This is a genomic window from Paraburkholderia steynii (assembly GCF_900100565.1).
GTDB classification, from domain to species: domain Bacteria; phylum Pseudomonadota; class Gammaproteobacteria; order Burkholderiales; family Burkholderiaceae; genus Paraburkholderia; species Paraburkholderia terrae.
Genome location: NZ_FNDI01000045.1, coordinates 1 through 49800, shown reverse-complemented (window position 1 = coordinate 49800; position 49800 = coordinate 1). Strand labels below are relative to the sequence as shown.

Genomic DNA, 49800 nt, shown 5'->3' with positions numbered 1-49800 from the left:
TGCGTATTTCGGCGAACGTGACCGCCGATTTCGGGAACGTGACCGATTCGGCGGGGTTGGGCGTTGCGCGGTGTTGATTGTAGATTTTCTTGTCAGTTCTGGTCGAGTTCGGGCTCCAGGACGTTGGGTTTTGGGGATGCCTTTCTGAGGGATTCACCGGTGAGCGTGATCCGGTGATGACGCTGCATGAGACGGTCGAGCATTGCGTCGGCGATGGTCTCGTCGCCGATCCATCCATGCCAGTGCTCAATCGGTAACTGGCTGGTGATGATGGTCGCCTTTCCCGCCGAGCGGTCATCGATCATCTCGAGCAGATCGTTTCGGACCATCGCGTCGAGGGGAGCCATTCCCCAATCGTCCAGCAGGAGCACGTCAACGCGGGCGACCTGCAGCAGCCATTTTGTGAAGCCGCCATTGCCGTGCAGAACGCGAAGCTCCTCGCCAAGTCGCGGCACGCGCAGATACAAGGCTGAATGCCCGCGCCGGCAAGCGTATTGGGCCAGGGCGCAAGCGAGCCACGATTTCCCAGCGCCGGTTGGACCGCTGATGAGCAGGCTGTAGCCGGCTTCGACCCAGTCACCGAGCGCGAGACTCGTGAGTGAGCGCGGATCGACGCCACGGCCAGCGCGCGTGTCGAGATCTTCAATGGCGGCTTGCGGATACTTGAGGCGCGCCTGCTTGAGCAGTCGGGTACGACGGCGATCATCACGCCAGCTGGCTTCCCGGTCGACCAGCAGTGACAGGCGTTCCTCGAAGCTCAGGCTGGCCGCACCGGGCTGCGTCAGTTGTTCTTCCAGGCCGTCAGCGAAACCGTCCAGCTTCAGGGTGCGCAGTTGCGTCAGTGTCTGTTGCATCATCATGGTGGATCTTCCTTATTGGTAGTAGCCGGGGCCGCGTACATGCGCGTGGCTCGGGCTGATCCAGTCGGCAGGCGTTGCCACTGCAGCGCGGTCGCGGTTGTTGATCAGGATGTCGCGCACGTGGCGGTAACGGTGCACGCCCAGCTCCAGTGCTAGCGCACAGGCGGCTTCGAGACGTTCGCGGCCATAGCGACGTGAGAGCGAGAGCAATCCGAGGCACGCCCGATAGCCGTGTTCCGGATGGCGTTGCTCCTGCAGCAGCCGGGTAACAAGCGCGCCGGTTGCCGCGCCGATCTGCTGTCCCCAATGAATCAGCCGCTGCGGCGTCCATTCCAGATGAGCGCGGTGCGCCGCCGGCATGTGCTCGACGACGGTGGTGTAGCCGCCTGCGCGGTCGTTGCGTGCGTGGCTGGCGACACGGCGACCGCGATGCAGCAGTTCGACAGCGCCCGCCGTGATGCGCGCATCGAGCTTGAGACCGACAAGCGCGTGCGGCACGCTGTAGCGGTGTTTGTTGATCTCGACGTGATAGTCGATGTGAACCGTCACTGTCTTGAAGCGCGCGAGCTCATAGGGCTGTGCCGGCAGCGGCTGCAGTGCCGGCGCGTCCAGCTGGGCGAATGCGCTGGCGCGACATCCCGGCAGCTTCTGGAACGGCCTCTCATTCAGGTTCCTGAGCAGCGGGCGGATCGCCTCATTGACCGAGTGGACCGACTCAAACCGATGATGACGCAGGCGCGCCATGATCCAGCGTTCGACGACCTGGACCGCAACCTCTACCTTCGGTTTGTCCTGCGGACGATATACGCGTGCAGGAAGGAATGACGTGCCGTAGTGACGCGCAAAGTCCAGCACGGTGTCGCCGGCGCGAGGTTCATAGCGATCGGGATCGGCAATCATCGCGCGCGGGTTATCCGGCACGATCAGCTGCGGCACGCCGCCATAGAAGGTCAGCGCACGTGCGATGCCGCCCAGCCAGTCCTCCATCGTTTCGGCCGGCGTCGCACAGGCGAATGTGTAGCTCGATGCGCCCATGGCCGCCACGAAGATGTGCGCGCGGCGTCCAGTCGTCAGCGGCAACGTGGGGCCGGCGAAGTCGACAAACAGCTTCTCGCCGGCGCGGTGAATCTGACGCATCGAGCGCTTCAGGCGTTTCGTGAACGCCTTGTAGTGCTCGCAGAACTGCGTATAGCGGTAGGTCTGCCGGTCCGCGAACTCGGCCTGGTACTCCTCCCACAGCAACGTCAGCGTCATGCCCTTGCGACGCAGCTCCTGATGGATGCGTCCGTAGTCGGGCTGGGCGTAGCCTGCCGGCCCGGTGGGTTTGCCGAGAAGCCGCCGCTCGAGTTCGCCTTCATCCATATCGCAGGCGCTTGCCCAGTCCAGCCCGGCGGCACCGGCCAGTCCGATGTACTTCGTGACCACGCCCTTGGATATGCCCAGTGACGCGGCGATCCGATCGTGCGAGAAACCGCCGTCGAATTTAAGTCGTATAACGTCCTTGATCATGCGCATGTTCATCCGGTGCGCGGGCATGCTCTCTCCGGCAAAAGCCGGCGAGCATAGCCCGCGTAGTTGATGTCATGCGCAACGCCAATCCTGCCTTCCGGTCCGCTCGGTCACGTTCCCGAAATGCCCGGTCACGTTGCCGAAATCGCCGGTCACCATCCCGAAACGGCCGGTCACGTTCGTCCGAAATACGCAATCCGGTCTTCTGGGGCTCTGTCGGGCGTGACACGCTGCTCGTTGCAAAAAGGAGGTATTCACCGCCTGGCTCGCCGAGCGGATCTTGGTGCCTGGTTTGGTGTGCGTTGAGCGAGCGACGAACTGGTAAGGGGTATGAATTCTCCGCCGCTGATGCGCATCAGAGTGCAGCGGTGTTACTAATTCCCGGCGCTGCACCAATTGAGCTGGTTGGTACTCGGGAAAACCGTATCGTGAACCGCCCCGGAAGCTGGGGAGCCACGCAGCGGCCGCTCTCCAGGCCGATCAATAATGAACCGAACCGCCGCGAAAGCACTGCGATTGCGGCGGTATTCCATCACAAGAAACCTCCTCGTTCCGGCGAGAATGCCGTCTAGTGCGATGGATGGCTCTGGCCCGATGCAAGTCGCGCTCCGGTGTTGGACGCCACGGCATCGCATCGGCTGTAGTCGCATGCGTATGTGGTGCAGGAATCTCTACACTGCTGCGATATTCCGGCCAGCGCCTTTCCTCCGTCACCATTATCATCGCTGGTCACCACTGCTGACGCGCCCCTCAGAATGAAACGGTATCGACATTTGTTCGACATCTCCGCCACAAACGTCGCAAAAAACCCTGTTTTAAGGGGTCTGTCGCTTGCCTAGCCCCTCAACCGTTGCTACGCTAGCCTCCAGCTTAAGTCGACGCATGTGCCGAGCGCTCCTGAGCCTCGGGGTGCCTCGTCTTAAGCGGCTCTCTAACCCTAAATGAGGATGTCGATGGCGACGAAGACCGCAAAAGCTGCAGCACTGAAGGCAGCGGCAAAATCAGCAGCGAAGAAGACCGCAACAGCAAAAGCAGCAACCGCGAGCGCAACGGCGAAGCCCCTGAAAGAAACATTCACCAAGGCCTCCCTCGCCACTCACGTGGCAACGCAGGCTGGCGTCGAACCGAAGGAGGCAAAGGCAATTCTCGCCGCGCTTGAAGACACGATCCTAGGTTCGGTTCACAAGAAGGGAGCCGGCGAGTTTACGCTGTCGGGCCTGCTCAAGATCGGCGTTCAGCAAGTGCCGGCGAAGAAGAAGCGTTTCGGCAAAGACCCGTTTACGGGCGAGGAGCGCTGGTTTGACGCCAAGCCTGCAACGGTCCGCCTGAAAGTACGTGCGCTCAAGAAGCTTAAGGATGCAGCCGCCTGAACACCGCACGTTCATGTTCGTAGAAGCCCGCCTTTACGGCGGGCTTTTTTCTCTGACACCGCTTCTCTATCGCTAACGAGCTTGGCTACCCTGTACGTCTTGTGATGTCGGTGCCGAACCAGACTCAAATTCCTGTCGCTGCCTCGCCGCAATCCCACACCGCCGCAGCATCAAAATGGTATCGAGTCGTCGTCGCCATCCTGAAATGTCTTCAGCTTCGCAGGCCAGATTCTGTCAATCCGAATGGTGTCCTCGCGCAAACGGCCGGTGAGATGCGGCGGAAGATCGGCCACGCCACTCACCACTCTCGTCTCTCTCGCCAGTCGCAAATACTCTCGTCCGAATGCAATTGGATTCCATTCGTACTCGACCAGGAGGTGTTCGCCTTCCAGCATGTAGACAACTGGCACGCGATTACGGAATCTCAAAAGCACCGCCCCGTGCTCCGTCGCTGACAGCGATAACGTTCCGAGTCCGAATGACAAATCCAGCGATGCCTGCTGACCGTCTCCAGATACAGCCAGTGCCACGCCGTCCCAACCCGCGAGAGATTCCACAGTCGCTCCGGCAGGAGCATGTACCGCCAGAGCGCAACGCTCTCGGGTACACCATCTCATCGACGCAGGAAAAGTTGGGCCCTCCAGTAGATACGCCGTGACACCATGCTGGCCATCATCCATCGCATCAATGCAAAGCCAATCCGACCTACGCGAATACGGGACACGGCGTCCACTGTCGTGCGCCCGCAAGGATTCTCTTTCGGGCCAGTTTCGGCGTAGCTCTGCAATTGGCCCAGGCAGTGTCGCTGACCATTTCCATCGAGGTTCGGTCATGATAATCGACAACCAACCAGGGAAAAATTCTTCGCACGCTGCGATGAGTGAGTCAACGGGTCTAACAGCTCCGATAGGTACGTCGACGAACATGCTCGCAAGCATAGCTGCTGCCTGATGCATCCTGCAGCGTTGAACCAGACCGATACGGAAAGCGTTCATTGCGCCGTCAATGCTAAGCGTCTCCCGGAGGTCAGGATAGTCCTCAAATAACCACTGTTCAATAATGGCGGAGTCGAGGCTCCGGTAGAAATCGGGACCGCACTCGAACCTTCGAATCAGGTCATCGGCGTAGGACAGCGCCCACTCCACTGGATTCTCAGCCCATTGCTCGCGATAGTCGTACGGGAGCGGAGGGTCGTAGTCGTCCTCCTCCGCGTTAACTCCGATGTCATCGGGACATTCGGCATCGTTGAGTTCAAGCGCTTCGACAGAGGATAGATTCAGGTCATCCGGCATTTTGGAAAAGGTCCACATGCGAGAAAACATGTATTGCTCCCGGTTTTATCCGGTCGCACCGCATCCGCAGCATCCTAGCCCGAGAAGACGGCTTTACTCTGATAGCGTCGTATCGGCGATGCAGGAAATCTATCTCTGCACGATGAACCCGGACTCAAATGCACTTAGTTCATCCTGTTCAGTCGTGTCTGCAACTGACACGCAGTCACGCCGCGAAGCGCTCGCCGAACATTGATTGACGCTCATAGGCGGCTGGAAAGCTAGCCCGCGTTTAATCACGGTCCGCAATTTTCCGCGACTACGCGGGATTTCTTGAATTCTAATTCATCGCATAAGAATTTATACGGCGTATAAATAATTGGATATCTTTCGCCAACAGTTGATTTATACAAGAATTCCACTTAATCTCACTCAAACACAAGCTTCGGTGTTGATTCTCACAAGATAAGACGCCACGCAATTAACTAATCAATTTCGCTTTATTTTTCTATGAACACCTACTTCGATTCACTTTGCGAAACCTTGGAATGCGACGAGTACGCCTTCAACATGCTCATCCTCGAGCGCATCCGCATCAGTTCACTCGAACGTCCCACCCGGACGAGCTACATCATCAGGGGGAGTCAACTGACCGATGTGGACACGGAGTTCTCCGGCAGCAAAATTGTCGTCGTCCCGTTGTTCGGGATCAATTCCAACGCAATCGGAGACGTGGACTCGCATTTTCCTTCTGACGTCAAACCTCGCGCGGATGGCGCACGACTGTCGTGCTTCATGCTGGCCGACGAAACCGTCGCTTTGGCCACGATGGTCGCACATTGGGCCGATATGGACGTGGACGATGAATTTCATATCCTGTGGCTATTCGACGATGAAGCGCACCTTTCAACGCACTACATTGACGACGACATTCGTCATGAACTGCAAATAGCGAACGCTATCGCAGAAGACCACAATCCGCTGACCCACGAGGAGATTCGGGCCTGGCAAAACACCGCAGCAACTGCGAACTACATTGGAATTTTCGACTTCGTCGACCTTTGTGATGAGGATTGAGCCGGCCGCTCACAACTCATTCACATCAATCACACCGCATCTACCCCATAACACCCGGTAGCTTACGGGTCAGCATGGACAACAGCGCCGACGTGCCTTCCCCCCATTCTGACAATTCGCAGCTGCAGGGCCAGTTATTTAAAACTTAGCCATTTAAAAAGCCACAACATGTTCTCTCTTCTCGCGCCACCTACATCCCAATATATCAAAGCCGAAGATATTAACCAGCCAGTTCTAGGCGAGATTAAAAAAATGACAACAGAGCAGGTAAAGTCCACAGCATTCGTGGTAAAGACCGCCAAGCTATTCAAACAGCCCATTATCAGAACCATTAATGTATTGGTCGTCGTGCTTCGCGGGGTATATTCAAGCGCGATTGACCACGCCAGCCCTTATATTGAGGTTGGAACCAAACCTGGCGAGGATGGCAGACAAGTCGCATGCATGATGCTCGCCGACGGGAAAATCGCCCTGACGCTTTCAGCAATTTACTCTGCTAAGACCCCTAACGAATCCGCATTCTACGTACTGTGGGCATTCGACGATGCCACGTGTCTCACAAGATATCCCGTCAATGACTATCTGGATGAGCGCATGTACGTCGCCCATGCCGTCGCGTGCCACATTCAAATCCTGACGCAGGAGGAAATCAGGGCGTGGCGGGAAATTGCTCATGCAGCGGAGTACATGCGGATATTTGATGAGCGATACATCCACGACGGTGAAATTTAATTCTCCGTAGTCATTCCCTAGAGCGCCTCGCTAAACGCGGTGCGAGTCATCGTCGATGACGCACGTCCAATGTAGGCGCACTCGGGCTTTTAGACAAAGCAAAGCTGCATTGATTGACACCTCTCCAATACTTGGGTACACCTTATGCCAGTTATCATCTCTTGCCCTCACCCTGAGTCGACCGAACTCATTCGGCATGGACTCTCACACGCATGCAAACTTCTCGAAGACCTGAGAAGGAAAAACAACGAATATCTTGATGGTCCAATAGACGTCGCAACGTTTATCTGCTGGTTGCGAGAAGACAATCCAGAATTCGCTGTCGAGATAGACGCATCCAGTCTCACTGACCATTTTGCGCGCCGCCTCGGCAGACTCTTGTGTCTTGCCGAAAGGCTCGAAAAGATAGCAACACACCTATACGAGAGCGGAACACACGAATCGTCAACCGCAGCCTATACAAAGCTCGATAACAGTGCCGTGCGAGAAACTCTACGACATGCTTTCCCTTGCTGGAGCAAAGAAGTTATCGCGGACGCCGTTGACGACGCAGCCATCATCTTGTTTCGCGATGAAACCCGCGCGCTTGCAGGATGTAATCGTGTCACGAGCGCGCCGCTGGTCCACCGGCACCGCGTTCAGGAACTCACTTCAATGCTGGAGCATATACGAGAGCGTGCGAAGTCGAAGCTAGACACATGCTACCTGATATCACGCGACGATGTTCCGCAGTCGCTCCGGGAGTTTGTTCTCGAGAAGTCGGCTGTAGTCGTCCCTCTTTCAGCAAACCTCGACGCATCATTTATTTTTCATTCCAAAAACAACGGTGTATTGTTTCGCGAGCTGGTCATCGAGGAGGACGGTACTCCGCCACTCATACCTGTGATGGGACTGGACGATGGGCGTGCGCTGTTTGATTTCGAAGCGCTTCGTGAGAGCGTGTTCCGGCGATTCCGCGCCCAACTGCCAATCCTGTACGTGTCGAAAATTGAGACTGTACTGGTCACCTACCCTTTCCAGCAGTTCATATTCGAGAACACGTATTACTCAGCTGTCACTGGCCTTCAAATCGAATGGGAGAACGAGACCGTACCCTTCGAGGTCCGTGTCGATCAACTGCGTCGCACAAACCTTCCGAGGCACGTTTACGTAAGCAGGTTCGTTGAAGACCTTTCGCGCAGTCGTCCAATCACCGGAGTAGTCCGGCCGCTCAGACACTGGGCACGAAGTGGCGATTACGCAGTCGAACAACTCGCCCGCTAACCGTTGCGCGGAGTATTCCCCGTGGCGCTAGGTGTTTCAAAGATGACATTCATTAGCTGAGCGCGGTCCGTGAAAATCGAAACCGCGTCAGCTCGCCGCAAACGCGCACGTGGCTCTGGCGAAGATGTGCGCAGATATCTGCTCAGCATCTGCTCAAATTTGAGCAGATAGTCGACGTCGTGAACGGGATTGGGACGTCGTTGACATAGTCGCCAATGCGCGCTTGAGGATCGGAGGGAAACCCGCGCCCGCTACATTTGGCCGAGTTGTCGCGCGCCTCTGCACCCGTGACCATCAGCCCCACATTCGTCGCAACGGTTTGAGTCGATTTCTCCTAATTTGATTGTCGTCAGTGAATTACCATTCGTATAGAAGCGGAAACGGCAATTTATGATACGCAGGGTCATTTTCAATGGAAAAAAATTCAATTGATAACACTAACACCATGATTAACTTAGGTTTTTACCATTGCACCCTTCAATCGCGTCCGATATGATTCGGCCCGTCTCATTGATCGCCTTTAGAGGGAGTGATGCCTACATCGATGCCGCGCGCCAAATTGACTTCAGAAGTGACGGACTATGTACCGATCTACGGTGCCACGCTCGGTCGCGCGAGCACGTTCGCCGAACTCTTCGAAGACGCCGCACAAATGAACGCTGCGTCGCCCGTCTTTACCACCGCAGTAGACCCAAAAAAGTTCAATGCTACTGCGGTCGGCAACCAGGGATCGAACCTTCGCATTGCAACGGTCGAGGGCTTCGCCTGCTACGTGCTGGCGTTTTGCCTGCAGATTGGGCACGCCCAGTTCATCTGGTTGGCCGATCCCACCGACCCCGAGTTTAGGCTGGCAATCGATAAGGCGAAGAGTTCGGGCCAGCTTGGCTTTGCGTTCCTTTCACCCCGAGAGCCATGGTTTCTTGCGACGGGCGTACCACCTGACGGGCTAGCATTTGAGAGACTTCGGACCGAGGAAGGGCAAGGTAGTGAGGCATTCGCCTATTCCGCAATGCTCATGATGCATGCCGGCGAAATAGAGGAGCGTTTCGCAGACATGCTTCCAGGTGTTGAACTTAACTACCGGCGTACCTGCGTCCTTTTGACCAGCGAAGTCACGAAGGCAATGATGTCGATACCCGGTGCTGTCATCGAGCGTGCTGCGCCGGTATCAGCAGCGACTTGACCTGTCGCGATGCCGCCGCCCAGATCGACAAATGACGTATCTCTGGCCGCGACAGGAGTGGGACGGGGCGAGAAGCAACGCAAGAAGCGCAACCTGGTAAGCTTCGGTGAATTCCTGAAGCGAGCGGCAAAGCTTGCCCAAGATTAAGATGCTGATGCGTAGAAGTGCTATGCCCGCTTTGACTTGGGGAATTGACACAAAAGCTTAATTGATATCCGGTTTGGACTGAGCGGGGATCGCGACAACCGTCTGGCACTTGTCGCACACGGACACCAGCATATTCCGAGCGATCCCACTGCCGTCGCTGAACGGCATATCGCGATACCTGAACGTGGTTGGGACTATCTCGCGGCAGTTCGAGCAAATGGCTTGGCTCTTGTCACCTTCGTGATATCGCTGGCTTGTGGGCATGTTCACTGGCACCTCGTTATCGCGTACTGTCCGATTCGGATGACATTGCCGTCGACTCCGTGCGCATTCGACTGCACGACGAAAGAACAGCCCGCCTGTGGTGAAGGCCGTCTATGCTTTGTCGCCGTCAGGCTTTCGGCGCTCTGAATGAACCTCAGCTTTGGCATCGTAAAGGCCGACTCTCTGAGATTCACCCATCAGAACTACGAGAGCTTCCTTTTGCTTGGTACGCATCTCGTGATGGAGCGCTTGAACCGCCGATAGGGATATCCGTGGGAATCCCATTCTCGCCTGTGCACGCGGGAAGTCGCCCATCGTCGATGAGCCGCCGCACATAAGCACGCGAAACGAATAGCATCGACGCAGCTACCTCGAGCGAAAGCTCATTGGGGTTGTCCGGCCCTGCAACGTGGCAATCAGAAATGAACTCAGCAGTCACGTCGCGCCATGCACCGCCTTCACCGATAACCTCCGCAACACGGTTGAACTCGTGCTCGGTATAGCTACTCCCGCCGCTTGGGCCCACGAGGTAGTAGACGCCACCGCTGACAGTGCGTCCTATGCGGGCGGCGACATCAAGATGCACAATTTCTCTGCTCACACGATTGTCCCGAGTTTCTCGACTGAACCCGACAAAGTACCTTTTGCCGTTTTCGAACTCGCGTATAGACCAACGAAGCAGGCAAACTATCTCCGGGTCTTCGCCAGGAGGGCATTCGTGTTCGGACATAACGATCCTCCGATATGCGCTAACCTCAACCATCGGAAAAGCAGTCCGGCAAAAAATCTCACAAGCCGATGGCATCGCGAAGGACTGAGACGATGCAAACCGTCGTTCGAGCACCGTGCGGTAGAAGGAGCGAGGCTTGAATCGGCCCCTCGCCCCACAAGATTTCGAGTCGCGGGGCATTAATTCCGGGCAATCGTACCATCGGCATGCAGACATTGAGTAGCGGGCAGAGCGTACATTGAACGACTCAGCTGCCCTGCCGTTCGCTGAGGCCTCGTCGGCGGTAGTTCGTCGGGCCATTTGTAATCAACGCGACACGCTGAGCGACATGGGTAACATCCGTGTATTCCTCGTCGCATGGCTCGAATGCGTCAGGGTAACGCACGCTGTATTCAGCGCCGCCGTGCTTTCCCTGCTCGTGAGTCCACTCCTCCACCGGAACAATCACGTCAAACACCTCGTCGACCTCCGACAGATCTGCGTAACCGTCGAGAAAGAGCACCGTGCTGTCGAGGTCAGCTCGTTCTAATAGGGCTATCAGTTCGCGCTCAAGCATCATCCTGATCCCCCAGTACCAATCCGAGCGTCCACCCGGCAGCCGTCTCTCATACAAGCGAATCGGGACCAATACCGCAGGTACTTACCGTCCACCGGACTCGATTGCTCCCTCGATTACCTCCCGATGCAATGGCCCCAAACATCGAAGGCCGAGCACGAAGAGGTCCACGTGGCTCCGAGCACCGCTCAAAGCGAACGCCGCCTATTGATACACCGCCTCACTTCTCGTGGCCCTCTGGTCCCGAATCGTCGTCCCCGGCGCGCTCGCTCGAGCCCGTCTCCCGTGGCGACATAATCCCCGCCTCGCTGCTCCATTTCTCAACGAGCCGCCTCGGCGCAAATCGCCCGCGAGCCTGCGCTTCCCGATGGCTACGCCGCGCCGTCTCGATCAGCTTCTGCTGACGTTCGTCTGGTTTGAACTTTGCCATCGTGCCTCCCGGAGTTGCGCGCCGCCCGGGCGCGTGGGCTCATTCAACCAATACTACTCCTTCGCGGTGCAACCGCACATCGAGCAAACCATGCGGATTCATCCCCGAGAACGTCGACCGCATCATCAGTTCCCCCGCCTCGGCATCTGCTGAAAGGTCTTTTGAAGCAAAGCCCTCACAACTTCCCAAACGTCTTTCCTCAATGTCTGGCCCATGGGACCGACGCTGATCGTCGATCGCTCCGCTATGGCCAATAGCCCACTGATCGATCCGCGATAACGATGTATGTCCAAACGCGCGACCAGAGCACCCTCTTCCTTACAAGACTCCTCGAATCGTTCGATCCTCACCATTGCATGGTTCGCCACGCCTACGGTCTCCACCGGTAGCCGATCGACATTGTTGGTGAATAACTCCTGAGGCACGACAAATAGCTGACGGGTCTGCTCATGCAAAAGACTCTCCGGCGCATTCAAGACGTTTCCGAAGCCCGTCACCCGAGAGATTTCCTGAAACTGTGCTCGACTAGCTTCCGTCACGACCGCAAAGGCTCGCGCTCGCCAGACAAAAGCTCCGTTTGAATCGACGCCCGAACACGAGTTCAAGTGGCCTCCAGACGCGTCATGTCACGATCCGACGGCACCTTCAGACGCGCGCGCCGGCTTCAACTCCTGAATTCTCCGGTTCAGTCGGCAAAACTAGCACCTAAATGTCAGGACCGGTGAAATCTCCTTAACCCCCTATTTCCCCATCACGATGCACCAACGGCGCACCTTGCACGCATGCGCACGCATGCGCGCGCATGCACCGGCTCGCTGATCCGCCTGTAGCTCCATTTTTATCGAGTTCATTCTCACGTGCGCCGGTCGAAATCCAACTCAACAGATTAAGGTCGCTCGCGCTAAAAGCTTATGTACTTCGCGTGGATGCATTTAGTTCTGGTTGTTGCACAGCACCTTTAGAGTACTTAAATAAAAACGGTTGCTTCACCTGTTTCCAACGTAACGAGGAAACAGGATGTCGGTGCAAAAGCAACAACACGAAAAACTTAACGTCGTCGAACTCTTCGCGGGAGTCGGTGGTTTCCGGCTCGGCCTTGAAGCGGTTTATGGCTTCCCATATGACGTCACGCTCTCGAACCAGTTCGAGCCATCAAGAAAGAAACAGCATGCCAGCGAAATCTACTGTTCCCATTGGCCGGAGGGGACGCATATCAACGAAGACATCTTCAAGGTTCTCGAATCTGAAAACGGCCAAAACGCTATTCGCGCAGCGCGTCCCGACGTCCTTGTTGCTGGATTTCCGTGTCAAGACTATAGCGTCGCCAAACCACTATCCGCCTCTGATGGCCTCGCCGGCAAGAAAGGCGTCTTATGGTGGTCCATCGCCAAGCTGCTCGGGCAGCGCCTGGAGGATGATGAGCCAGTTAAATACCTCATACTCGAGAACGTCGACCGACTTATCTCCTCGCCCGCGTCATGCCGAGGGCGCGATTTCGCCGTCATCCTCGCAACGCTGAACTCATTCGGCTATGCGGCGGAATGGCGAATTATCAATGCTGCCGACTACGGCCATCCACAGCGGCGTCGACGTATTTTCATCGTTGCTTATCACCATAGCACTGAGGTCTATAAGCGTCAGCAGGCAGCGCTGGGTCGTGCCAGCGCGCAATGGGTGTCAAACACGGTCCTCGCATCGGCCTTCCCGTGCGACGCAACGAATCCACTGGACGCCGTTGAACCCGCTTTGACGTTGCGCGACGACCCGTTCGACGAACAACTCTCGTACCGCCCGTTGTCGAACGGCAAGACGCGATTCGCCAACGTCGGTCTGATGCTCGCCGGCCATGTCCATACTTGCAGTGTCCGCGCCGCCCTTATTCCCGACTACACCGAATATTGCGGCCACCCTACCCCGTTGACTCTTGGTGACATCGTTCGCGACACCGGACCAGTGCCCACCTCATTCCATGTACGACCTGAGCAGGAAGATGCGTGGAAAGCAGCTAAAGGACCGAAAGCAATCCCGCGAAGCAAAAACGGCTTCGATTACACGTACTCCGAGGGCGCGATGGCTTTCCCGGACCCGCTCGACAAGCCCTCAAGAACCATCATCACGTCAGAAGGCGGGAACTCAGCGTCCCGGACTAAACACGCCGTACGCGAGTCGAGCGGCCTCATTCGGAGACTGACGCCCGAAGAGCTTGAGGCACTCAATGGCTTCCCGCGCGGGTTCACGGCCAACGCCGGTGTTTCGGATGTTACTCGCGCAATGTTGATGGGAAATGCCCTTATCGTCGGACTGGTACGACGCATCGGCGAAGCATTGTATCGCCAGCATCAAGCATCGTAACTGACTGAATGCGGGGCGGGCATTAAAGCGGTACGGGTGCTCTCGTATCTTCACACGAAAGTCTTTAATGTCCCCGCTTACTCGCATCAGTGAACGCTCACACAGCTTTACTTCGCTCCAGCCGGTCGGCGGCTCCTGCGGCAATGTCTTCAAACAGAGAATCGAACTCGGCAAACAGGTCCCAGCGGGTACAACCCGCCCGCTCCGCGACGCTATCAATAACCAGAAGCTCGAGCGCGTCCTCCCGTTTTCCCTTCCACAGTTTGTCAGCGAGGGCAATCAGCCGCTCCTCAAACGTAACGTCGTTGCCAGCCCATGCTGCATGAGACACGCAACAATGCGCTATGCGTGGATCGACGCCTTTCTCGAGTAGCAGGCGCTCACCTGCGCTTTCATGTGAGCTTCCCGGTCCATCAAGCTCTGCGGGAAAGAGGATTTTGCCAACATCGTGAATGGCGATTCCACATTCAACGAGTTGCGCATCGAAATGAATCCCGCGCGCCAGTAGATTGCCGATGAGCGCATCGCCAGCCTCGCCGACGAGTTCCACATGTCGAATAAGCCGCGCTGGCGCTGCAAGGCTACGGAGCAATCGATAAGCGTCGAAGCGGTTGGCTAGCATCCCACCAGTTTAACCATTCTTGCGGATCTGTGTGCGCGCCTTGACCGAGGTAGGCAATTGGCGCAGTGCTCCATGTGAGGAGAGGAACTCAACCGCGAAGGACGTTCGACGGACCCGCAGGCCGATGCAGCACTGCAGTTCGCATACAAGATCGCGACCTCACGCGGCCAGATCGAAGACGCTAATGTCGAAGCGGTGCGTGCGGCCGACTATACCGACGCGCAGATCATCGACATCGTCGCCGAGACGGCATTCAGCTTCATCACGAACCTGTTCAACAACACGTTCAAGACCGACCTCGATGGGCTATTCCCGCCGCTGCAGACCCGCACCAAGCCCGCAGCATGATGTGTGGAACTCTGAACGCAGCTGCATCGCTTTCAGTCAATGACCTGGCCGGACAAGCGTCAATCCCAAGGTAGCGTTGCGCGGCCGTCCGGAGCAGGTTCTATTGCTGGGGTACTGCACTAGTGCTCCCATCGCACGAAGCACATCGCCAAGACCAGGATCAACCTGGGTTGTCTCATCCCCGCCTCGGACCGTCCTCCTCTCGCAGACGACGTCCTGTCCGTCAAATCGATTGCCCCCTCCGCCTTATCCGATTCGAACGTATCGACAGTCGCTCCCAGCAGCAAGACGGACTCGACCCGCCTGGTCACTACTTCGCAACATCGAAGATCGTTCTGTTTTCGAAATGAAGCTCGCGATCGACCGCTGTTGTCAGCGCCGTTCACTTCGATAGAAGTCAAAACACGCAGCGGCAGGTCTCTCTGCGTTCGTGTCGGCCCCGAAAGAATCACATGGACTGTCGTATCATGCAGGACCAGTTCGATGCCCCTTCGCAATCATACAAGTGTGCGGACGCTTGAACCTGGGCTCCCTAGATCGCTCAGCAGCCCCGCGTAATTCCCGCCTTCACGACATGACAAAATTGTCGAACGCGTTCAGTGCGAATATGCCTTGGCAAAGAGCCGGCGACGCGGGAGCCGGTGAGTCTTCGAGGTATCGCGCACCGATGCGGACTGAGGCAGGCCTTAGCTGTTAGTCACGAGATATTCAGAAAACGGAAAAGATAAGTCATGAAGTCCAAAAACATTACATACGAATTTCGCGAAAACTATATCTCGATCCAACCCATGGTCTGGCGTGATGTCCCACCGTTCGCCGTGATCACCGGGGAAAACGGAGCGGGAAAAACACATCTTATGGAACTCCTGGCGGCGTCATATGGGGTGCAGGTATTCGACTCTCATGCTGGAGGCTTGCAAACCGCAAAGAAAATTATGGTGAGCATGTTGATAGATGGAGAACCCACCGGCAAAGGTGTCAACGCTATCTACGTCGATGCTCGCCGGCCCCATGAAGAGTGGGCTCCCGTCTCAATCGACGCGGTTGTCCAGCAGGTCCACCATTTGTACAACGCGCCGAGCCAAAACGCGGCCAACTGGCGGAGCAACCCCTTATATGCAGACTGGATCGAAAACCGGACTCCACTCGCCGACGGCGCCGTACAGATTCACAGATCCGCCCCTAGCTGGGCTGAGTTCGAAGCAAAGCTGACCCCACGGATCATCGTGGCGGGTATAGGTACGACGTCAAATCCCGCCGCGTATTTCGTCGCTTATCAGCTCCTGGTTATGGCGGCAAAAGAGCGATGCAAGACTGCCGAAGATCTCTCATCTGCCATGAAGTTGCTCGGCGATGCACCGTGGGATCTGATGAATCGGTACTGCGAGGAGGCGGGAATCAAGTTTCGATGCGTCCCACCGGAGATTTCCTTCTCGACGGTCTTTGGACGAGGCCTTCAGCAGTATGATCCTGTCTTTCTCGACATCGATCGAAATATTCACATAAGGGCAAGCTCGCTGTCGGCGGGCGAACGCGCGATGCTTGCTGTCGTGTCATGGCGCTTTCTGACACAGACAGCCGAACGCCATTTCGACGTCATCCTGATGGACGAGCCGGACGCACACCTGCATCCGTCCCTGACGAAGCAGTACATCGATGTACTCAAGACAGTCATGGTGGATCAGTACGGCGCCCGAGTCATTATGACGACCCACTCCCCGAGCACGGTCGCCCTCGCACCTCGAGATTCAGTGTTTGAGATCAAACGTACAGGTGAATCGCGCATTGAGCCCGTTAAGAACGTATCCGAGGTGATCGCCCGGCTGACGGGAGGATTTGTAGCAGTAGATTCAGCCACAAAATTTGTCGTTATCGAAGGGCAAACCGATGAGCCCTTTTATAAAGACTTGTGGACTCTTATGACCGAAGCGGGAATGCCACAGTTTCCGGGTGTCGCGTTCCTGACGCGCGATGGCTGCGCGAAGGTACGCGATACAGTGGACTACCTTCGAAAGTGGAACTTCGAGCGATTCTATGGCGTCCTCGACAGGGACTCGCTACCAAATCGAAACGAGCCAGCCGACGGCCTGTTTGTCACCGAAAGAAACGGTATAGAAAATTACCTTTTCGACCCCTTGAACATCTGGCTATGTCTCTGGCTTGAGAATCCCAAAGTTCACGAGCGTCTGTATCAGGTCGACGGTCTTCGACGAGGCAACGGCGGTCTGTTCAAGGATTTACCAGCTCATGAGCTTCAGAACGTGGTGGATTCTGTCTGGGATGAGATGAAAAAAGAGCTTCCGGAAATTGACCCTCACTTTCTCGAACGCGTTCCGGTGAGGTTCAGGGGCGGTTTATGCCTCAGCTATCCGCGCTGGTTTATCGAGTACGACGACCATGAACTTGCTGCCACAGCTCGGAACGCATTCAAACCGTATCCGCTACCGCCAGGCAAGTTGAGCAATAGCTTCATGACACTTAATCTCATACCTGATGATTTGTGGAAAATCTTCGAACAAATCGTTGGGCGTGCTGCCGTTTGAACCAGATTCCGACGTCCACTGGGCGGCTCCTTGATTACACGTACTGGCGGTCCTGCAACTGCCTGATCCGAGAGGCTCGCCCGCCAAACCACAGCCGCCAGACTCGGTGTAACGCGCACTGTTGAAACAAACCGATGCCGGCTGCGGCTATATGCATCCGTGAAAACCAAGAACAACCAGCATCGACGGAAATGCAGCTATGACAATCGATTGGAAGCGTCGTTTTTGACTTTCCATCCAACAATTCTGGCGGCCGACCAAGTCGACGTCGCACTCCGAGTCGGGAATCTCCCCGACAGCAGCCTGATCGCGGTGTGGTTAGGCGCAATTCGGCGCATCGTATGCGCCAGTCCTGGCTACCTGTCCACGCGGGGCGTGCCTGCAAAACCCGAAGATCTTGCGGAGCACAATGCCATCTTGTTCGATAACGTTTCAGCGATGAGCATGTGGAGTTTCTGGTCTGGCGGAGATGAGATAAGGATCCCCATCCGCTCGCGTCTGAGCGTCAATACCATCGACGCTGCTATCGACGCCGGGCTTGCGGGCTCCGGCCTGATACGCACTATGTCCTAGCAGGTGGCCGACTACGTTCGCCGTGAACAGCTCACTGTTGTACCGGACGACTTCGAACCGCCTATACGTCCAGTTCATCTTGTCTACGACAAGCAGAATCGATTGCCATTGAAACTGCGGGCCTTCATCGATTTCGTTGTCCCACGATCGCGCGAGCGGGTCAGCGCAGCAGCGTTCTGAGCCCTACCTCAAAGCGGTCGGTAGTTCTGACTGCTCTTCGTTAACCCAGCGTCGTTGGAGTGCCTGGCTCCAGCTGTGACCGTCAGCGTAGACGCTTCAGGTCCGGTTGATGAGATTCGATAGTGTGATGTCGTCAACGTTCCTGTCGTAGGCAATCTCAATGAGCCGCACCTCGTTTTGCTTGCAGAGCTCCCGCTTGCGACGGTCACGCTCCTGTCCTTTCGCGAACGCGGCGTCTCCTCCGAAGTAGTCAATCGCACGAAAATGCTGCACGCCGTGATACTCGAGAGCAACATTCAAAGAAGGAATCCAGATGTCGAGGTGTTGTCTGCCAAGCCATCTCGGTTGGCCGTGGGCGATAACTTCCTGTCCCGGGAGCAGTCTGCGCACGCGGTACAGCAACTCGGTTTCTGACACCCACGCCTCGCCGATTAGAGGGATACCCATCGACCGGCGAACCTCATTCTCTGCCTGCCGGACAATCGCAAAAATCGTTTTGCTCAAGTCAGGTGTGGCGTCCAGCCTGCTAAGCCAATCTCGCGCTGCAGCCTTCTCTTCGTCGAATTTTCGCAACCGCGCGGGAAATTCATCCTTGACGTATTTCTCGTAAGCGGCGGCGGTTTGCAACCGTTTGGCCGTCGGCTCTTTCGATGCAGCCTCCCTATATTTTTGCTGCATCCCCGCGACCTTCGCTCGGAGCGCATCCTTCGTTTCAAGCAAGCTTTCCCGGATTCGGTCGCGGCCATCGAACCACCTGACGCCAGGAACGTCGACCGACATCCATACGCGAGATGTTTCGTCGTGGTACTGCACGTTTCCGGAATAAGAATACCGCTTCCGGTCGGCCTCCGTCATGCGCGCATCGAGTTCTAGCTTCGGCAAGGCGTGCGTACGCAACAATTCCCACGCTGCATGCGGCCGGATAGCTTCCTGAATTTCGTCAGGATGCTTGACATAGAACTCGGTAGCGGGCATGTTGTGCAGGCCCGGTACGCGATAGATTTCCCAGCTTTGCGGATCTGCCGCACAGGCGTAGGCGATGGACCAATGCGCGTTTAGCTGATGACTTCCTAACGTATCAGCACCTTTGCGAAGCACCTGTTGGCGAAGGGATTGCAGTAAATTGCGAAGCGAATCGTCGGCCATGACGCTTATTGTCCAGTTATCGTTGGAGCAGATTTTCATCTAACACCCAGCTACTCTGCATGGGTACCTTCAAGTCGTAAGCTGCGGTGCCGAATCGCTCTGTCCGTCGCGATTAGAGCGTGTTAGGAACCTTGAAGTACTGGAACTGCATGGACCAGCATGAGCATGGCGAAGACAACGAAATGAAGACCAGCAAGCGTTTCGGGCAATCGTTCGTAGTCGCGCGTGAGGCGTCGAAAGCGGTTAAGCCATCCAAAGCTGCGTTCAACCACCCATCGCCGTGGCAGCAGAACGAAGCCCTTTTTTGCTTCCTGCAGTTTGATCACCTGCAGCTCAATGCCTTCATCACGTGCAGCCTTCGCGGGCTCCTCACCCGTATAGCCCTGATCCGCAAACGCCACTTTCACGGTTTCTCCCGTAGCTTGCTGTACCTGACGTGCCAGCTCCGCCACCTGCGCGCGCTCCTGCTCGTTGGCCGGTGTCACGTGTACGGCCAGCAACTGGCCCAGCGTGTCGACCGCCATATGCACCTTGCTGCCACGCTTGCGCTTGTAGCCGTCATAACCCGCACGCGGACCGCTTTCGCAGGTGGACTGCAATGTGCGCCCGTCAAGGATCACCGCACTGGGCTGTCCCTGACGTCCCTGTGCGACCCGGATGACCGAGCGCAGATCACTGACCATGCTCTCGAAACAGCCCGCCGCCAGCCACCGCTGCGTCTGCTGATACACCAACTCCCACGGCGGGAAGTTGTTGGGCAGCATGCGCCACGGTGCGCCCGCTCGCGCCATCCAGCGCAATGCGTTAAACATTTCGCGCAACTCATACTTGCGCTGTGGCGCGTCAACGTCCATCAGCGTCAGATACGGGGCTGTGAAGCTCCACTCCTCGTCGGACACATCGCTCGGATAGGGTTTGCGCTTTTCCTTCGTCATTCGACCAGGATACCAGGTTCTACACGAAGTGCCTAACACACTCTAGGTACAAATCTCACCCAACCCAGCCAGACTTCATCGAATCCCGACGTGACGGATCTCTCATCGGGTTCAACCTGACCGTGGTCGAAAATGAGATGGTTCGGGTCAAGAACCACCGACGATTCAGTGCTCGAATTCTGGCTCGTCAGCATGATCCCGCCTTCGTCCGCGATAGCCGAGGTACGCAACGCCTGGCCGATGATATGACCTGTATCCCTGCTGAAAAAGGTGAATCGCATCCATACCCTTATGTAGACGTTAAGACGGATGTAGAACATGAGCGCAGGCACATCATTGCGCAGCATGCCTGGTCCTGGGCTACGCCTGCATTTGACTTTTTCATACTCATGGTTTCTGTGAGGCCGTAATTGCCGTCGTCGAATTCATTTTTTGGACGTCTCGGCCCGAGCCGAAACGTTGCCGCCACGCCATAGGCCGAGCGTTTCGAGTACGGATTGACCGTGCTTTTCAGGTAGCAAATGTTAGCGCATACGCTGAAGATTCGAGGCTGGGGCCCTTTCCGGACACAGTATCCATGGCAAACGAATATGCTTGACTACGCGAAGGTCGCCAATGACCAGACCGGCGTTATTGCATTGATTGAGCATCCGGACGCAATACGCGCTCTCGACGCGATTCTCTCGGTAGATGGGCTCTCAGGCGCAATTGCTGCGCCGTTCGACCTGTCCGTCAACATGGGGTTTAATGATGGACCTGGGCATAAAGAAGTGCAGCAAGCCATTCAAACCATCTCACAGAAAATCAAATCACGCGGTTTTGAGCTGACTTCCTTCGCAGTGACTCCCGCGCAGGCCGTCGAAGCGATGCGCCTCGGTGCAACGAATTTGTTCCTCGGCTTTGACCCTATGTACATCCATGCCTCCCTTCAACTGTTCATGACGAATGTAGCGGCAATCGCGAATACTGACAGCCGAAGCGATTGAACTTCGCGGACCGCTCTTTCTGGTACGTACAGGTTTGCTCGCGCATCCGTCTCCAATGGGGCGTCCAGCGTTGTTTGCCATGTTCGGGGCGCGGCAATATTACCGGCAGCGCGTTTGGCACTCTAGCGCGGATAGCCAGGCAGTGTGCCGAGGGGGCTGCCTGCGCACTACACATCCGTACGCCGCACTAACGCTGCGTGAGGCAGCAGCCACACACCAACCTTGTCTTTTCCTCCCATAGTTCCCCGAGCTAACACTTCCTCGAGCCGAAACACGGTTAACCGCGCCGACGCGTAGCGGAAGGTTCCGACGAGCGTCCGCACCCCGCATGCACTTATAATATGTATCTAGTCCGCCCATTTCTACCTGGATTTCAATCGGCGCCGGCTCGACGGTATCGACGCGTACAACAGGCCGTCGATAGCATCTATACCTTCAGCAAACATGACGACAAACGAACCGATCTGGGAATCCGTACCGCTGATTTCCGACAAGGCGAATGAAGCTACTGTTGAGGTTCAGTTCATTGCATCGCTCCTGGACGCGATAGGCTATAAACACAAAGACATTGCGGCGAAACATCCCGTCGAGTTTCAGGAGGGGCGCGAATCCAGGAAAAAATTTGCAGATTTCGTGGTGTTTGACGGGGTGTCTCGAGAGTCTGGCCATTCTCTTTTTGTGGTGGAGGCGAAACGTCCCGGCGAGTCATTCGACGAGGCACGGCGCCAAGCCGAGTCATACGCTGTGCAGGTTCGCGCTCTCGTATACGTCGTTACGGACGGTCAAATTCTCGAGATCTGGCAATACCGCCGCACGAGCGTGTCCGAAAAGGTGTTCGCGTGCCCGGTACCTCACCTCGCCGGACATCAGGCAGTAATCGAAGCATTGCTGAACCGACACACGTTGAAGCAATATCGAAAAGAGGTCCGCGAGCCACGACTGGAAGATATCGCCTGGAGACTGGATGCGTATCGCGAGTCGGAGCTGAAACGTCTGTCTTCGACGGCAACAAAGATTGACCGGACTCTATCCGAGATGGAGGTTGTCGACCGGGGAAGCAAACTCTACCGCTCGAATCAGTCGTTACAGTGGCTGCCCGCTGTCAGTATCATCTATGCCCCTTCGGGAATGGGGAAAACATCCGTCCTCGAAGCGCTGTACAGTCAAGCCCTTATGCATCAACTGGTAGTGGCCGACCTGCCCATTCCTGTGCAAGTCTCGTTGCCTGATCTCGAGGACCAAACAGTCAGTGATTTTGCGTATGCCCGGATTCGCGCCCATCTTCCAGGTTTCACCCCGGCGATGTACGAACAGGCTCGTCGCACCACGGGCGTGCATCTCTTTTGCGACGCCTTCGACCGCCTTTCGAGCACGAAACGCGAAACGGTGGACCGCGAGTTAAGACTGCTCCTTCGTGACTTCCCGGAGACGCGCTTGACGCTAACATCAAGACGCGGAACCGCTCCGGCGCTGGACCTCAATTCGTACTATCTTCAACCGCTCGACGACCACCAAAAATTTGCGCTAGAAGAGACCGTCTGGAACAGGAAAGCTCCGGCGGACGCAGATATGGCGGGGCGCGTCCTGGAAGGGTTACCTGTCTTCATCGACAGCTTGGCGAGCAGTCCCCTGATTTTCAGCAGGCTTGTTGAATTCGTCATCGACAAGCGAGTCAAGCCAACCAATCTCGTCGACATCTTCGAGTTCTGGCTCGAGTCTACCCTCCGCACGCGGCAACAAGCGACCACCTTCAATGAGGAACTACGTAATGCCCTTACAGTAGTGTCCACTGCGTCCTGGGACCGGGCCGCGACCGTCTCTGAAGTGACAGCTTTGCTTGCTCGAGCAGGCCTTCAGGTAACGCTCCTGGATGATTTGGTAGATCACGGCGCCGTAATCAAAACCGGCAGGAATCTGAACGTCGAGCATGAAGCCCTGGCCGATTATCTCCGAGCAGAAGCGTGCATCGCTGCCGACAATCATCCAGATAACACTACAATTCCAACTGAGCGGCTAGATCGTCAGTCGTTTTTCCCGATCCTGATGGTTGCATTGGCGACCACCCCAGAAATGCAACGAAATTTCCTTTCGCAGGTATCGTTGCTTGGGCTTGAGCGCTATCTCAACGCAGTGCGCTATCGAAGCCCAGTCTTGCCAAGAGCGACGATTGCGTCGCACGAAAGTCTTGAGGCCCATATCCTAAACGAGATCGCCGACGGTTTTACGCAACCCGCGACGATCTTCTTCCCCAGTCTCCTGCCGAACCTTGTTTTTCAAGAGACAGGTGTACATGCGTCGAGTGTCAGTGCGCACGGTTCCCTGGCTAGAGATCAGAAGTCCGTCAGTTTCGCGCTAGCTCCTGCAGGGACCAGTGGGCCTGAAAACCCGAAACACAGGCGCTGCTACTCATTGGATCAGGCCCAACTCGACGCTAGACTCATCGGCATTGAGATACTATACGGTGCCCTCCATCGTCTGCTGGAGGCAGCGACTCTCAACGGTGGCCCCATCTGGCACGAAGAACGTCTGTTGAGCCGGTTGAGGCTGCTCCTGAAATCGGGGCATAACGTCGAAAACTCGCTTGAGATAGCGAAACAGCTCGCCTTTTGGGAGCGGCAGCAGGGAGCAATTTTTCTGATTGACCGCTCGCGTGCTCCCCGAGAGCAAACTGTCTACGCAGACGAGATTCTGGTAGACCTGCGTTGCCTGAACGACGCGGGACTCGAACATGCAACTGTCTGGTGGAACAGGAACGAAAACGAGCCCTGGTGGCTGCGTGACTGGGACGGTACCAATGAAACCTTATGTGAACATTTCCTGCGGCTAGACGAGGCGTACTCAGAGGTCGTCAACCGGAATTTCGGTTCGCTCAAGGAAGAGCTCGCGAATTTCGTCGTCATGCCCAGGTCTTGGAACCTCTTCGTTCGATCAGATGGCGCCGGGAAACTCCATTCAGTCACGTCCTTCTGGCATCCGATCGAAATTGGCATGCCGTCGATGGCAGAGGCGAAAAAAATAGAATCTGAGAATGACGATGATCCTGGCATGCAATGGCACGACTCGAACGCCGATGCTCTGGCACGGCTTGGTCGTAGCTATATCTCGATGGAATACTCAATCGGAATTCCACCTTCGTTTTCTGGCCGACAACTTACGGGCATCTTCGACGGCAATACTAGCGTCATCAACGGCGTGAACACATGGCTGAGAGACGAAATTGCAGAATACTTCAAGATCGTGACCACATTCCAGGCAGTAGGTGTCAATTAGTCGCTTTCGCACGTTACCCAATGAACCTCTTTGTTCGGCACGTCGGTTCCAGTGAATCGCCTTCGAGTGTGCCGATTGATTGAACCGGTCGACGGCGCAGCGCGGCAATGACTTGTCGATGAGCACCTCTCACGCTCAACCGCATCGGGCTCGGCCGTTTGACGCATCCGGACCCGAAGACGCCGCCACGTGTCACTCAGGGTGACACTGTGGAGACTTCAAGACCGAGCAAGGACCAGATTGCCATCCGGGCCGATCAGACGGTTCGAAGTCTACAGTTTCCTATAGAGGAGCCACTTCGACAATCAAAGGTGTCGCGCTCAGTCCGAGCACGCAATATAGCGTCTCGCTCGGAAATCTGTCTCCTGGCACAAACGTCTCGCTTGTCCATCGGTGCCCCTGTCTCGCTCCGGGTAGAAGATGCGAAAAAGCGGCTCGCGAATAGGCGATGAACGAACTGCGTACGCTGCTGTGAACTCGGCTTCGCGTGCGGGAGTTGCCCAAAGAGAAGCCGGCGCAATGAGGGCAATCGCAGTTACGCGTTCCCGTTCATTGTTGGTAGATGTAACTGCGGCGAATCAGAGGCGTCATCGAGCCCTTTTGAGCTCCCGGCATCGCATCCCGTCGTTACCGAGGTTTCAATGCCGAGCATCCGCAGCGTATCGCTGATGACGTCGACTTCCGCGAGCATGCGAGCGATGGAGCCCATCGGAAAGTCTTCCGGGCAACGCTTCCCCTTTGCTTTTCGGATGACGTCGACGGTAGCGCAGAACGCCATTGCCTCGAGATGCTGAGATTCTAGAGTCATTTTCGACTTCATAACGTTAGATACCTATTCGGATATCGGCACCGCCACAGCTTTCTTGACTTGGGTCCCCCCTACGTGACTTATCAAGTCGCTCCGTTGTCGAACGGTCATTCCTGAAGCTCGGGATATCAAAGCACGTCAAACTTTGTCGTCCAGCGCACAACACGGCAAGATAGGGGCTTGGCTCTCACACTTCTTTGTAAGCCTCCTGAAAAAGCTCACCTGTCCGTCTGGGCGGAGGCGTCTCTGGATCAGCTAGTCATATGGTATTCTCAAGAAATCTTGCGATAAGCGATGGGAATCACCCGATGGTGTGCATTGCTGAATCAGATTTGCGGGAAATATCGGCATCGGAACTGAGAGCACCGGTGACTGATATTAGATACAACCAACCAAGACCAAAACAAAAAATGTCCGTGCCTGATTTCAATGCGGATGGACTGCTTCCAGATGGCATTCATTCCTGCACTGAGGTAGAGCTTCTTGAGATGTTCGGGTTCACAGTCTGGAGAAAGCAACTTATTCGCGCAGCACTTCGTGCGACACAGGAGATCCGAAAACGCTGGACGCAACCGATTTACGTTGATGGTAGTTTCGTGACACGCCTGCCAAAGCCGAAGGACATCGACTTCACGCTTGACATGCGTGCGGCGACATCAGTCGAGACGTCTACAGCGTTTCAGTTCTGGCTTACGAATCGGAGCAAGTGGAATTCGAGGTCGCTCCATTTCCAGCTTGATCTGCCGTCCAACAACGAATGTTTTCTCGATTCTTTCAGGCGCGTAGGCCCGAAAACCGCGCTCAAGCTGGGACTGGCGCCAGAGCGGGCAAAAGGTATTATTCTTCTTATATGAGCAGCTGGACCAAATCCTTCCGAAAGAACGAGGCGACGATTCGCGGCCAGATGGCAGCGGCGGTAAAGCTCGCGCTCGCGGCGGGGATTCCCGTCGAAGAGGCGATGGCTCCCTACCTCGATATGCTGCGCGATTCATATGAGGAAGATTTTCCCCTCGTTCGCGTCATCGACGAATCTGACCTTGTCACACGATTCGATGGGCCAGAGATGGGCCACGACAATCCTCCGGCAGGAACCGTTGCGCATGTGCTCGGCTCGTTGCAGGACCATGTGGTCAAGCTGGCGTTGTCAATTGCAGGCCTTTCAGGGGTAGACGCATGGCGCGGAAAGACACCTGACGAACTTGATCCCCGGCTGGCGGGAATTACGAAAGGAAGCATCATCGTTGGCATCAAATTCGGCGAACCCGCCACCAGGAAAGGACAGCTCAATCTGCCCATCTCGATGGAGGAGATTGTCAAATCCGTTCGGAGCGCTGTACGCAAGCTGCCCATTGTTCCTGGCTACATAGACGCCGACCGGATTAGCGAAGGCCTCAATGAGCGACTAACGGATCCTGCTGAACGAGACGCGATTCTGGTCGCGGCATCTCGTATAGCACCGACCGGACACCATGGAATCAACGAAGTAAACTTCCTGTCGCAAAAAAAGCGATCCGAGAGGCTCACACCACACTCGCGCCAGATCATTAAACAGGCAATTGCTCAGCCAGCTGCGCGCGTGAGCAGGAACGGCACGTTCACTGGCACTGTTCGCTCCGCCGACCTCGATGCTCGACGTTTCGATATTCGCAACGTCAGTAGCGTTGGGAGTTTGCGATGTGTGTATGACGAAAAGTTCGATGAGCTTGTCCGGGATTCCCTGGACCACGCGGTGCGTGTCACCGGCTTCTACGAGTGCGACGGACAGGGAAAACCTCGTCTGCTTGTCGCCAACGAGATTGTGCCTATCTCGGCCGGCCATAAAGACCAGCCTCTTCCTTTCTAGATACAGGCACTTCGTCAGTTGACAATCAGCGGCGCTCGACGACGCGTCATCGTTCTTTGCGTCGACGCAAATCGCCAGCGTCGAACTGGCGATCTGCTTCCCTGGCTTCATCCCTGGCTGTACGTGCTGGGGACCAGGACCAAACATCGCTTACGCTGCTGCTTCCGTCGCCCCGGTCGCAGCTTCGCTTGCCGGTGCAAACAAATCAGTCTGCTCGGGCGCTTTTTTCACGGCAACCCTCTTCGTAGCAACCTTCTTCGTAGCGACCTTCTTCGTACCGATCGCCCGCTTTCCGGCAACCTTTTTGGCAGCAGCTTTCTTCGTGGCGGTCTTGACAGCGACCGCCCCTTCCTTTTTCGCAGAGGTCTTCGCAACTGACGACTTTTTCGCTGCGGACTTCTTGGCCGTAGCCGGCTTTCCAACCTTTTTGGCAGATACCTTCTTCGCAGGCGTGCTCGCGGCAGCAGTCGAATCAGATAACGTCGAAATCAGAAATGCATCCAGGTTCTTGACGCCAGCCAACCACGCCGGCGCACGTCCGCGACCACTCCAGGTCGCGCCGCTTTTCGGATCACGGTATTTCGCCGGCTGCGGGCCACGTGGATAGTTACCAGCCCGTTTAGCCGGCGCCGCAGCAACTGCTTTCGAAGCTTGTACTCCACCATCTACCAGGAAGCGGTCCCTGTTCTTTGCAGAAGCAATCCAAACAGGAGCCCGTCCGCGACCGCTCCATGTCGCGCCGGTCTTCGGGTCACGATATTTAGCCGACACAACGCCCGACGAAGAAGGCTTCACCTGGGTCACCCGTCCACGCTTTTTCGACCCTACGTACGCATCAATATCTGCAATGGTCAAACCATGCACTTCCATCATGTCGCGAATCTTCGCAATGACCGTCGACGACTGATTCGTAACCAATTCATCCGCGCGCGCCTGCAGCTTCGCAATTTGGGCCTGTACTTTCTCAAGCGTTGTCATAGTTTCTCCCCGTTTGTAGACAATGGTCGAACTATGCCATACAAGGGAATGCGAGCGCCAGCACTAGACCTTTTTGGATCCTCTCCTGTGTTGCTTTCCTTCACCAAAAAAGATCGTGAAATGTTTTTATGGAAAGGTGCTTCTCTCGTACCTCATGCTTTCGAAATGCAATGCTCCACCTTCGCGCAATAGGCACAGAGACCGACTATCAACAGATAGCCACGGTGCCGCATCGTCAAATATCGGGCCCATTTCGCATGGATATCGTCTCAGCGGGGTTAAGTTTGAATCAGCTACCGCGTCGCTTCGCCAATGAACCCAAGTTGATGACCGTTTCATCCAAACTGCTCGGCAAGTCGAATGCGAAGTAGACGTTGAGTTGCTTCATCGCCCAGGCCCAACATCACGTCGCACCGCACTACATGATTCAAGAATTCTTCAAAACCATCAATTTCATCGTCGATCGCGACCCAACGAGTCAGATGATGTGTTTGGACATACCGTAGAACTTGTATGCCCCTACCAATCACAGGCCATGCCCAGGCGTCGTAGAATTTTGAGTGGTACGTGGCACCCACAACCCGCTCTCGAAGTTCCACCGGCAACGCGTTTTTCGCTCGTTGATAACCCAACGCCCGCACCCATGATGTCGAAAGTACTATTTCCAGTTGCGGATACGGTTTAATACAATCGACCAAAACGGGAGCGAACTCAAAGAGCTTGATGTTAGGCGCGCTACTGACAATGCCACGCCTTGTCCGCAGCGCGCTCTGCCTGTGAGTTGTCCCGTCAAAATCCAAAAACAAAACGTGTCGTTCTGATGTCGATTCACTCTCAATACGGTCTCTCTGGTTCATGTCATTCCAATAGCAACACCTGACGGGTTGCGCAGAACACCAACGTCGAAGAACGGTACTTTCTCCCGGGACAAGCTGCTTTGGATATCGCTCTCTGTCGGGCATAACGCCCCGCCGAGACGCTCTATTTGACTGGCTACAATGCACCGACCGCACCGCACTATTCAAAAATCGCCTTCGTTCGCCGTATCAACCATTCGTACTCGGGGTCTGAGATGCTCCAGATCCCTTGCGCAATCCTTTGCCTTACTCCTCGGCACATGGTTTCGAAATCATGCTGGAAGGACCATGAAGGATCTTCGATAGCTCTTCGAGAGCAACACAACGCAAGCTGCTGAGCCAAGTCTTCAATTACTAGATACCTCTCCCGCACTATTTCCTCTGGTATTACGCCACATAGATAGAATCTGTCGTGCAACTGCACGAGCATTTCCGTCCGTGACCCTGCTGCCGCACCGAACAGTTCACCTCGCGGAAAATCATCTGGAATCTCATGTTTCTCGATCATCGGGTATCACTCCTGCTTCTCGAAGCTCCCTGAGTCACGAGCTGCACCCCGACTTATGTTCCTCGGGTGTGTCGACTGGGCGCACATCCGTTGGTGGCAAACGGATGCTCGTAATCTCAAAGCGTGCTGCATCTTTCGAAATCGTGGACACTACGTAGTCGAAAGTGCAGCCACACAAACAGGCTGCGGTCCAACCACTCGAGGTTCGCTTTACTGCGTTAACTCTGACGTCATTCTTGGGATGTGCTTGAACATTGACGCATTTCGGCCACATAAAATCCAACGATGCTTCAATCAATGAGTGTGACAACAGTACTTCGAGACGTCCCATTGGATAGGACGTCATTAGCACGTTCGCTGTAGAAGTATCCCTACATAAATCGATGAACGACTTACCGTAGTGGTCAAGAATGCTGGACATGACATGGTCGGTTTTGGTAATCGACCGGATTACCTCTTCTGTCGGCGTAACGAATTCAAATCGAAATCGCGAGCGCGTAACTGCATGCCGAATGGTCCCCGGTCCCGAAGCGGAGATCAAGATCCAATGGACCATCTTCGCCAATGACACGCAATTGCTCTTCTGAGTTTCGGTCAAATCCAGTTTGATGCGTACTCCCATCGAAAGAGCTGTGTCGATATCATATTGCTCGCGATGCCGAAGTCCCCGACCGGTTTCGTACAAGGTTTCCCCATGGATATGGCAGAAAAACGAGCCGGGCAGCTGATGAGAACGCCTCCAATATGGAGACCGTCCCATCCGGTGGTCCTGAACGAAGCACGTTCGACAAAATCTGAGCGTACGAGGGCCACGAGGCGATTTAAGTAGCTGCTGCCCTTGCGGGGGATGGCTAGCGTCGTTGCACAGGATCGACCACCAGCGCGTTGCTGAAAGGAACGGTCTTAGCGTCAACCTATCTGCAATTTGACGGGCCGTCATTCCCACGCTGACAGCAGTCTCCCTTGCCCACCAATCAAGATCAAGGCTGTTCTTCGTCAGCCCGCGAAAGTGGGAGAGCGAGTGAACCCCCATATGTTCTATGTACCGGTAAACCAATCCGTGTAGCAATTCGTCGTCGTACGGAGCGAAAAGATAAATGGCCATCGACTACTCCTTATCACGGGGCCTCGCTCGTGTGCGGTCAGTCTGGACGATTGCTACCTGCGTGGTGACATCGGAAACGAAAATCTGGTTCCGCAACAGCAAATCGCGTGACATCGGTTTCCCGCTAAGGTGATCCAGCCTACCGAATGATCAGGCCCGGTAGTGCTCACGGTTTCAACACATCCCGGCCAGTCCAGTCGTGGATCAAATGGCTGAAGGAATCTGCAGAACACCGCTATGAGAACATCGACGACAGGTGCCAGCGATCGGTAGCGACCTTCCAGTCGACCGCAAAGCCAATCGCAACTTCCGGATAGCGGCACATTGAATGCCCGCAGAGCGTTTCTGCCAAATGCAACCTCGAACGACCAACGAAAGTCGGCCCGGCCCGCTTCGTTCTCGAGCGAATAGTGGGACCTTAAGATCCTCTCCCAGCTGTCTGGTGAGTTGTTTTGAATACGCGTCCAACCAGAATCAAGTAACCGTCCCGCGAATTGGGCAACTGATCTCCACACGGGATTAAACGCGCCAGATATAAGCGGCGGTAGACCCTGGAGGCCTACCAGCCGTTCGGGGGTGGGCCATCGCTGCCCCCACACTTCCCGGTAGGCGTACTCTCGCAGCCTCGTGTTATGCCTTTCGCAGACGAGGACGCATGGAAGATGGTGGTCGCGCCGCCAATAGGGTGTCCGGTCGGCTCTGAGGTCATCTTCCACGCACTGACTGCATAAGCGCAATGTTTTCCGCCAGGTGCGGAAGTGCCGGTTCGCAAGTCGCGGCTCATTGAGAGCACCGAGAGCCGCCCGCTTAATACCGCCGCCGGTGCGATCGTCCTTGAAGTGAATCAGATAGGGAATCAGTGTGTGTCCGGTGATCAACTGCTCTGCACTCATTCCCCAACAGAACTCGGTCTGGGACGCGAGATGGTCAAGATTTTGGAGAAACGCAGGATGTAATCGAGGCGCATATCCGAACACACATTGGAGAAGCGCCTTCCAGTTTGTTACCTGCATCTGGTCGCCATATCTGGCAACAGCACTGAACAGCGCTTCTCCATTATCCAGTGGAGGCAGGAAGATCGCCATCAGATAGTCTCGGCCGATGCGGGATCGAGACTGTCGGTCAACTCGACGTCACGTTCCTGCGACTTACCCTCAGAGCCGGAGCGGTCAGCCTGCGCTGTCTCCGAACGGGGATCGCCTTTCCCCTTCCTCCGGTTGAACGTACCGAATGCTGCGGAACCTCCTTCTTGTGCAACAGGCGCGCCTTCTTCACCCGGCTTCCCAGCTTGCGCTTCGGCTCCCTTACGGCCGTTCCCCTCGCTCCGCTCGCTACTACTCCCGTTCGAGGTCTTGAATTTCGGATCGCGGTACATATCGAGGACTCGACGCAAGGTCTCCTTCGCATCAATCTCAGGGCATTCCTTTTGTACCGTCCCGACATCGCGTTCGGCGTCACCCCGTCCGAATCCAAGCTCCATCAGCATCCTGACAGTCGCGTAGAACCGGTCTATCGTTTGTTGCTCCATTCGCGCCGCATGGAATTCAGTCGAATCACGCTCGGTCACCCAATGAGTGATTTTGTCACGAAGCTCGCCGAGCGCTGCGTCTCCGATCAGTGCGAGCGTTTTATAGTCCTTTGTCTCGATAGCCTTGATTAAGCCTTTCACCATTCCAAACACTTCTCGCGTGGCGGCATGCACCAGGTCGGGAGTAACCATCTCGACGTTCTTGCCGACAATCCCCGCGTATTGGGTCACCGTCCATGCGTGAGTTATAAACGCTGGAATCCCCGCGCTCACGGTCATCAGCGCGTCGAATACCCCCTTTTTGTCGACGAATGGCTTCGGAAGGAAATCCAACCGTGTGACCGCCTTCAAGAAAAAATCCCGGTCCTTTGCCCCCTTTGCTCCAGCTCCTTTGCGAAACGGGTCCATGCAAACCTCATGAGCGCCAATACGACGCAGTAGTCTCGACTTTTTGGGGGCAATCAGTTTCGTCTCTGGCGTCCCAAGGAACAGCACAGGACAAGCCTGCCTGTTCAGCATATTCACAAGCAGGTCCAGCATCTGCCGCTCCTCCTGTCTTATCAAGGCGTTCTGTATCTCGTCGATAACGAGAAGGCCGACTGCATGGTGTTTGAGCACACGGCAAACCTTATCCACGTAGTCTGCCGTGTTGGCTCGTCGACTCATCATTTCGACCTCATAGTGCGTGTCAAGATGAGCATCTACCTGGCCAAGTATGGATCTGCACAAAGCCCCCACATTAGAATTGTGTGGACACGTTTCGTAGATGTATACGATCTGAGCTCCCCTGAAGGGTTTGTCTCGAAATTCCTTATGAATGATGACTCGAGGAAACTGGGTGACAGCCAGTATTGCAGCCGTCGATTTTCCAAGACCCGACAGACCAATCACCGCAAGAGAAGAAGAATGTGACTGACGCGCTTCTTCCAGCATTTCGATCGACCCGGATTGCTGACGTGCATAACGCTCCTGTAGATTCTGGGGTGCCCCAAGGGCGGGCGCCCGATGATAATGCTGGCGAATCTGCACGTGAATCCACTCAAGGAGCTTGATGTGAACCGGCAGCACAATAACGTTCCGCGCAATTCTGGAAAGTGCCATGATTCTCAGTTCTTTCGACCATTTTCGGACCTCGTTATCGTAGGGAACCAGATACATCGTCCGAATTATGTTCGCCATCGTCGCCCGATCCTGATACGGCGGTAGTGCGAGAATCAGCGGATTTTCCATATATTCAGGAAGTTCAAGCGTTGGATCGTGGTAGACCGCTTGAACCTGGTAGTTGGTCGGATCTTCAAGAAATGAGTGGATCTTAGGGATATTCATTTTCGCCACTTTCGCCGGCTTCGACCTCTCAGGCTCTTCCGCTGGTCGCTCCAACGTCAGATTGAGATCGTTCGATTCAGCCATATCTCACCCTCCAAAAGAAACCGCCGCGTGCTCTTTGAGACGACGCGGCGGTTAGTTTGTCCATCAGATACATCTATAAAGCAGCTTGAACTGCACGAAGTGTCCAGCTGATCCTCGCTTTGTGCCATGACCGTCGCGACTTTGTCCTGTGGTCGCGGGTACGACGTTGTACGGTTTGAAGTCGAAGGACCGTGGATAGCGTCCGTGGATACGAGGTCCGAGAGGCTGTGCCACACCGGAGCCCCGATGTCAGCTCGGTCTCACGCATCGGCCTCGTATCAGATGCCCATGATGCGCGACGGAAATTAGAGAGCATCGTTCGCGTAAGAATGTGTGGATCTTCAGCGAGCCGGCACACCTCCTCTTGTCCGCAAATCACGACGCGGATATCGAGAACATTGGTTCGATCTACGCGGACATACACGCTCGGATCATGGATTGCGTCGGGTTCATGCCAACCCGACTCCCAGAGCGCCGAAAGATACTCGGAGCACGGATACTGAGCACCGTTCCAGTAGATGGCACGGTCCTCAATCACACCCATCTCGCTGTTGCCCGAAGCGACGTCAAAACACGAGATCGAAATACCGTCGAGGCTACCCATATACCCTCCAGATTCGTTGATTTGAGACTCATACATGCTCGGTTTCGTATATCGTGTCGCGAAGCAGCTCGTCCTCCGCGATGTTATCGATGGTCACTTCACCGACAACTGTTTCCGGCTGCTCCGACGGCTTCTCGCCCCGGTTCCCCTTCCTGTTCTTATTTCTGTCCCGCTGCCGCTGCTTCGCTCGTGCGCCCTTCATATCTGTATCATCGGGATGCTTTGCTCTGCAATCTCGAAGGGCGTCGCGTTGTGCTGCTGCTGACAATTCGTCTTCAACCTGGTTGTTGTGATTCGCCATGAAGCGGCGTGCCTGCTCTTCGAGAAGGGTACGTCGACGATTGACCCGATTGGCTGACCGTATTTCCAGCCATTCAGCCAGCGATACACCAGCTAGTGGATAAACGTTGCGATTGGGATCAATCGTGGCTGTCTCATGGTAGTTGTAGAGCGCAACACGTACCTCGCCCATGTCACTGGGGTCGTACTGAACCTCGACAGACATACTGCGGCTTTTGCCTTTGCCTCGAGCCGGATCGAAAAACTCTTCCTGCAGTGGTTTGCACAGATACCAGGCTCCCCGAAACAGGATTCCGCTCCGGTACAGGCGCGCCCTCGCTTTCGGCCACGTAGCCTGCCGCATATCCTCAACATCTACAGACCTCAACAGACCGCCTGCATTCTCAACACCCCAGTTCCACCGGTTCAATGGCGTGTCGGCAAGCCCGGCACGAACCATATCGACAGGAGGCGGTTGGTCTCCTGATGACGGATGCCGGTGATAGACGTCAATCGCACGAAGCAGCATCGTCATTACGTCGGCGCAGGTGTAACAGGCATCCCATGCATACCGTCTGGCAGTACGAGTGCCGAAATCGCGCTCTACCGTTCCGAACACCGCCTTCTGAAAGCCACGCGTGACGATTCCGAAGCGGCGTTCGCCAACGCCACGCGCGGCCGGTGTTCGGACAGGTGAGTTGCAAATGCCGATGCCAAACTGGCGCGCCAGACCCGTCCACGGCTCTGCGCTCGTGAATTCAGCACCACGATCCGCGCCTATTTCGAATGGCAGGTATTGCGCCGGCCAATCGGACTCCGCAATCTGAAGGCCGTACTCTGCGCAGAACTGCTTTTTGTTGGTAACGACGTTACACATTGCCAGCGCCGCCGCCTCCCGCGACGGATTCTCAAGGCCCAGGTAAAGCCCGACGATTAATCCGCTGAACAGGTCGACCGCGAGATATAAAGTTGGCCTGCCCAATACAATGCGACGGTCAAGCGCAGACACAACATAAAGATCAAGCACGGTCGAGTCCAGCAGAAACAACTGGCCCGGTGCTGTGACGTGCTGGCGCGCACGGCCTGGTGGTGGCGGACTTCGACGATCGACTGTATCTTCTCCGGGGTGGCGTCGTCGTCGTCGAACAAAGTTCGGCAAACTTTTGGTCCACTGCCATTGCACCTGACGGGCCGTGACAACATCTGTGCACCTCAGCTTGACAAACGTGAGTCTCGGGCCATCCCAAAGCGATATCTCCCGCCGTAGGAGGAAATTCACGCTGTCGGCAAGATCCTGGAACGTGGGCTTACTTCGCTTCCCGCGTACCGGACGGTGGTCCTTTGAGGGCAGCCTGGCCGTCACTGCCCGACGTAGGCTGACCTTTAGCAACCCGTTTTCATAACGCGGCCGTTCACGCAATCGCCGTCCCAATGCCTTCGCTGCTGCAGGCACAATCCACACTCCGCGCCGCCACGTAGCGTAGATATCCAGATGCTGGCAAATCAGCCTCTCGAGTTCCAAGGACGGTAGCGCATACTGATACGTTAAGTCTTGTGGCGGCGCCCCTGGCCTTTTCGTGTACTGACGCCGTATCGGCTTGCTCTCAATCGCCCCTGATTTACCCTCCTTTCGAGTTAAGGCCGCATTTGTGCGCAGTGCTCCGCAATTTCCATAGTCGCTGCGTAGCGCATCCTCGTTCATCCCGCGCTGCAGGTAGCGGCGAAACAACTTGTATAGTAGTGGCAGCTTGTATCCTGAGCGCCTCGCGTATTCCTGAAGGATCGCAAAACGTTTCGTTTCGTCGACCAGGCTTTTCACCAGCCACTGCCCTGCTTCATATGTCTCTACGAGCGGAGATAGAATTTCCCAGTTGCTCACCGACTTTGCCAAACTTGTAGGCGTCTGTCTGATGCTCCTTTCTGAGACCGAAAACGGATCAGGAGCGTATGGAATGTAAGCCCGACGAGGGTTGCCCTCCTCACTCAACTCGCGGAACTCGGTAGTCCGATATCGCCGTATCGACAACCGTTCGCCGAGAATCTCAGCAAGAAATGTGAACTCCTGGCCCAGCCCGGTGTACACAACGCGGTAAATGTCGCCTGTTTCAACCTCCTGATACAACTCACGGAGTGCAATAGCCCTCGCGTGATGCACCTTCATTGGCATATAAGTTGTCCTCCTTCGAGTACTGACTCATTCGCGCCTGTTTTCAATGGCTCTACCGACTGGCTTCTGCAATACACGTATCGCAGAGGGCGACGCAGCCATGAGGTCTTGCACATTCATGTCGGTCCAGATATGACGTGTTGCGAGCAAAGACCGATACGCCCTGACCACCGCGCCGGGTCGGAGCCCGGATTCCTTTGTGATATGGAAACAGGCCTCCATCATCGTATTGAGGTGGGAAAATCGTCGTAGCCCTCTGAGCAGGATCGCGTGGGCGATGGTCTCCGCATCTGTGAATCCACGACGGTAATATTCGTCGGCCAGCGGATACAACCACAACAGGTTTCTCGCCCATGCCGTATTGAGTCCCCTACTGAGGCAAAGACTCCACGTCGCCCCTTGCTGACGGTAGTAAGCGCGCTCCACTGTGCACAGCGCTCGAAATCTGCGCTCAGACGTATCGAATAAAAAATGCTTGACGTTAACCGCTCCCTTGATTGTCTTCTCGTCCCGCTCTGACGTGACCACCAGGTCGGTGGATATGGTCCACATTTTTCCGGCCCTGTCGCGCGGATGTGAGACGTTCATCTCGCGCGCGAGGCGTTGGCTCTCGAGGGGTTCGCAGTCGACCTGTGTTGCGATGTGCACAGTTTCTGGCTGGAAATATCGGTGGAGGTAGACCGAGAGTTCGCAATCAGAGGCGAGATAGATTATGCCGTTTCCGAATCGAGCGTCTGCGAGTCTATGAGAGCGGCCTCGTGACTGTCCCGCCGACAATCGGACACCCGGTCGTGAAAAATCTTTGGCCTGTCCCATCTGTTCCTCCCTATCTCCACGAATCGCACTAAACCGTCGCTGATCACTTCACCGAATTGCTTGCCACGTGTTCGCGAGTACGACGGATCCTCGTCCGCATCGGTGATCCGTCGCGGTGGATTTCTCACTCCCTCGTCTCCAGCCGGCTACTCGAGCAAGAGTTCGTGTTCAGGTGCCTGGTTCTGTCGAGCTTCTTTACTCGAGCGCTGCGCGGCGCTACGCGCCTGATTCTCGGATAGAAGCTGGGTCTCACGCACGTGATCAGACACCACTGATGCAATGAGATCCAGGGTTGGTTTGTCGAGAACTTTCACCAGACTCGCAACGTCCTCAACCGAGCCGACCTCGGCCACGCAGAAATATGTTTGTGCCCCTGGCGTCACCTGAGAAATTGCCTCGTTGAGCGTGCATCCAATTTCTCGAGCCCTGTTCTCGTCAATGTCCTGAATAAACACACCAATCGGAATGGGCGCCGCCGAGCCGAGGGCGGAGATTGGCAGCGCCTCGATTACGCCTGTGTGACCGGCATCGCTGAGAAAGCGCGACGCAAAATTCACCGCGCGCGCCCAAATGAAAACGTGGTCTCGCAGAAGGATTGGCTCCTCCTTTCCGAGAAATCGCGGGCTTCGACGAAAGAGCATGTCTGCCACCGAGAACGATGTAACGTTCTCGCCCACGATCTCCTGCATATCAAATCGAGCACCCAGCAGAACATTTCCCTTGACCGTCACAGGGAGCAGGGGCATTTGTGGCAGCCAGACTCCGTTCCGGTCAACGTGTATTGCGGCGTATCGCGCAATGTCGCAACGAATCGCTCGAGAGAGCCGGCTCAGTTCTGTTGACGGAATCCGCAACTCCCGTTCGATCCGCCCGCCGATCTGGCGGAGGGTCTCGCGAATGTCCGAACCCGTTGCTAGTAGCGGCGGACAGTGGCCAGCGGTGGCCACCAGCGTTATCTGCCCGTCCGCCGGTCGGCGGTTGGAAACATCGCGAAGAAACTCCGCATCGCGCCTGAACGCTGCCATCCGACTGTCCGACAACGCGGCTTCTGCCTCGCCTGGCGCTTCGCGCCCCCGGCCCGTGTTCGGCGGGACAAGCGACGCACCCGCTACGTTCAGACATCCGACCGACCTCTCACGCCGCACCACGTCGAAGTCGTTCTGCGCCGCGCAGTCATCGACATCAGGGATCCAAGCGGTTTGGTTTCTGATCCTGCCTAAATCGAGCATGTCTGGGCCCGTCATCTGCCCAAGAATGATCGTTAGGTCCGATTTCTCGGACTGTTCAACAACCAGATTCATGTCGAACTGATGGCGGGCGACCGTGACGAGAGGCAGCTCTGTCCCTGTAATCTGCTCCGAAAAAATTTGACGCGTGACGCACTGTACGCAAGCCATTTTTTCTCTCCTGAATTGGACTCGGCCGCACACACACACGCACGCTGTCGCGCGAGCGGTCGAGGACCAGAGGTGGATGTCCCCAAATGGGGAAGTTGGATTGCTCGCGGCCAGTCGTACCGACGACAACGCGTGCAAATCACGAGCAGATACGAGGTGTGGTATCAGGTCCTACGTCCAGGCCGTCACTCAAAGGCAAGGACTTCCAGTGCGACCCTCGCAGTCGGGACGAACTCTACAACCAAATCCCCAGAACGCAAGGATTTCGGCGCAAAAACTCTATAACCCTATGTTTTGTATATGCTTTTTACCTACATTTCGGGCCAACGATGCAACCCCGAAGATTGAAAGGGGCACGGACAAATGCGGTGACTTGGTGATGAAATGTGAAACAGCCTGCGAACGAAGCTCGCAGGCCGAGATAGCAAGGAGGAAAGACGGCCTAGCAGCGACGGATCGTCTCGAAAAAATTCGTCCAGTGAGGATCAATCGAGCGACTCATGCGCGCATGTCGCAGCGGACGGTCGTATCCAGCAGCCCCAGCAGCGTTCATCAACTTACCGTAACGTGCCGCCCGAGCGAGAAAAGGACGCATATCAAGCGGCCGGTCCGTGGCTCGCGTCCGGAGTTCGAGCTCGAGCCGATAGGCCAAGGCTGCCATGGCCTCAATCGAACCATTCGCTGCGTTCCTGATGGCGTTGAGAGCCGCCTCAGGGCGAAGCTTCCCCAATACCGAGTCGAAGATGTCGCGCGCAACCCGAACCTCATCTCGTTCAAGACAATGCCCCCACCGCAGAGACAAAGTAACGTTGGTGAATTCATCGAGTTCCCGAGTGAGCGAATCTTCGATGACGGTGTAGGCTGCGTTCCTCAAGCGGAGTTCATTCCACGCGCACCGGAACGCCAATGCCGCATCGGCGGTGGTCATTGGCATTTTTGGCGATGAAGTACCGACGTTATTCGTTCCGAGGATTACCAAAGAGGCCAATCCAGCGTCGAATGCGCGCAGCTCAAGCATGGCGCGCTTGATGCCGCGAATGTCCTGCGCTCCTTCCACAACCACGATTGCGCGCCGATGAATGGCTGTGTAAGCCCTGGCATACGCCCTGAACTGAAAGAGCACCTCCGCGCAGGTTGTCGTCCGAGTCGACCGTACGCTGATCCTCTCGACGACGACGCCTTTCGGCCGGTATTCATCCCGTAGCAAATCTGCGATCTGCTCTGACACATGGCGCGGGAGCGCTGTTAGGCAAACCGAGCACCGGAGCCGATGGAAGTGGCATTGCTCTAGGGCCAACAGCAACCCTGCGGCTTTAGCCTGGTCGATAGCGGTACCAAATCCGCCCGTCCGCTCGTTCCGGACTACGACATTGCCAGTTGGTGGCGCACCCCCTCCCCTATCATCAGTTTCGATGCGCGATACTTCATCCGCATTCGATTCGCAGTACATAACAATCTCCTTTCTCGACTCCGCAGCCGACCAGGAGCATAATCTCTAGGGCGCAGTACCGCTGCCGCCCCGGTATAGCCCGGCGGTCGAGGTTTGCGAGTGCGACGCTTCGTCAGGGCACTCCGTACTCGCAGTGGTTAGCCTAGGTACTGCGCCCCACTCACAATCCCTCCCCGTGCATCAAACCTGCCTTCTTCACCTAACAGGGAGGAAACGTTTGCGATAGTTTGGGAAGCATAGACGGCTCGCAATCAAACACCAAGTGATTTTATGATCAATTTGCGACAACAACGATTAGATGTTGCCGAATGAAAGTTCACTGACCGTTTCAAGATAGCGCCACTTCTTTTTGTCGGCTGGAACAATCTCTGCTTTCGCTGTCGAGCAATGCCATCTTGAATTTCCAAGCTTTACGAATCAATATTTTTTTATTACGTTTTTTCAAAAGCAGAAATCTTCGGAATTCCCGACCAGCATAGCTTGCAGCGATTTGAAAACACACCATTTACTTGACAGAATTGAAAACACTTCAAAGCATTTTATCGAACATTTTCAAATTTCCGTGCAATGCAAATTCAGCACGTTAATAAGCTGCTTTACTTGTGAACGAGCCCATCTTTAGACGATCAATATTCCTTTCCTTACTCACTCAGCACAGCATTTGATAAGCCTTAGGGTGATCATTTGATAAGAGGCGAGCGCTGTGCCCGACCATTTTTCAATTGGCCAAAAAACATCCGAAACAGCGATGCGCAAGGTCGAATCGACAACGCATTCGGCTACGAATGTGGATCCCGTCCTCCGCTGCAATCCGCATTCATCCGACCTGCGAGAGCCAACGTCTGAACCCGTTTTCCATGCTTGTAGCGCCAGGCGCATGACAACCGCTCACGTCGTCATGCCATTCATATACGGGTAAATACCTACTTTGATTGCAGCGTTCCGCTGACTCCGCTCGTGTGAGTTCTGGCCGGTCGCTGCGCTCTACTCCTCCGGAGGACACTGACCTTCCTCGAAATTAGGGATGAATCTCGGCATGAGTTGAATGCTACGATATGAACCCGTCCTCACGGGAGCGGAGCGAGCGTATGGGCACAGACGGTATCTCTTGCGCCGGCGCAGGTGGGCGCGGGCCGGCGTATGGCAGCAAATTCCTGCTCGCGCTCGAGATTCTCGAGCTGCATCGGCCGGGCGTTCGTGCACTTACGGCGGAGGAAGTAGCTGCGCGAGTCGGCGCGTCGGTCATCGTCGTGCGCCGCATGTTGTTCAGGCTGGTCAGCCTCGGCTATATAGAAGCGTTGGCGGGGTCCCGTCGATACTGGCCAACGAACAGATTTGACTGGATAAGCGACGCCCGTTTCGGAACGGACGACATCGCTGGAGAGGAACTACCTCCTCCGCTCGCCCCTCAGGCCCTGACGGCCCTCTTTGTGGGCCGACAACGAGCTTCAGTCACAGTAGCCGTCCGAAGCGGCCTTCGCATGTACCCCGTCGCGCTCTGGTCATCCGCTGATACTCACAACGGGACACCGTTCCGAAGTGCTGAGGCGATATATCGCACGCCGCTCGGCCTTGCCTGGCTTTGGGCGGAGTCGTCCGAGCGTCGAGAAAGCCTGATTGCTCAGATTAAACTGGTGGCAACTGCACGCGACCTGGCCCAGTTGTACCAGGCGTTCGCTCAATTCGAAATGCACGGCGGCTATTGCCTGGTCCCAGGGTCAGATAACGAGGTTGTGTTGGTAGCTCCCGTCCGAAGGGACGGCGGCGTCGTCGCGGCCGTCGCCTGCGTGGCTGACAGGTCTAGGGGGCTAGAGCGCGTTTTGCGGAACGCTGCCGATGCTGTTGCCGACTCGATGATTGCGGCTCGCTGAACCGCTCAAGTTCGGCGGCGACTCTACGTCTTGCCGCCGCCAGAGCCGGCCCGAGTTCGAAATCGATCACGCGCGTCGATAGTTCACTGGCTGTTCCGACGAGTTCGAACACATAGATCTCGTCTGCTTGGGTCAGATGCATCGTCGTGACTACCGCATTGAGCGTTTCGACTCCCGCGTAGCCGCGTCTGGTCGCGAAGCCCTTGTAATTAAGTTCCTCGGCAAATCTCGCTTGCAACGAAATTGCTGCTCCGTCGTCGTGCGAATCGCAGGCGTCTGTCGCTGCTGCATCGATCGCGTGCTGAGCCCCATTCGAGATCACGGCCAGAATAATATCGTCCAAGCCGGCGTGCGGCGCATCTTGCGGAAGTTTGGCTGGGACACGCAAAAATGATCGCAGGACGTCAAGCTTCCTGATTCCATTCCGGTCGTGCTTATAGATGCGAAGCTCTGCTGAGGTCGGGTCAACCACGGCCTGAAACCACTCTCTCACGAGCAGCATTACGTCAGCGGCGGGCATTTCACGTAGCGTGAGCGCTGTTGCGCGTTGCCCCAGTCGCAACTTGCCTGTCTGCCTCTCCATCTCAAGATAGTGCGCTCCGAGGAGCGTCGCCACAAGACGACCAACTGTCGATCTCGGCATCGACGTCGCATCGGCTATTTCATGTATCGATAGCCACGGGTTTAGCGGACGGAATGCCTCAAGGACGCTGAACCCACGTGTCAGGACGTCCATCCCGGCTTCTTCCAGGTCGTCGTCTTCCGCGCTCTTTCTCATCGCAACATCCGCTCAGTTTGGCATCCGTTATAGCGACTTCATGTTAGCACCGTGAATTCAAAAATTCACCGGCCAATCTCGACGACGTCTACGGATGCCCCCGTGGATGCTTTGCGGACAGCTGATGTGTACAAAACTAAAGATTTGCGGCTTTCGCTGAAAGTGGAAGTCCACGAACCCGATGCGCATGACCGTGGTCATGCACCCTGATTCCATTGCAAGTCAGAGGATTTCTTAACAAATAGAGCTTCTCCAAGTCTGCTTTGACAATAGTACATTCGTCACGCGCCGGGAGAAGAATTGCTCTCCGATACGTCGTTCTTTGACTGCGTCGGTTTGTCGACCAGGTCGCTTTCTTCTTCCGGTAGCGAACTTTTTACATTCGACAGATAAGAATTTTCAATGATCCTCCTATCGTTGAGTTTCCTCCGTCACTGCGCATTGAAAATAGCATAGACAAGCAAGCGCTTCGATCACCGATCCGACTCCCTCCTCACAGCGCTCGCTGGCAAATCTGGGTTTTTAGCTCGTTCTGCCTCCTTGCTTCTTCTCGCAATCGATCACGCGACTACCTAAGATCCTGCATGCCGGATCAGACGTTCTTTCTAGAGATCAGCGAGAAGACGCACAAAGAACTGCCATGCTCCCTCCTCATCATGCAGAATCACTTCACCGAGGAACACCGAGATGTCGTCATCTTTGACTAGCCATGCCTTTGCTTTATCCTCGCAGCGCTCGATATTGATCCGTGCGACTAGCTTGCCCTCAACAAACTCTTCACTCTGGAATCGCTCTACGATGACAGTCATGGCCTCATTGATTTCACCGTTCGCTCCCCTCAACCGATCATCGCGAAGGTAATGCTCAAATAGCATCCGCATCGATAACAGGCATTGCGTTGCGTCGTCCTGCGCAACTGGACGGTTAAGTTTCTCATTCGACGCCCCATGCGCGGCCCATGCGAACGATGTTGTTGGGCCATGATCAGTGAATGGTCCTTGATAGGCGACTGATTGCCAGAACACGGGTCCCAGACTTTGCATTTTTCGCTCCCTTGAGCGGTAGCATTAGAGTTCATGCGGGACTTCTTGCGGACGAAGTCCGTAAAGTTTGAATCTCAACCGTACAGTTCACACATCGATCGTGAACGCCGAATCAAATTGCCGTCGTGGGAGGTTGGTTTCCCACGGCAGACCTCTCGCGTTGCAAACTACCCTCGTTGACCGAACCGCATAGTCAACGGTGTCTGGCACTCTGCCGTGTATCCACACATCCGCCATCTGAACAAGCGAATCCAACGCCGACGCATACCACGCTGCGGCAGGAGTTTCTCTCATATAAGCCGGAAGAGACCGATAACTAGGTGCAAAATGTGAGATAACTATAGTTATCCCATCGAACGGTGTGGACAGCTGCGTCTCAAGCCACTTCCTGCTTCGGATATGTTCATTGAGCGCGTCTCGCACACGTAATGGCTGATTGCCACGCCGTATAAGACGGTGGTCCGTCAGCGTTCGATTGGCGTCACTCATTGATTCGCTGAACGAGAACGGTCCGCCCTCGTACGCGCTCCAAAGACAACACCCCAGGATCCGCGCCGTCTCATTGCGTATCGTTTTGCGTTCGAGGTAACGCACCATGGTGCCCGCTGCGCCTTTCGCGAGTTCTCGGCGCAGACCCGGCATAGATCGCCCCCGCAACTCGCCGCACCCGTGTACAAACAGTACCGGAACGGGAGCGCGGCCGTACAGCCGCAGAACCTCTGCGCCGGCATGCACGCTGCCGGCCAGCACCAAATAGTCGACGTTCTCAACCACTCTAAGAGGCCGAGCCGTCGCAAGTCCTTCGCCCTCAAACTGGTGATAAAGGTCAGAGGCAATCTGCAATCTCATGAGGCGCACCTCTCCGTCGCGGACAGAGACAAGGTAGATCAGTGCACAGCCAAAAGCAAACTATATTTATCATCATATTATTGTCTAGCTTGACCTCCAGCCCTAGACTCTGACCTCATCGTGAGCGCGACCGCTTCTGTCAGCCGGTTCGATGCGAACTGGATACTGGCGTGTGTTTTCTTGCGCAGGCAGCCAGGAGATGGATCGCTGACCCTTCCGGGTGCGACACGCGGTAGTAGCGGCTCGAACCGCTTCATCTCATGTCGTATGATTGCAGTCAACTCAAACAGCGGCTTGACACGGTCATGGCCGGTCGTCGGCGACGCTGCCGAACAGGCTTGCCATTGACTGCTGGAGGTCGCGTCGCACAGCCATGCAGGGGCCGATTGGTGTCTGGCAGGTGCACATCACCCGTCCTTAAGCGACTGTCTGCAAGGAAACAGAATTCGTGGGACTTCGACTAGGCTCGCGCGACTGCAATTACCAAATTACTGATATTGGCTCGACTGACGGGAGTGTTGCAGACCAAATGGCAACAATCGATGCCTTTCCGTCATTTCAGCGAAGTCCACAGCAACGGCCCATTGTCTAAGCAAGCGGCCGCTCGTTCGCGCTGGTGCTTCTGCGGCTTGCTGGCAAAGACTGCAATTAGCCGAAGGCTTAAGCGTGTTTGCGGGTGAATTACGCGCTGCTCTTGCGATAGAGTGGCAAATAGCCCGATTTCTTGACCCTGTTAAGAGCACCCGTCTGGCCACCCTCAAGCAACATGTACCAGTCGATTACGGCAGGACGCTTGCCTCTAGCGATCGCGTATTGCTGGATCTTGCGAACAACCTCTTCGCACGCTCTCTCCGCTTTCCTTCCAGTTTTGTTCGGGATCGAAGAAATCAATCCCATAGCCAACGCGGCTTTCAGTACAGCGGAATCCGGCTTGGCGCAATCGTAACCAAATTCCATCAACAGATGCAAAAGTGAAGTTTGCTCCTTGACGAACGGGAAATCGCGATCAACAAGTCGCGCTCGCAGTGCATGGAAGGCAGTCCAGAATGTCTCAATATCTGTCTCGGATCTGATCTCGTCCGGCAGGCCGCAATCAACGAGGAAATTGCCAATGCCCTCCTTGCTACGCGAGCCAACGATGCCTCGCGCCATCTGAATCATGTGGAAGATTTTGGTCTTTTTTCGGATCCCCTTGATCCGCTCCCAGTAGTCCTCTACGACGTCCAGCGGATTGAGTTTTGCTGCCTCTACGGCCTTGTATCCTGCAACGGCATGCTTGAGTTGGTCATCAAGGATGACTTCCACACTTTTTGATTTTGCGGCTTGGCTGTATGCGACGATCTTGCACAGCTTCTCGAAAAGCTGTTGATGTCCACGGAGAATTGACCCACCTGAGGCCGTAGTTTTCATCGAATTTTGACCCACGTGATTGAATGCCCTGCTCAATCTTTGAGCGGGGGCGATAAGGGTGATCACGGTGGGCATACTGGCCAAGATCCGGCGGATGTATTTCCGCGAGAAGGTCCCGCTGCGCGAGATTGCGAGGCGAACGGGCCTGTCCCGAAACACGGTGCGCACGTGGCTGCGGCAGGCTGACGCCACCGAGCCGAAGTACCCAAAGCGTGCGAGTCCGAGTGTGATCGACGATTGGGCTTCGCAGCTGACGGGCTGGCTCCGGGCCGACAGTCACCGGCCGAAGCGTGACCGGCGCACGGCACGCTTCATGTTCGAGGCAATCCGTGAACAAGGCTATGCCGGCAGCTACGGCCGTGTCAGCGCGTTCGTGCGACGCTGGCACGAGGAGCAGACTGAAGCGCCGCGCAAGAAGGCCTATGTGCCGCTGGCGTTCGAACCCGGCGAGGCATTCCAGTTCGACTGGAGTTGCGAGTACGCCTTCATCGGCGGTCTGCGACGCCGTCTCGAAGTCGCCCACGTCAAACTGAACGCCAGCCGTGCCTTCTGGCTGATCGCGTATCCCACACAGAGTCACGAGATGCTGTTCGATGCCCATGCACGCGCATTTGCCGCGTTCGGTGGCGTCCCGCGCCGTGGCATCTACGACAACATGAAGACCGCTGTGGACAAGGTCGGGCGTGGCAAGGAGCGAGCGGTCAACGCGCGTTTCGAAGCGATGTGTGGTCACTACCTGTTCGAGCCAGAGTTCTGCAACCGGGCCGCTGGCTGGGAGAAAGGCATCGTTGAGAAGAACGTTCAGGACCGGCGTCGGCAGATCTGGCACGAGGCCGCACTGCGGCGCTGGGAGACGCTGGAGATCCTGAACGAATGGGTCGCTGGCCAGTGCCGTCAGGCCTGGCAGATGCGTCACCCACAGTGGCCAGAGCTGACGGTTGAGGATGTGCTCCAGGACGAACGCACGAGGCTGATGCCCAATCCCCGTCCGTTTGATGGCTACGTTGAGCAGACCCTGCGTGTGTCGTCCACCAGCCTCATTCATTTCCAGCGTAACCGTTACAGCGTACCGACCGAGTACACGAACCAGCTTGTGAGCGTGCGTTGCTATCCCGCGTATCTGAGCGTCATCGTCGACGCCCTTGAGATTGCCCGCCACGAACGCAGCTTCGAACGGCACATGACCTTCTACGACTGGCGCCACTACATCACGCTTGTGGAACGCAAACCGGGCGCATTACGTAACGGCGCCCCGTTTGCGACGATGCCGCAGCCGTTGCAGCAGCTTCAGCGCCATCTCCTGAAGCACCCGGGCGGCGACCGCGTCATGACGCAGGTGCTGGCGGCTGTACCGGAACACGGGCTTGATGCCGTACTGCTCGCCGTGCAGGCCGCGCTGGATTCAGGCCGTCCAAGCGTTGACCACGTGCTCAATGTCCTGAGCCGGCTGAAGGGACCAGTCGCAAACCAGAACATCGCCGCAACGAAGCTCCAGCTCGTCGAGGAGCCTGCCGCCGATGTGGATCGCTACGAGAGCTTGCGCACCAACCCACCGGAGGATCGCCATGTCTAACGACGTCACGGCCCAGCTCAAGAGCCTCAAGCTGCATGGCATGGCCAGCAGCTGGCCCGAACTGCTGGCTCAATCGCGCCACACCGAGTTCGAGCCCGAACGCTTCATGAAGCAGCTTCTGCAGGCAGAAACGGCCGAGCGGCAGGTGCGCTCGATCGCTTACCAGATGACTGCCGCGCGATTCCCGGCTCACCGCGACCTGAAGGGCTTCGACTTCTCGGAGGCACGCGTTGATGAAGCGCTGATCCGTGAGCTGAATGATCTGGCGTTTCTCGCAAGCGCACACAACGTCGTGTTCATCGGCGGACCCGGCACCGGCAAAACCCAGGTATCTATAGCGGTGCGGAGTTGACGCCGAGGGGCAAGTCGATGATGGGGCTGCAAGGTGCCTCGACGAAGTGATCGCGGGTCGACTTCGCATCGAATTCATAGTTTTTCTATCTGAGTCCGGGCGCAGGGCGAACGGCGAGGGGCAAGAGTATGAGGCCGAGCTTATGTCGATTCTGACTCGCCGTTCAACTCCGCCTGCACCCTCGCTGTACCCTTGCCGGCGGGCACCGAGCCCAGCGACCTCAAGAACGTGGGAGAGCCCGCAAAGTTCGTCCCGACGACGTGAAGCCCATGGTTGCAGGGTTCGGGCTGGCGCAGGCAAGAGTAACGAGATGGTGGCGCATGAATCTGCAAAGTTCAAGCGGCCACGAATGAAACACCTGGCAGTGCTGCCCGGCATCGAGCCCTCTGATTCGTCGATAAGGAGAACAATAACTCATGGCTTTTATCAGCAATGCACCGGTGCGCCACCGAACCGTCGGCATCGATCTGGCAATCAGCGCGGTACAGGTCGCGCAGATCTTTGATGATGGCCGTGCGATTGGCAAACCAATCCGCTTTCGTTTGACTTCAACCGACCTCAGGCGTTTCGTGTCAGCCATCAAGAGCGGCGTCGGTGCGGAAACGCCAATCACGGCAGTGATGGAACCAACCGGCATGGCTTGGTTTCCGGTGGCGAACTGGCTGCAGCGTGCCGGAATCAAGGTCATTCGAGTCAAGGGACAGCGCGTGAAGGCGTTGCGCAAATACCTCAGCGAGCATGCCAAGACCGATGCGGCCGATGCGCATGTATTGGGCGCAATACCCGGCTTTGGTGGTCGTGGCCTCGACCCCGTTCATGTGCCCGGGCCCGAGCAACATGCACTACAGCGACTGACCAAGCAACGTCACCGCTATCAGGAACTAGTATGTTCCGCGCGGCGCCGCGTTCTTGACCTCGTCCGCTGGGCCTGTCCGGCCCTTGAGCCTGTGTTACCCGATACAGTGACGCAGATCACGTTGGCAATTCTCGGCGAGCTATTCGATCCGCGCAAGGTTGTCGCCATGCGGCGCGATGTGCTCGCCCGATTTCTGTCGCGACACGCTTCAGGCAATCATCCCAAGAGCGGCCCCTTTATCGATTCGCTGGTTGAGAAGCTCAAGTCAGCTGCCGAGGAGACCATCGAGCTCCACGGTGATAGTGTCGATTTCGTTGCACTGCAATTCGAGGTGGCACAGGAAGTCGAACATTTGCGATTGTGGGATCGTCACGTCAGCGCGATCGAGCGTGAGGTAGAACAGATCTATCAGCGGGTGCATCCGTCCAATGCGCTTCGAACCATCCCCGGCATTGGGGCGACCCTGGCTCCCTTGCTCATCGGCGTACTCGGCTACGCGAAACGCTTCCGTAACGAGGATCACATCCGTGGCTTCTGCGGCATGTTCCCAACCAGAAGTTCATCTGGTGGCATAGAGAAGCCCGGGCAGAGGCTGACAAAGAGCGGTAGCGATCGCGTCAAGCGGGCGCTGTACATCGCCGCGGACGTCGCACGCAAGATCGATCCAGATCTTGCCGCCGTGTACTGGCGCCTCATGGTGAACAAGGGGCATCACCACAAGCAGGCCATATGCGCAGTTGCTACGCGTTTGATCAACCGGATCTATCGTGTGCTGAAGACCGGCGAGCCGTACGTGCTTCGAGATCAGGAGGGTAACGCGATTACCGTTCAAGAGGGCAAGCGTATCGTTGCTGCGCAATTCACAGTGCCACTCGAAGTCCGCCAGTCTCGCAGGAACCAGCCCATGCCAGAACCGGCGTAGAACCTCGTTTCGAGGCCGCGAATAAGCGTTGACAGTCGGTACGAGATCA

The 49800-nt window shown here is 56.1% G+C and carries 39 protein-coding genes and 1 pseudogene; 16 read left to right on the top strand and 24 right to left on the bottom strand.

The genetic code is table 11. The features are described 5' to 3' along the window. Window positions 1-92: 92 nt before the first annotated feature. Complete coding sequence (gene istB / locus BLT65_RS42580) at window positions 93-860, bottom strand: IS21-like element helper ATPase IstB (RefSeq protein WP_091789752.1); 768 nt, start codon at window positions 858-860, stop codon at window positions 93-95. Window positions 861-872: 12 nt separating this feature from the next. After that, window positions 873-2396: an IS21 family transposase gene (istA, locus tag BLT65_RS42575; protein ID WP_091789756.1), complete on the bottom strand. Its 1524-nt coding sequence runs from the start codon at window positions 2394-2396 to the stop codon at window positions 873-875. 920 nt (window positions 2397-3316) lie between these two features. Here istA (BLT65_RS42575) and BLT65_RS42565 point away from each other — a divergent pair. Beyond that, window positions 3317-3739, top strand: a complete 423-nt coding sequence (locus BLT65_RS42565) for an HU family DNA-binding protein (RefSeq protein WP_091790123.1) — start codon at window positions 3317-3319, stop codon at window positions 3737-3739. 170 nt (window positions 3740-3909) lie between these two features. Here BLT65_RS42565 and BLT65_RS42560 read toward each other — a convergent pair whose 3' ends face one another. Beyond that, on the bottom strand, window positions 3910-5061 hold the full coding sequence (locus BLT65_RS42560) for a hypothetical protein (protein WP_091790121.1): 1152 nt from the start codon (window positions 5059-5061) through the stop codon (window positions 3910-3912). 459 nt (window positions 5062-5520) lie between these two features. Here BLT65_RS42560 and BLT65_RS42555 point away from each other — a divergent pair, with 459 nt between their 5' ends. From BLT65_RS42555 to BLT65_RS42540, 4 genes are all read left to right on the top strand, one after another. Continuing rightward, entirely contained in the window at window positions 5521-6087 is a 567-nt protein-coding gene (locus BLT65_RS42555) for a hypothetical protein (protein ID WP_091790119.1), read from the top strand. Window positions 6088-6255: 168 nt separating this feature from the next. Beyond that, the gene (locus tag BLT65_RS42550; RefSeq protein ID WP_143036682.1) at window positions 6256-6819 is read left to right on the top strand and encodes a hypothetical protein; all 564 of its coding nucleotides are present in this window, start codon (window positions 6256-6258) and stop codon (window positions 6817-6819) included. 144 nt (window positions 6820-6963) lie between these two features. Further along, window positions 6964-8082 carry a hypothetical protein gene (locus tag BLT65_RS46895; protein WP_143036681.1) on the top strand — a complete coding sequence of 373 codons (1119 nt, stop codon included), beginning with the start codon at window positions 6964-6966 and terminating at the stop codon, window positions 8080-8082. 532 nt (window positions 8083-8614) lie between these two features. Further along, a complete protein-coding gene (locus BLT65_RS42540) occupies window positions 8615-9265 on the top strand; it encodes a hypothetical protein (RefSeq protein WP_143036680.1) in 651 nt (216 codons plus the stop codon). Between the two features lie 601 nt (window positions 9266-9866). Here the strand turns inward: BLT65_RS42540 and BLT65_RS46890 are convergent. From BLT65_RS46890 to BLT65_RS42525, 3 genes are all read right to left on the bottom strand, one after another. Beyond that, on the bottom strand, window positions 9867-10406 hold the full coding sequence (locus BLT65_RS46890) for a MerR family transcriptional regulator (protein WP_143036679.1): 540 nt from the start codon (window positions 10404-10406) through the stop codon (window positions 9867-9869). A 247-nt stretch (window positions 10407-10653) separates the two neighbouring features. Next, window positions 10654-10965, bottom strand: a complete 312-nt coding sequence (locus BLT65_RS42530) for an acyl carrier protein (RefSeq protein WP_143036678.1) — start codon at window positions 10963-10965, stop codon at window positions 10654-10656. 217 nt (window positions 10966-11182) lie between these two features. Beyond that, entirely contained in the window at window positions 11183-11392 is a 210-nt protein-coding gene (locus tag BLT65_RS42525) for a hypothetical protein (RefSeq protein WP_091790106.1), read from the bottom strand. Between the two features lie 1017 nt (window positions 11393-12409). Between BLT65_RS42525 and dcm the strand changes: the two genes are divergently transcribed. Next, window positions 12410-13744 (top strand): DNA (cytosine-5-)-methyltransferase, encoded by a 1335-nt coding sequence (gene dcm / locus BLT65_RS42515; protein ID WP_091790103.1) that lies wholly within the window; start codon window positions 12410-12412, stop codon window positions 13742-13744. A 97-nt stretch (window positions 13745-13841) separates the two neighbouring features. On the opposite strand, the gene BLT65_RS42510 is transcribed toward dcm, so the two are convergent. After that, window positions 13842-14366: an HD domain-containing protein gene (locus tag BLT65_RS42510; RefSeq protein ID WP_091790101.1), complete on the bottom strand. Its 525-nt coding sequence runs from the start codon at window positions 14364-14366 to the stop codon at window positions 13842-13844. 195 nt (window positions 14367-14561) lie between these two features. Here BLT65_RS42510 and BLT65_RS47525 point away from each other — a divergent pair, with 195 nt between their 5' ends. The 3 genes from BLT65_RS47525 (at window position 14562) to BLT65_RS42495 (ending at window position 17830) form a co-directional block, all read left to right on the top strand. Next, window positions 14562-14714 carry a carboxymuconolactone decarboxylase family protein gene (locus tag BLT65_RS47525; RefSeq protein WP_167306652.1) on the top strand — a complete coding sequence of 51 codons (153 nt, stop codon included), beginning with the start codon at window positions 14562-14564 and terminating at the stop codon, window positions 14712-14714. Between the two features lie 731 nt (window positions 14715-15445). Beyond that, window positions 15446-17257 (top strand): AAA family ATPase, encoded by a 1812-nt coding sequence (locus BLT65_RS42500; protein ID WP_091790097.1) that lies wholly within the window; start codon window positions 15446-15448, stop codon window positions 17255-17257. Window positions 17258-17416: 159 nt separating this feature from the next. Next, window positions 17417-17830: a LysR substrate-binding domain-containing protein gene (locus BLT65_RS42495; protein WP_244187035.1), complete on the top strand. Its 414-nt coding sequence runs from the start codon at window positions 17417-17419 to the stop codon at window positions 17828-17830. A gap of 276 nt (window positions 17831-18106) precedes the next feature. Here BLT65_RS42495 and BLT65_RS42490 read toward each other — a convergent pair whose 3' ends face one another. The 3 genes from BLT65_RS42490 to BLT65_RS42480 form a co-directional block, all read right to left on the bottom strand. Beyond that, complete coding sequence (locus BLT65_RS42490; protein WP_091790095.1) at window positions 18107-19156, bottom strand: PDDEXK family nuclease; 1050 nt, start codon at window positions 19154-19156, stop codon at window positions 18107-18109. A gap of 122 nt (window positions 19157-19278) precedes the next feature. After that, window positions 19279-20091 (bottom strand): IS5 family transposase, encoded by an 813-nt coding sequence (locus BLT65_RS42485; RefSeq protein ID WP_091790093.1) that lies wholly within the window; start codon window positions 20089-20091, stop codon window positions 19279-19281. A gap of 32 nt (window positions 20092-20123) precedes the next feature. After that, window positions 20124-20438, bottom strand: a complete 315-nt coding sequence (locus tag BLT65_RS42480) for a hypothetical protein (RefSeq protein ID WP_091790091.1) — start codon at window positions 20436-20438, stop codon at window positions 20124-20126. A gap of 243 nt (window positions 20439-20681) precedes the next feature. Between BLT65_RS42480 and BLT65_RS42475 the strand changes: the two genes are divergently transcribed. Next, window positions 20682-21077: an aldolase/citrate lyase family protein gene (locus BLT65_RS42475; RefSeq protein WP_167306651.1), complete on the top strand. Its 396-nt coding sequence runs from the start codon at window positions 20682-20684 to the stop codon at window positions 21075-21077. Between the two features lie 444 nt (window positions 21078-21521). After that, window positions 21522-24347 (top strand): type I restriction enzyme HsdR N-terminal domain-containing protein, encoded by a 2826-nt coding sequence (locus tag BLT65_RS42470; protein ID WP_091790087.1) that lies wholly within the window; start codon window positions 21522-21524, stop codon window positions 24345-24347. A 535-nt stretch (window positions 24348-24882) separates the two neighbouring features. Here the strand turns inward: BLT65_RS42470 and BLT65_RS42465 are convergent. Next, the gene (locus BLT65_RS42465) at window positions 24883-25155 is read right to left on the bottom strand and encodes a hypothetical protein (RefSeq protein ID WP_091790085.1); all 273 of its coding nucleotides are present in this window, start codon (window positions 25153-25155) and stop codon (window positions 24883-24885) included. 308 nt (window positions 25156-25463) lie between these two features. On the opposite strand from BLT65_RS42465, the gene BLT65_RS42460 reads away from it, so the two are divergent. Beyond that, window positions 25464-26009, top strand: a complete 546-nt coding sequence (locus BLT65_RS42460) for a DUF6932 family protein (protein ID WP_143036677.1) — start codon at window positions 25464-25466, stop codon at window positions 26007-26009. Next, window positions 26006-26998, top strand: coding sequence for a hypothetical protein (locus tag BLT65_RS42455; protein WP_091790081.1), 993 nt, complete (start codon window positions 26006-26008; stop codon window positions 26996-26998). Before BLT65_RS42460 ends, BLT65_RS42455 begins: the two co-directional genes overlap by 4 nt. Before the next feature lie 150 nt (window positions 26999-27148). On the opposite strand, the gene BLT65_RS42450 is transcribed toward BLT65_RS42455, so the two are convergent. The 13 genes from BLT65_RS42450 to BLT65_RS42385 all read right to left on the bottom strand — a co-directional run bounded on the left by BLT65_RS42450 (window position 27149) and on the right by BLT65_RS42385 (window position 46123). Then, window positions 27149-27976 (bottom strand): H-NS family nucleoid-associated regulatory protein, encoded by an 828-nt coding sequence (locus BLT65_RS42450; RefSeq protein ID WP_091790079.1) that lies wholly within the window; start codon window positions 27974-27976, stop codon window positions 27149-27151. A gap of 335 nt (window positions 27977-28311) precedes the next feature. After that, on the bottom strand, window positions 28312-28833 hold the full coding sequence (locus tag BLT65_RS42445; RefSeq protein WP_091790077.1) for an HAD domain-containing protein: 522 nt from the start codon (window positions 28831-28833) through the stop codon (window positions 28312-28314). A 160-nt stretch (window positions 28834-28993) separates the two neighbouring features. Then, window positions 28994-29341: a hypothetical protein gene (locus tag BLT65_RS42440; RefSeq protein ID WP_091790075.1), complete on the bottom strand. Its 348-nt coding sequence runs from the start codon at window positions 29339-29341 to the stop codon at window positions 28994-28996. 34 nt (window positions 29342-29375) lie between these two features. Beyond that, complete coding sequence (locus tag BLT65_RS48860; protein ID WP_091790072.1) at window positions 29376-30446, bottom strand: TniQ family protein; 1071 nt, start codon at window positions 30444-30446, stop codon at window positions 29376-29378. A 53-nt stretch (window positions 30447-30499) separates the two neighbouring features. Continuing rightward, window positions 30500-31531, bottom strand: a complete 1032-nt coding sequence (locus tag BLT65_RS48855; RefSeq protein ID WP_091790070.1) for a TniQ family protein — start codon at window positions 31529-31531, stop codon at window positions 30500-30502. Then, a complete protein-coding gene (locus BLT65_RS42425) occupies window positions 31531-33384 on the bottom strand; it encodes an ATP-binding protein (RefSeq protein ID WP_091790068.1) in 1854 nt (617 codons plus the stop codon). Before BLT65_RS42425 ends, BLT65_RS48855 begins: the two co-directional genes overlap by 1 nt. Window positions 33385-34016: 632 nt before the next feature. After that, window positions 34017-36434: a Mu transposase C-terminal domain-containing protein gene (locus tag BLT65_RS42420; protein ID WP_091790066.1), complete on the bottom strand. Its 2418-nt coding sequence runs from the start codon at window positions 36432-36434 to the stop codon at window positions 34017-34019. A 27-nt stretch (window positions 36435-36461) separates the two neighbouring features. Then, the gene (locus BLT65_RS42415; RefSeq protein ID WP_341865855.1) at window positions 36462-37022 is read right to left on the bottom strand and encodes a PDDEXK family nuclease; all 561 of its coding nucleotides are present in this window, start codon (window positions 37020-37022) and stop codon (window positions 36462-36464) included. 374 nt (window positions 37023-37396) lie between these two features. Further along, entirely contained in the window at window positions 37397-38647 is a 1251-nt protein-coding gene (locus BLT65_RS42410) for a hypothetical protein (protein WP_091790062.1), read from the bottom strand. A 442-nt stretch (window positions 38648-39089) separates the two neighbouring features. Beyond that, on the bottom strand, window positions 39090-40097 hold the full coding sequence (locus BLT65_RS42405) for a hypothetical protein (RefSeq protein ID WP_091790060.1): 1008 nt from the start codon (window positions 40095-40097) through the stop codon (window positions 39090-39092). A gap of 1800 nt (window positions 40098-41897) precedes the next feature. Beyond that, window positions 41898-42746, bottom strand: a complete 849-nt coding sequence (locus tag BLT65_RS42400) for a helix-turn-helix domain-containing protein (RefSeq protein ID WP_091790058.1) — start codon at window positions 42744-42746, stop codon at window positions 41898-41900. Window positions 42747-43351: 605 nt separating this feature from the next. Next, the gene (locus BLT65_RS46885) at window positions 43352-43789 is read right to left on the bottom strand and encodes a hypothetical protein (protein ID WP_143036676.1); all 438 of its coding nucleotides are present in this window, start codon (window positions 43787-43789) and stop codon (window positions 43352-43354) included. 1530 nt (window positions 43790-45319) lie between these two features. Continuing rightward, window positions 45320-46123 (bottom strand): hypothetical protein, encoded by an 804-nt coding sequence (locus tag BLT65_RS42385; protein ID WP_143036675.1) that lies wholly within the window; start codon window positions 46121-46123, stop codon window positions 45320-45322. A 19-nt stretch (window positions 46124-46142) separates the two neighbouring features. Here BLT65_RS42385 and istA (BLT65_RS42380) point away from each other — a divergent pair, with 19 nt between their 5' ends. The 3 genes and pseudogenes from istA (BLT65_RS42380) to BLT65_RS42370 all read left to right on the top strand — a co-directional run bounded on the left by istA (BLT65_RS42380) (window position 46143) and on the right by BLT65_RS42370 (window position 49751). Continuing rightward, on the top strand, window positions 46143-47621 hold the full coding sequence (gene istA, locus BLT65_RS42380; protein WP_425273211.1) for an IS21 family transposase: 1479 nt from the start codon (window positions 46143-46145) through the stop codon (window positions 47619-47621). Continuing rightward, window positions 47614-47964, top strand: a pseudogene (locus BLT65_RS42375) (ATP-binding protein); the annotation flags it as partial. The gene istA (BLT65_RS42380) and the pseudogene BLT65_RS42375, both read left to right, overlap by 8 nt. A 425-nt stretch (window positions 47965-48389) precedes the next feature. Then, complete coding sequence (locus BLT65_RS42370) at window positions 48390-49751, top strand: IS110 family RNA-guided transposase (protein WP_091778625.1); 1362 nt, start codon at window positions 48390-48392, stop codon at window positions 49749-49751. The last annotated feature ends 49 nt before the right edge of the window (window positions 49752-49800 follow it).

Bases quoted from the DNA above. Each gene is read 5' to 3' on its own strand.
- istB (WP_091789752.1), bottom strand. From the start codon at position 860: ATGATGATGCAACAGACACTGACGCAACTGCGCACCCTGAAGCTGGAC.
- istA (WP_091789756.1), bottom strand. From the start codon at position 2,396: ATGCCCGCGCACCGGATGAACATGCGCATGATCAAGGACGTTATACGA.
- BLT65_RS42565 (WP_091790123.1), top strand. From the start codon at position 3,317: ATGTCGATGGCGACGAAGACCGCAAAAGCTGCAGCACTGAAGGCAGCG.
- BLT65_RS42560 (WP_091790121.1), bottom strand. From the start codon at position 5,061: ATGTTTTCTCGCATGTGGACCTTTTCCAAAATGCCGGATGACCTGAAT.
- BLT65_RS42555 (WP_091790119.1), top strand. From the start codon at position 5,521: ATGAACACCTACTTCGATTCACTTTGCGAAACCTTGGAATGCGACGAG.
- BLT65_RS42550 (WP_143036682.1), top strand. From the start codon at position 6,256: ATGTTCTCTCTTCTCGCGCCACCTACATCCCAATATATCAAAGCCGAA.
- BLT65_RS46895 (WP_143036681.1), top strand. From the start codon at position 6,964: ATGCCAGTTATCATCTCTTGCCCTCACCCTGAGTCGACCGAACTCATT.
- BLT65_RS42540 (WP_143036680.1), top strand. From the start codon at position 8,615: ATGCCTACATCGATGCCGCGCGCCAAATTGACTTCAGAAGTGACGGAC.
- BLT65_RS46890 (WP_143036679.1), bottom strand. From the start codon at position 10,406: ATGTCCGAACACGAATGCCCTCCTGGCGAAGACCCGGAGATAGTTTGC.
- BLT65_RS42530 (WP_143036678.1), bottom strand. From the start codon at position 10,965: ATGATGCTTGAGCGCGAACTGATAGCCCTATTAGAACGAGCTGACCTC.
- BLT65_RS42525 (WP_091790106.1), bottom strand. From the start codon at position 11,392: ATGGCAAAGTTCAAACCAGACGAACGTCAGCAGAAGCTGATCGAGACG.
- dcm (WP_091790103.1), top strand. From the start codon at position 12,410: ATGTCGGTGCAAAAGCAACAACACGAAAAACTTAACGTCGTCGAACTC.
- BLT65_RS42510 (WP_091790101.1), bottom strand. From the start codon at position 14,366: ATGCTAGCCAACCGCTTCGACGCTTATCGATTGCTCCGTAGCCTTGCA.
- BLT65_RS42500 (WP_091790097.1), top strand. From the start codon at position 15,446: ATGAAGTCCAAAAACATTACATACGAATTTCGCGAAAACTATATCTCG.
- BLT65_RS42490 (WP_091790095.1), bottom strand. From the start codon at position 19,156: ATGGCCGACGATTCGCTTCGCAATTTACTGCAATCCCTTCGCCAACAG.
- BLT65_RS42485 (WP_091790093.1), bottom strand. From the start codon at position 20,091: ATGACGAAGGAAAAGCGCAAACCCTATCCGAGCGATGTGTCCGACGAG.
- BLT65_RS42480 (WP_091790091.1), bottom strand. From the start codon at position 20,438: ATGCTGCGCAATGATGTGCCTGCGCTCATGTTCTACATCCGTCTTAAC.
- BLT65_RS42475 (WP_167306651.1), top strand. From the start codon at position 20,682: ATGCTTGACTACGCGAAGGTCGCCAATGACCAGACCGGCGTTATTGCA.
- BLT65_RS42470 (WP_091790087.1), top strand. From the start codon at position 21,522: ATGACGACAAACGAACCGATCTGGGAATCCGTACCGCTGATTTCCGAC.
- BLT65_RS42465 (WP_091790085.1), bottom strand. From the start codon at position 25,155: ATGACTCTAGAATCTCAGCATCTCGAGGCAATGGCGTTCTGCGCTACC.
- BLT65_RS42460 (WP_143036677.1), top strand. From the start codon at position 25,464: ATGGTGTGCATTGCTGAATCAGATTTGCGGGAAATATCGGCATCGGAA.
- BLT65_RS42455 (WP_091790081.1), top strand. From the start codon at position 26,006: ATGAGCAGCTGGACCAAATCCTTCCGAAAGAACGAGGCGACGATTCGC.
- BLT65_RS42450 (WP_091790079.1), bottom strand. From the start codon at position 27,976: ATGACAACGCTTGAGAAAGTACAGGCCCAAATTGCGAAGCTGCAGGCG.
- BLT65_RS42445 (WP_091790077.1), bottom strand. From the start codon at position 28,833: ATGAACCAGAGAGACCGTATTGAGAGTGAATCGACATCAGAACGACAC.
- BLT65_RS42440 (WP_091790075.1), bottom strand. From the start codon at position 29,341: ATGATCGAGAAACATGAGATTCCAGATGATTTTCCGCGAGGTGAACTG.
- BLT65_RS48860 (WP_091790072.1), bottom strand. From the start codon at position 30,446: ATGGCCATTTATCTTTTCGCTCCGTACGACGACGAATTGCTACACGGA.
- BLT65_RS48855 (WP_091790070.1), bottom strand. From the start codon at position 31,531: ATGGCGATCTTCCTGCCTCCACTGGATAATGGAGAAGCGCTGTTCAGT.
- BLT65_RS42425 (WP_091790068.1), bottom strand. From the start codon at position 33,384: ATGGCTGAATCGAACGATCTCAATCTGACGTTGGAGCGACCAGCGGAA.
- BLT65_RS42420 (WP_091790066.1), bottom strand. From the start codon at position 36,434: ATGCCAATGAAGGTGCATCACGCGAGGGCTATTGCACTCCGTGAGTTG.
- BLT65_RS42415 (WP_341865855.1), bottom strand. From the start codon at position 37,022: ATGAACGTCTCACATCCGCGCGACAGGGCCGGAAAAATGTGGACCATA.
- BLT65_RS42410 (WP_091790062.1), bottom strand. From the start codon at position 38,647: ATGGCTTGCGTACAGTGCGTCACGCGTCAAATTTTTTCGGAGCAGATT.
- BLT65_RS42405 (WP_091790060.1), bottom strand. From the start codon at position 40,097: ATGTACTGCGAATCGAATGCGGATGAAGTATCGCGCATCGAAACTGAT.
- BLT65_RS42400 (WP_091790058.1), bottom strand. From the start codon at position 42,746: ATGAGAAAGAGCGCGGAAGACGACGACCTGGAAGAAGCCGGGATGGAC.
- BLT65_RS46885 (WP_143036676.1), bottom strand. From the start codon at position 43,789: ATGCAAAGTCTGGGACCCGTGTTCTGGCAATCAGTCGCCTATCAAGGA.
- BLT65_RS42385 (WP_143036675.1), bottom strand. From the start codon at position 46,123: ATGCCCACCGTGATCACCCTTATCGCCCCCGCTCAAAGATTGAGCAGG.
- istA (WP_425273211.1), top strand. From the start codon at position 46,143: ATGTATTTCCGCGAGAAGGTCCCGCTGCGCGAGATTGCGAGGCGAACG.
- BLT65_RS42370 (WP_091778625.1), top strand. From the start codon at position 48,390: ATGGCTTTTATCAGCAATGCACCGGTGCGCCACCGAACCGTCGGCATC.